Annotated in this window: 45 protein-coding genes (1 of these 45 running past the window's edge); 26 read left to right on the top strand and 19 right to left on the bottom strand. The window is 61.1% G+C overall.

The features are described 5' to 3' along the window. The 5 genes from rseP to HPY64_06560 all read right to left on the bottom strand — a co-directional run. On the bottom strand, nt 1-966 hold the 5' portion of the coding sequence (rseP, locus tag HPY64_06580) for an RIP metalloprotease RseP (protein NPV66794.1). It extends 450 nt beyond the left edge of the window; the window shows 966 of its 1,416 coding nt (coding positions 1-966); the start codon lies at nt 964-966; its stop codon lies beyond the left edge, outside the window. Between the two features lie 197 nt (nt 967-1,163). Next, the gene (gene mvaD, locus HPY64_06575) at nt 1,164-2,147 is read right to left on the bottom strand and encodes a diphosphomevalonate decarboxylase (protein ID NPV66793.1); all 984 of its coding nucleotides are present in this window, start codon (nt 2,145-2,147) and stop codon (nt 1,164-1,166) included. 35 nt (nt 2,148-2,182) lie between these two features. Then, nucleotides 2,183-2,908, bottom strand: coding sequence for a hypothetical protein (locus tag HPY64_06570; GenBank protein ID NPV66792.1), 726 nt, complete (start codon nt 2,906-2,908; stop codon nt 2,183-2,185). Beyond that, nucleotides 2,871-3,857: a tRNA (adenosine(37)-N6)-dimethylallyltransferase MiaA gene (gene miaA / locus HPY64_06565; GenBank protein ID NPV66791.1), complete on the bottom strand. Its 987-nt coding sequence runs from the start codon at nt 3,855-3,857 to the stop codon at nt 2,871-2,873. The genes HPY64_06570 and miaA overlap by 38 nt, the downstream gene beginning before the upstream one ends. Continuing rightward, nucleotides 3,841-4,203, bottom strand: coding sequence for a YraN family protein (locus HPY64_06560; GenBank protein ID NPV66790.1), 363 nt, complete (start codon nt 4,201-4,203; stop codon nt 3,841-3,843). The genes miaA and HPY64_06560 overlap by 17 nt, the downstream gene beginning before the upstream one ends. A gap of 148 nt (nt 4,204-4,351) precedes the next feature. On the opposite strand from HPY64_06560, the gene HPY64_06555 reads away from it, so the two are divergent. The 4 genes from HPY64_06555 (at nt 4,352) to HPY64_06540 (ending at nt 7,618) form a co-directional block, all read left to right on the top strand. Further along, nucleotides 4,352-4,843: a cyclic nucleotide-binding domain-containing protein gene (locus tag HPY64_06555; GenBank protein ID NPV66789.1), complete on the top strand. Its 492-nt coding sequence runs from the start codon at nt 4,352-4,354 to the stop codon at nt 4,841-4,843. 111 nt (nt 4,844-4,954) lie between these two features. Then, on the top strand, nt 4,955-5,869 hold the full coding sequence (locus HPY64_06550; GenBank protein ID NPV66788.1) for a decaprenyl-phosphate phosphoribosyltransferase: 915 nt from the start codon (nt 4,955-4,957) through the stop codon (nt 5,867-5,869). A gap of 6 nt (nt 5,870-5,875) precedes the next feature. Continuing rightward, on the top strand, nt 5,876-6,814 hold the full coding sequence (gene mvk / locus HPY64_06545) for a mevalonate kinase (protein NPV66787.1): 939 nt from the start codon (nt 5,876-5,878) through the stop codon (nt 6,812-6,814). A 12-nt stretch (nt 6,815-6,826) separates the two neighbouring features. Further along, complete coding sequence (locus HPY64_06540) at nt 6,827-7,618, top strand: uridylate kinase (protein NPV66786.1); 792 nt, start codon at nt 6,827-6,829, stop codon at nt 7,616-7,618. 3 nt (nt 7,619-7,621) lie between these two features. On the opposite strand, the gene HPY64_06535 is transcribed toward HPY64_06540, so the two are convergent. The 3 genes from HPY64_06535 to HPY64_06525 are packed head-to-tail and all read right to left on the bottom strand — an operon-like array spanning nt 7,622 to nt 11,065. Further along, complete coding sequence (locus HPY64_06535) at nt 7,622-8,461, bottom strand: ABC transporter permease (protein ID NPV66785.1); 840 nt, start codon at nt 8,459-8,461, stop codon at nt 7,622-7,624. A gap of 3 nt (nt 8,462-8,464) precedes the next feature. Then, a complete protein-coding gene (locus HPY64_06530) occupies nt 8,465-9,397 on the bottom strand; it encodes an ABC transporter permease (GenBank protein NPV66784.1) in 933 nt (310 codons plus the stop codon). A gap of 3 nt (nt 9,398-9,400) precedes the next feature. Then, nucleotides 9,401-11,065 carry a hypothetical protein gene (locus HPY64_06525; protein NPV66783.1) on the bottom strand — a complete coding sequence of 555 codons (1,665 nt, stop codon included), beginning with the start codon at nt 11,063-11,065 and terminating at the stop codon, nt 9,401-9,403. Between the two features lie 160 nt (nt 11,066-11,225). On the opposite strand from HPY64_06525, the gene HPY64_06520 reads away from it, so the two are divergent. The 6 genes from HPY64_06520 (at nt 11,226) to lepA (ending at nt 18,632) form a co-directional block, all read left to right on the top strand. Continuing rightward, entirely contained in the window at nt 11,226-12,137 is a 912-nt protein-coding gene (locus tag HPY64_06520; protein NPV66782.1) for a hypothetical protein, read from the top strand. 20 nt (nt 12,138-12,157) lie between these two features. Continuing rightward, the gene (locus tag HPY64_06515; GenBank protein NPV66781.1) at nt 12,158-12,754 is read left to right on the top strand and encodes a hypothetical protein; all 597 of its coding nucleotides are present in this window, start codon (nt 12,158-12,160) and stop codon (nt 12,752-12,754) included. Next, nucleotides 12,735-14,996: a trypsin-like peptidase domain-containing protein gene (locus HPY64_06510; GenBank protein ID NPV66780.1), complete on the top strand. Its 2,262-nt coding sequence runs from the start codon at nt 12,735-12,737 to the stop codon at nt 14,994-14,996. The genes HPY64_06515 and HPY64_06510 overlap by 20 nt, the downstream gene beginning before the upstream one ends. Beyond that, complete coding sequence (locus HPY64_06505) at nt 14,993-15,784, top strand: TlyA family RNA methyltransferase (protein NPV66779.1); 792 nt, start codon at nt 14,993-14,995, stop codon at nt 15,782-15,784. The genes HPY64_06510 and HPY64_06505 overlap by 4 nt, the downstream gene beginning before the upstream one ends. A 146-nt stretch (nt 15,785-15,930) precedes the next feature. Next, nucleotides 15,931-16,731, top strand: coding sequence for a DDE-type integrase/transposase/recombinase (locus HPY64_06500; protein NPV66778.1), 801 nt, complete (start codon nt 15,931-15,933; stop codon nt 16,729-16,731). A 95-nt stretch (nt 16,732-16,826) separates the two neighbouring features. Continuing rightward, nucleotides 16,827-18,632 (top strand): elongation factor 4, encoded by a 1,806-nt coding sequence (gene lepA / locus HPY64_06495; GenBank protein NPV66777.1) that lies wholly within the window; start codon nt 16,827-16,829, stop codon nt 18,630-18,632. A gap of 70 nt (nt 18,633-18,702) precedes the next feature. Here the strand turns inward: lepA and HPY64_06490 are convergent, their stop codons facing one another. Next, complete coding sequence (locus HPY64_06490; protein NPV66776.1) at nt 18,703-19,899, bottom strand: CinA family nicotinamide mononucleotide deamidase-related protein; 1,197 nt, start codon at nt 19,897-19,899, stop codon at nt 18,703-18,705. Between the two features lie 494 nt (nt 19,900-20,393). Here HPY64_06490 and HPY64_06485 point away from each other — a divergent pair, with 494 nt between their 5' ends. Next, the gene (locus HPY64_06485) at nt 20,394-21,050 is read left to right on the top strand and encodes an FHA domain-containing protein (GenBank protein ID NPV66775.1); all 657 of its coding nucleotides are present in this window, start codon (nt 20,394-20,396) and stop codon (nt 21,048-21,050) included. A 105-nt stretch (nt 21,051-21,155) separates the two neighbouring features. On the opposite strand, the gene HPY64_06480 is transcribed toward HPY64_06485, so the two are convergent. Next, a complete protein-coding gene (locus tag HPY64_06480) occupies nt 21,156-23,135 on the bottom strand; it encodes an amidohydrolase family protein (protein NPV66774.1) in 1,980 nt (659 codons plus the stop codon). A 202-nt stretch (nt 23,136-23,337) separates the two neighbouring features. On the opposite strand from HPY64_06480, the gene HPY64_06475 reads away from it, so the two are divergent. Continuing rightward, nucleotides 23,338-25,374 carry a hypothetical protein gene (locus HPY64_06475; protein NPV66773.1) on the top strand — a complete coding sequence of 679 codons (2,037 nt, stop codon included), beginning with the start codon at nt 23,338-23,340 and terminating at the stop codon, nt 25,372-25,374. A 7-nt stretch (nt 25,375-25,381) separates the two neighbouring features. Here HPY64_06475 and rnc read toward each other — a convergent pair whose 3' ends face one another. After that, the gene (gene rnc, locus HPY64_06470; GenBank protein NPV66772.1) at nt 25,382-26,092 is read right to left on the bottom strand and encodes a ribonuclease III; all 711 of its coding nucleotides are present in this window, start codon (nt 26,090-26,092) and stop codon (nt 25,382-25,384) included. Between the two features lie 147 nt (nt 26,093-26,239). Between rnc and ftsY the strand changes: the two genes are divergently transcribed. Next, nucleotides 26,240-27,151 carry a signal recognition particle-docking protein FtsY gene (gene ftsY, locus HPY64_06465; protein ID NPV66771.1) on the top strand — a complete coding sequence of 304 codons (912 nt, stop codon included), beginning with the start codon at nt 26,240-26,242 and terminating at the stop codon, nt 27,149-27,151. 89 nt (nt 27,152-27,240) lie between these two features. Continuing rightward, nucleotides 27,241-28,290 carry a peptide chain release factor 2 gene (locus HPY64_06460; protein ID NPV66770.1) on the top strand — a complete coding sequence of 350 codons (1,050 nt, stop codon included), beginning with the start codon at nt 27,241-27,243 and terminating at the stop codon, nt 28,288-28,290. A gap of 88 nt (nt 28,291-28,378) precedes the next feature. On the opposite strand, the gene HPY64_06455 is transcribed toward HPY64_06460, so the two are convergent. After that, on the bottom strand, nt 28,379-31,180 hold the full coding sequence (locus HPY64_06455; protein ID NPV66769.1) for a cation-translocating P-type ATPase: 2,802 nt from the start codon (nt 31,178-31,180) through the stop codon (nt 28,379-28,381). Nucleotides 31,181-31,792: 612 nt separating this feature from the next. On the opposite strand from HPY64_06455, the gene HPY64_06450 reads away from it, so the two are divergent. From HPY64_06450 to HPY64_06430, 5 genes are all read left to right on the top strand, one after another. Next, entirely contained in the window at nt 31,793-32,044 is a 252-nt protein-coding gene (locus HPY64_06450) for a 4Fe-4S binding protein (GenBank protein NPV66768.1), read from the top strand. Between the two features lie 8 nt (nt 32,045-32,052). Beyond that, the gene (gene vorB, locus HPY64_06445; GenBank protein NPV66767.1) at nt 32,053-33,135 is read left to right on the top strand and encodes a 3-methyl-2-oxobutanoate dehydrogenase subunit VorB; all 1,083 of its coding nucleotides are present in this window, start codon (nt 32,053-32,055) and stop codon (nt 33,133-33,135) included. Nucleotides 33,136-33,167: 32 nt separating this feature from the next. After that, entirely contained in the window at nt 33,168-33,935 is a 768-nt protein-coding gene (locus tag HPY64_06440) for a 2-oxoglutarate oxidoreductase (GenBank protein ID NPV66766.1), read from the top strand. An 11-nt stretch (nt 33,936-33,946) separates the two neighbouring features. Then, entirely contained in the window at nt 33,947-34,504 is a 558-nt protein-coding gene (locus tag HPY64_06435; protein ID NPV66765.1) for a 2-oxoacid:ferredoxin oxidoreductase subunit gamma, read from the top strand. A gap of 145 nt (nt 34,505-34,649) precedes the next feature. Continuing rightward, nucleotides 34,650-35,249, top strand: coding sequence for an HDIG domain-containing protein (locus tag HPY64_06430; GenBank protein ID NPV66764.1), 600 nt, complete (start codon nt 34,650-34,652; stop codon nt 35,247-35,249). A gap of 77 nt (nt 35,250-35,326) precedes the next feature. Here the strand turns inward: HPY64_06430 and HPY64_06425 are convergent, their stop codons facing one another. The 4 genes from HPY64_06425 to HPY64_06410 form a co-directional block, all read right to left on the bottom strand. Continuing rightward, entirely contained in the window at nt 35,327-37,072 is a 1,746-nt protein-coding gene (locus tag HPY64_06425; GenBank protein ID NPV66763.1) for a protein kinase, read from the bottom strand. 110 nt (nt 37,073-37,182) lie between these two features. Further along, nucleotides 37,183-37,542: a hypothetical protein gene (locus HPY64_06420; protein ID NPV66762.1), complete on the bottom strand. Its 360-nt coding sequence runs from the start codon at nt 37,540-37,542 to the stop codon at nt 37,183-37,185. Nucleotides 37,543-37,591: 49 nt separating this feature from the next. Next, complete coding sequence (locus tag HPY64_06415) at nt 37,592-38,032, bottom strand: ACT domain-containing protein (GenBank protein NPV66761.1); 441 nt, start codon at nt 38,030-38,032, stop codon at nt 37,592-37,594. Between the two features lie 14 nt (nt 38,033-38,046). Next, nucleotides 38,047-38,907 carry a hypothetical protein gene (locus HPY64_06410; protein ID NPV66760.1) on the bottom strand — a complete coding sequence of 287 codons (861 nt, stop codon included), beginning with the start codon at nt 38,905-38,907 and terminating at the stop codon, nt 38,047-38,049. A 362-nt stretch (nt 38,908-39,269) separates the two neighbouring features. On the opposite strand from HPY64_06410, the gene HPY64_06405 reads away from it, so the two are divergent. Beyond that, complete coding sequence (locus HPY64_06405; GenBank protein NPV66759.1) at nt 39,270-40,778, top strand: LysM peptidoglycan-binding domain-containing protein; 1,509 nt, start codon at nt 39,270-39,272, stop codon at nt 40,776-40,778. A 91-nt stretch (nt 40,779-40,869) separates the two neighbouring features. Here the strand turns inward: HPY64_06405 and HPY64_06400 are convergent, their stop codons facing one another. The 3 genes from HPY64_06400 to HPY64_06390 are packed head-to-tail and all read right to left on the bottom strand — an operon-like array spanning nt 40,870 to nt 46,207. Further along, entirely contained in the window at nt 40,870-43,599 is a 2,730-nt protein-coding gene (locus tag HPY64_06400) for a DUF5060 domain-containing protein (protein ID NPV66758.1), read from the bottom strand. A gap of 38 nt (nt 43,600-43,637) precedes the next feature. Beyond that, nucleotides 43,638-45,677 (bottom strand): S9 family peptidase, encoded by a 2,040-nt coding sequence (locus tag HPY64_06395; GenBank protein NPV66757.1) that lies wholly within the window; start codon nt 45,675-45,677, stop codon nt 43,638-43,640. A gap of 2 nt (nt 45,678-45,679) precedes the next feature. Beyond that, nucleotides 45,680-46,207, bottom strand: a complete 528-nt coding sequence (locus HPY64_06390; protein ID NPV66756.1) for an NUDIX domain-containing protein — start codon at nt 46,205-46,207, stop codon at nt 45,680-45,682. Between the two features lie 171 nt (nt 46,208-46,378). Between HPY64_06390 and HPY64_06385 the strand changes: the two genes are divergently transcribed. The 6 genes from HPY64_06385 (at nt 46,379) to HPY64_06360 (ending at nt 57,524) form a co-directional block, all read left to right on the top strand. Beyond that, nucleotides 46,379-48,421, top strand: a complete 2,043-nt coding sequence (locus HPY64_06385; protein ID NPV66755.1) for a protein kinase — start codon at nt 46,379-46,381, stop codon at nt 48,419-48,421. A 48-nt stretch (nt 48,422-48,469) separates the two neighbouring features. Beyond that, complete coding sequence (locus HPY64_06380; GenBank protein NPV66754.1) at nt 48,470-49,045, top strand: GNAT family N-acetyltransferase; 576 nt, start codon at nt 48,470-48,472, stop codon at nt 49,043-49,045. A gap of 46 nt (nt 49,046-49,091) precedes the next feature. Next, nucleotides 49,092-50,996: a hypothetical protein gene (locus tag HPY64_06375; protein NPV66753.1), complete on the top strand. Its 1,905-nt coding sequence runs from the start codon at nt 49,092-49,094 to the stop codon at nt 50,994-50,996. Between the two features lie 140 nt (nt 50,997-51,136). After that, nucleotides 51,137-52,138: a S1 RNA-binding domain-containing protein gene (locus HPY64_06370; protein ID NPV66752.1), complete on the top strand. Its 1,002-nt coding sequence runs from the start codon at nt 51,137-51,139 to the stop codon at nt 52,136-52,138. 340 nt (nt 52,139-52,478) lie between these two features. Next, the gene (locus HPY64_06365) at nt 52,479-54,998 is read left to right on the top strand and encodes a DNA translocase FtsK (protein NPV66751.1); all 2,520 of its coding nucleotides are present in this window, start codon (nt 52,479-52,481) and stop codon (nt 54,996-54,998) included. 48 nt (nt 54,999-55,046) lie between these two features. Continuing rightward, nucleotides 55,047-57,524: a DUF4968 domain-containing protein gene (locus HPY64_06360; protein NPV66750.1), complete on the top strand. Its 2,478-nt coding sequence runs from the start codon at nt 55,047-55,049 to the stop codon at nt 57,522-57,524. Nucleotides 57,525-57,671: the final 147 nt, after the last annotated feature.

Below are 57,671 nucleotides of genomic sequence, written 5' to 3'. Positions count from 1 at the left end.
GGCGTCGTAGTCAGCCAGGGTGAAGCCGAGTGCGGCGTTGGACTGCTGGGCGCCAATGGAGATGCCGATAGGACCCTGGTTAGCCGGTGGGTCAACGCGAGGGGTCAGGCGGACGGTGAATTGCTCGCCGTCGCGTTCAATAAGGAGGGCGATTTCCTGCCCCTTGTGCGCATTGGTGAATTGCTGCAGGCTGGTCAGGGATGTGAACTTCTGGCCATCGCCTTCCAGCACAATGTCGCCCGGTTGCAGACCAGCCAGGTCCGCTGGAGAGTCCTTCACCACAGCCAGGATTACCACGTTCTCTACTGACCCGGCAGGCGTGACCGTGTCAACGGGCAGTGTCGCCTCGAAGGTCTCCGCGCCGCGTTCCACGGTCAGGGTCACCTGGGTACCTTCGCGGAAGGCCAGGTACTCAGTCAGGGCGGCGCTGGAATCGATGTAGTCGCCGTCAACACGAACGATGACATCGCCTGCCTGCAGACCCGCCGCCGCAGCCGGCGAATTCTCGGCCACGCTACGGATGGCGACGGTGGCGCCACGGACTACCGGCAGCCCGATCAGAGCCATGACCATGAAAACGACCATCGCCGTCACAAAGTTCATCCCCGCCCCGGCGGCCAGGAACAAGATCCGTTCCCAGGGTTTGGCCATGAACACACTTTTGGGGTTTGTCACCCCGCGTCGCCGTGCTTCTGCCCAGTCGCCGGAGGCCTGAGCCTCGCCTACCGGGCGCACGAAATCCTCCCCCAGGGGGCGCACGAAGCCGCCCAGTGGCAACCAGTTCAGCGTGTATTCAGTGCCCCGGTGCTGGAACAGACGGGTGATCCGTGGAGGGAAGCCAATCCCGAATTCCAGGATAGTAATCCCCACGAGCTTGCCTGCAATGAAGTGGCCGATTTCATGCAGCAGGATGGTGGGGACGAGCATGATCACAAACGAGGCAAGCGACAGCAGAAAGTCGTTCATGGTTTACCTTTACAGGGGCCTGCAGCGATTGGGGCCTGACCTGACGAACGAGGGGGCGCTTGTACGCCCCCTGGCACTTACACTTATGGATCCTGCTTCGGTGGCCACACTACTCAAATTATAACCCCGGGCCGGGTGCCTATCAAGATGTCGCGCGGGCAGAGCGCGCTTTCTAACGATCTGTTAAGCCCGTTGCCCTATGCTGTCTCAAGGCGCGCCGGCCCAGCTGGCACGGCGCGATAGACCTGCAACACGCCGGGCAGCTGGCGCAGGCGTGGTTCGATCACGGTAGCCGCTGCAGCGGTGCAGATGCAATGCACGTTGGGGCCAGCGTCAATGGTGAAGCAGACATCCAGACCCTCTGAGTCGCGCCAGCGCCGCACCTGATGCATCACTCCCAACGTAGCGGGTTCCCAGTACAGCAGGGAGGGGTTGCCAGTCATCATCACGCTGTGCATCACATTACTATCAAGCTCCACCACCGGCGCTAGCGCCGCAAAATCGCGGGCCAGAATGGCGGCCCGGCAGCGTTCAAAACGCTCCTGAGCGGTAGCCAGCCGCGCGCTCTGGAGCGGGCTGGTAGCGGCGATGACATGTCCGGCGGTTGATCCTGTGGTTTTGTGGGCGCGGCTGACAACGGCAATGAGATCGACAAGGTCCCAGTAATCGGGCGGGGCGAAGCTTTCGGCATAGGAGTCTTCGTGGGTGGCTCCGGTATACCAGGCCACGTATCCGCCGGGGATCGAGCGGGCGGCAGAACCGGACCCCAGACGAGCCAGGGTGCTCAACTCGCGTTCGCTCAAGCGCATGCCCAGTGCCGCTGTTGCAGCAAGGGAAAGCGCGGCAAAGGCGGAGGCTGAGGAGGCGATGCCAGCGCCAGCCGGAAAGTTGTTGGAGGAATCAACGCGGGCGAATCCCTGATGCCCGCTCAGGCGGCGGATGTGGTCGAGATGGTGGACGACGCGGTCGCGGGTGGCCCCGGTGACCTCCTCGCCGTTGATGATCACCTCATCAGTCGCCAGCCGATCTTCCCAATCGACTCGGGTTCGGGTCTGCAGACCGGCCAGATTGAACGAAATCGAGGGCGAGGCGGGAAGGCGTAGCCGGTCATCTGCATTGCCCCAGTACTTGATCAGGGCAATGTTCGGCGAGGCAATAGCGATTGCCGTGCAGGTTTCCATAGTCAGAAGGCTTCCTCTTCAGCTTGTCGGGGCGGTTAGCCGCCAAGCGGCTGGGCCTGACCCTGGCTGACCAGGCCAATCGAGAACTCCACCGTGTTCGAGCTTAGCTCCGAGGTGACATAGACACCCTGCGTGTTGAAGATGGGCGTGGCTGTGGCTCCGGGCGGCACGTTGAGGATGCCGGGGAAGCGGTTGCGGTAGATGGCCCGTATGGCGTAATTGCCGGCCTGCAGATTCAGGTTGCTCAGGCGTGCCGGGGTGAAAGCGATCGACTCGGTGCAACGTTGCCGGGGGCCAAGCACATGTAACGTTTCGACGGGAAAGGTCTGCCGCTCCGGATTCGGCGGGCGCAGGGTTGCCGGTTCGCTGAAGATCGCCCGATCAGGCAGGCGTGTGATCTCGATGCTCAGACCAGCCGTGCCATCGTTGCGGAGCAGGGTTTCCTGCGGGACAAAGAACAGGGTTACCGGACCAACACCGGTATTGTTGAAAGTGACATTGACGATCAATTCCTCGTTCATGCCGATGTTACGCCGTGGCAGATCAAGCTCAAGCTGCAACGCGCTACTGGAGCGGGCGGCCAGCAGGGACTGGTTGTTGCCGCCGGGGATGGGATGAGCCAGAGCACTGCAAGGCACGCCAAAGCGACTGGTAGGAGCAACCTGCGGCAGCGTGATCATCAGAAGCATGACGAAGGCAAAGACAAACGCTGCCATGACATTGCTATTTGTCTCGCGGAAGAACGCTCTTGCTCGGTGCATGGGGTTCGCTTTCAAGCCATTGGCGCACGAACTCTATGATAGTCTCCGCCGGGGTTTCTGTCATGTCAAACCAGTACGCATCGCGGTTGTATTTGCGGAACCAGACATCCTGCCGACGGGCAAAATCGCGTGTTTCCCGCCGCAGCGCGGCGATGGCTTCCTCCAGAGCGCACTCACCCTCCAGATAGGCGATGATCTGGCGGTAACCCAGCCCGCTCATGGCCGGGCAGCGGCGGTCAAAACCCGCGGCCAGCAACCCTTGCACTTCCTCCAGCAGGCCGGACGCCAGCATCTGGTCGATGCGAGCGTCGATGCGCGCATGCAGATCGTGGCGCGGGCGGGTGAGGCCGATCTGCAGGATGCGATAGGGGGGCGGGGTACGGCGTTGCTGGGCGCTGATCGGCTGACCGGATTCCAGAAAGACCTCCAGAGCACGCACGACTCGGCGCACATTGTGGGGATGGATGCGAGTGGCAGCTTCTGGATCGCATTGCCGGAGGCGTTCCCAGAGCGCCGTTGACCCGTGCTGCGCCGCATACGCCTCCAGTTCGGCGCGCAGGGTTGGATTGGGGCGGACTTCCGGGATGTTCCATCCCTCGATCACAGCGCTGATGTACTGCCCCGTTCCGCCAACAAGCAGCGGCAGGCAGCCCCGACGGAGGATATCGTTGATAGTCCTATAGGCCAACCGCTGAAAGGTAGCAAGCGAAAGCGTTTGCGCGGGGGTGACGATATCCAGCAGGTGATGTGGCACCAGCGCCTGTTCGGCAGGGGTCGGTTTGGCTACGCCAATGTCCATCCCGATATAGACCAGCCGGCTATCAACGCTGACGATCTCGCCGTTGAATGCCTGTGCCAGAATCAGGGCCAGCGCCGATTTGCCAACGGCGGTCGGCCCCAGCAGAACGATCACAGAGCCGGTAACGGGATCATCACCAGCTGATGGCATCACGGATAACCTCAATGCGGGGGCCACGGCGATTAAGGGCGACGACGGCCAGATCCACTCGCCAGGAAGACTCTTCAAGGTTGTGCGCTTCCAGGTAAGCGTTGACAGCGGCCAGCAGACGATTCTGCTTGGCCGCGGTCAGGCTTTCAATGGCTGGGTCGGTATCTTGGGCGCGGCGTGTACGCACCTCAACGAACACCCATTCGTCCCCCTGACGGGCTACGATGTCCAGTTCGCCCCCCGGGCAGCGCCAGTTACGCTCAACGATCCGGTAACCCTGTGCCTGCAGATGGCTGGCAACAAGTGCCTCGCCATAGGCGCCCAGTTGCATTCGCGGGGTTGGCATCGGCGGTTGACCTGCCTGTGTGGAATCGTCACTGGCGATGTTTTCTAACCCAGGATGGGAGGGAAAGCAAGCTAATTGTTGCTTTACGCTTGGCGCCCGTGCTACAATTCAGTTATCTTAATGACTGACATAAGCTGGCGGGGGTCTCATGTCCCTCATGACTGTGTTGCGGCAGGCTGACATCTTCTACGAGCTTACCGACAGCCAGCTTGAGCAGGTCGCGGCCATCTGCGAAGAGCGTGTTTTTGAGGCCGGCGAAATTGTCTTTGAGGAAAACACGCGCGGCGATGAGCTGTACGTGATTGCCTACGGCGAGATCGAGATTCAGGTAAACCCGGCCTTGATCAGCGGGCGTGAGACCACCGGGCCGCAGACCATCGCGACGTTGCGTCGTGGGCAGTCGTTCGGCGAGATCGCCCTGGTGGATGAAGGATTGCGCTCCGCGTCAGCGCGCTGCGCTCAGCATGATACGCGGTTGATCGTCATTCCGCGTGACAAGTTGATGCAACTCTGCGAAGCCCAGCCGCAGCTTGGATACCGCCTGATGCGTAACCTGGCCGCTGACCTGGCGATGAAGATCCGTAACACTGATCTACAGGTGCGGGAGCAACTGACCTGGGGGCCGGAGCATAGCAGATAAGGTTGCGATTCAAGCTGAATCATACCTGGCGCTCCAGCGCGCAACCTCCTTTCCGGTTGCGCGTTTTCTGTTATGATTGGTGGGACGTATCCGCGAACAGGTATGGGGATTATGAGCGATATCACCGATGCCCGGCAGGCGCGATTGCGGACCCTGACTCAGATTCCGATGGCGTTGCTGCGTACCATGCGCCCCCGGCAGTGGGTCAAGAACGGTATGGTCTTTGTCGGGCTGGTTTTTGACGCGCAGATGTTCGATCTGCAGGCGACCGCCAGGGTCGCCGTTGCCTTTGTACTGTTCTGCCTGGTGGCAGGCACGGTCTATATCATCAACGATCTGGCTGATCTTGAGAAAGATCGCCTTCACCCGCGCAAACGGTATCGTCCATTGCCCGCCGGAGAACTGCCGGTAGGTGTGGCAGTTGCGGCGGGGGTGTTGCTGCCGCTGATAACGCTGGGGATTGCGGCGTGGTTCAGCCCGCCGCTGGCGCTGACGCTACTGGGCTACCTGTTGCTCCAGCTGGCCTATTCCTTCTGGCTGAAGAATGTGGTCCTGATCGATGTGCTGGTGATCGGCGCGGGCTTTCTGCTGAGGGTGGTGGCTGGTGTGGTGGTGATTGAGGTTGCCCGTTTTTCGCCGTGGCTGTATGTGGTGACCGGCTTCGCCTCCCTGTTTTTTGCGGTGGGTAAACGGCGGCAGGAGCTTCTGCTCCTCAATGACAGAGCGGAAACTGTGCGCCCGGCGTACCGCAACTATACGCCGGCGTTGCTGGATGATATGCTGCGGATGGTGACCACCGGGACGCTGCTGGCTTACACGCTCTACACATTCGAGGCGCATCCAGAGCGACCTTTTATGCTGCTAACCATTCCCTTCGCGCTGTACGGGATTATGCGCTACCTGTATGTAATCCATGTCCAGGGGAAGGGCAGCGCGCCGGACGAAGTATTGCTGGAAGATGTTCCCCTGATGGTGACCATTTTGTTATGGGGGCTGGTTGTCGTCGGCGTGCTGTACCTGAGCTGAGCGCCTATGGCAGAGATCACGGCTACCGCGCCGGGCAAGATCATCCTGTTTGGCGAACACGCAGTTGTCTATGGCCAGCCGGCGATTGCCGTTCCGCTCGCGGTGGTACAGAGCCGGGCGGTGGTCAGGCCGGGACGAGCCGGTGAAGGGTTGATCATCGTCACTGCCAACCTGGGGCGCACCTTTGTCGTAAGGGCAGAGGCTCAGCCGGATGACCCGGCGCTGGTGGTGGCTGCACGTCTGCTCCTGACTCATCTTCGCAAGCCTGTGCCAGATCTGCAGGTGGTGCTGCACAGCACGATTCCGGTTGCCAGCGGGCTGGGCAGCGGAGCAGCCGTTACCACGGCGCTGCTACGTGCCCTGAGCGCTGCATTGGGACAGCCACTCGATAATGTGACTCTGAATGCCCTGGTTTACGAAGTCGAGAAGCTATATCACGGCACGCCCAGCGGCATCGATAATACGGTGGTAGTCTATGGGCTCCCGGTCTATTTTGTCCGGGGCCAGCCGATCGAAACCTTCACGATCGGCGCACCGGTTCACCTGCTGGTAGCCGATACAGGGCTGGCCAGCCCGACCCACGTGGCGGTTGGCGATGTGCGAATGCTCCGTGACGCGGACCCGGCCCGGATTGACGCCGTGCTGGAAGCCATCGGCACGGTGGTGCGTTCGGCGCGGGCAGCGATCGAACAGGGCGATACACCGGCCCTGGGAAGGCTCGCCCGCGAGAACCAGGCCCTGTTGCGCGAATTGACCGTCTCATCCGAGGCGCTGGAGACTTTGATTACTGCGGCGGAAGCTGCAGGCGCGGAAGGGGCCAAGCTTTCCGGCGCAGGACGTGGGGGCAACCTGATCGCCTTTGTCAGGGCAGAAATGGCGCCGGCGGTCATGACTGCGCTCAAGGCAGCGGGCGCTGTGCGGGTGCTATACACCGTGTTGACATGAGGGGCAGGTGGGATGCTTACCTTTGTCAAACTGGGCGGTTCGCTGATCACCGACAAGCGTGGCGTAGAGGTGTTTCACGCGGAGCGGACGGCAGCGCTGGCGCGGGCGATTCAGCAGGCCAGGCAGGCGCGTCCGGACCTGCAGCTGGTGATCGGGCATGGCAGCGGGTCATTCGGCCATGTCGCCGCCCATCGCCATCAGACTGCGGCTGGTGTGCGTACCGCAGCCGAATGGGAGGGATTTGCCGAAGTAGCGCGCGCCGCAGGGCGGCTGAACCGCCTGGTAACGGATGCGCTGGCCGGTGCGGGTATCCCGGTCTGGAACCTGCAACCGTCGGCCTCTGCCGAGTGCGCTGACGGCGCGTTGCAACGCCTGGAAGTCCGACCGTTGCAGGTGGCACTTGAGCACGGGCTGGTGCCGCTGGTGTACGGTGATGTGGCTCTGGATACGGTGCGCGGCGGGACGATCGTCAGCACGGAGGCGCTCTTCTTCTTCCTGGCTCCCGTACTACGTCCGGAGCGCGTGGTGCTGCTGGGCGAGGTAGCGGGCGTATTGGACCCGGCAGGCAGGGTTATTCCACGGATTACTCCGCTTGACCTGCCTGAGATTGAGGTTGCGCTGGGCGGATCGCATGGTGTGGATGTAACAGGGGGGATGGCTTCCAAAGTGCGCGATATGGTTGCCCTGGTCACGGCGATTCCCGGTTTGACCGTGCAGATTGTTTCCGGCCTTGACGCCGATCTGGTGCGTCAGGTGCTGGTCACACCTGATTCGGCGGCAGGTACGGTGATTTGCGGCGGCTGAGGTTCAGACACGGTGGCCAGCGGTATCCTGCCAGGCGTCAGCCAGGCGATTAGCGGCGAAGATCGTCACCGTAATCGCGATGCCGGGCGGCAGGGCGATCCAGGGGGCAAGCCTGAAGACAGCGCGGCCTTCGCTGAGCATTGTGCCCCAATCCGGTATAGCCGGGTCGCCGCCAAAGCCCAGGAAGGCAAGCGCGGCGCCATTGAGGATGGCCCAACTCAAAGAGACCCCGGCGAAACTGAATAGACTTTCCTGAATGTTAGGCAAAATGTGAAAGAGCAGAATCCGTCCGGGCGGCACGCCGATGGCATGGGCGGCGTCAATGTAAGGAGCGCTGCGCACCATCAGGACGGCGGCGCGTACCACCCGTGCGTAAGCCGGTAACCCCGCCAGACCCACCGCCAGTGCGATGGAGAGACGGCCCGGACCGATCAGAGCGATGATCGCCAGTCCCAGTAGCAGGTTCGGGAAGGCGAGCAGGATGTCCATGCCCGCCATAAGGAGGCGGTCCATCCAACCCTGGCTATAGCCAGCCAGGACACCCACCAGCAAACCCGGTAGGATGGCGATCCCGGCACCCAGCAGGGCGACCAAAAGAGTCTGTTGACCGCCCCACAGCGTCCGGCTGAGTACATCACGACCCAGGGCGTCGGTGCCAAGGGGGTGCTCTGGCGAGGGGGGACGCAGGTGCGCTTCGGCTACCGCCGTGCGCGGGTCGGGCAGGTTGAGCAGCGGAGCAGCCAGGGTGATCAGCGCGATGGCGCCCAGGATTAGCACAGGGACATCAAAGGGCCGGGGTTGGCGTTGCGGCGGGCCGATCAGATCAGGCAGTGGGATGCGCAAGGCTCAGCTCTCCTCCGCCGGGCGCAGGCGCGGATCAAGCAGGCCATGCCCGATGTCGGCCAGCGTGTTCACCACACTATAGGTAATGGCCGCCAGCACAACCACCCCCAACACAACCGGATAATCCTGGTCAATGACCGCGTGCTGGAGCAGTTGCCCGATTCCCTGCCGGACGAAGATCATCTCTGTGATGACGGTGCCACCCAGCAGGAAACCGGTCTGCAGGGCAATAATCGACAGGATGGGCGGGAAACTGGCACGCAGTACATGGCCGAAGAGGATTTGCGAACCACGCAACCCTTTGGCGTAGGCGGTGCGTACGAAAGGAGCCTCCTGTGTTCGACGCAAACTGGTGCGAGTGACGCGGGCGATACTCCCGGCTACATGGAAACCGAGCACACCTGCCGGGAGCAGCAGGTGCGTCGGACTACCCGATCCGGTAGCTGGCAGCAAGTCAAGCTGCGTGCTGAATACGTAGATGCCCAGCGTGGCTGTCCAGTAGATCGGCGAGGCGAGGGCCAGCACATTCAGGGCGCCAGCGAACTGGCCGGGCCAACGAGGCCAGTAGAAGGCTTCAATCATGCCCAGTGTCAGACCGAGGATGATGGCGATGACCAGGGCGGCGCTGGCCAGGCTGACGGTTGCGCCGAGTTGCTCGCCAATCAGCACACTGACGGGCTGCTGAGTCAGGTAGGAGTAGCCCAGATCGCCGCGGGTGAGGTCCAGCAGGAACCGCGCATACTGGATGGGCAGGGGCGATTCCAGCCCCAGGGCGGCCCGGCGGGCAGCAATGCTCGCTGGCGAAGCGCCTCCCTGCAGCATCTGATTGGTGATCGCGTCGCCAGGCAACAACCGCAGGGCCAGGAAGGCCAGTGTGGACGCTCCCCAGACTGTCAACAGGGTTGTGAGCAGCCGGTCGCGCATGAAGCGCCACATGGCTCAGTCCTCGCCGGCGATCCAGCCAAAGTTGTGAAGCAGCGGGAACCAGCCCTGGGCGTCAAAAGCCACGCCGGTCAGGCGGGCGGTCGCGCCATTGAGGTTGACGTAATCGCGGATAGGCAGGATCAAGGCCTGTTCCATGATCCTCGTCTGGGCGGCGGCGTAGAATGCCGATCGGCGGGCCAGATCGGTCTCGCGCCCGGCGTCTCTCAGGTAGGTATCCAGTTCAATGTCTGAATAACCGGTCCAGTTCAGCGCACCGTCCGAAAGGAAGAACTGCTCCAGCAGGCTGGCGTCACGCCCAAAGAAGTTGAGCGCGATCAGATTGTAGGTTCCCTCGGCGGCGGCTTCGCGCAGCTGGCCGAGACCGGCGACCTGCCGGATCTCCAGATCAATGCCGACCTGGCGCCACTGGCTCTGGATCAGCTGGGCTACCTGTGGTATCTGGCCCCAGGGCGGAATCACCATGGTTATTTTGAGCGGCAGACCGGCGCTGCTGACGGTCGGGGCGGGGGAGGGCTCGGCAGCCGCCTGGGTAGGCACGCTCTGCAGGCCAGCAGGCACCATCAGAATGCCCTCGGCGTTGCGCTCCGTGAAGCCTACAGCGGAGAGCAACGCCTGCGCCTGCACGATGTCATACGGATAAGTGTCGACCACCTGCGGGTAGTAATCGTCTGTGACTGCGGTCAGCGGGCCAAAGGCCACCGGGGAGAAACGCTGAAAGATCGTCTCTGCAATGGCAGTGCGGTTAGTGGACAGGATGAGCGCCTGCCGGACGGTCAGACTATCCGTTGGGAAGCGGCGCGTGTTCATCAGGAATTGCAGGGGCTGGCCGGGGATAGGAACGGGATACAGGCGGACCTCCGGATTGCCGGAAAGCAATTGAGCGTCGATTGGCTGGATTTCGCCAACGATGTGCACTTCGCCGCTTTCTAGAGCCAGCGTCCGGGTGGGCGGATCCTCAAAGAAGCGGAACTCGATGGTTTGCACCGGGTTGTCCGGTAGAATGTAGAATGGCGGCCCCCAGGCATACTGGGGGTTGCGGGTCAGCACCAGCCGGTCGCCCGGCACGTATTCCACCATGCGAAACGGCCCGGTGCCGATCTGGTGGAATTGATAGGTGGCATTGTCGTATTCGGCGAGTTGCGCCGGGCTGGCAATGCCCAGATAGACCTGGCTGAGCGAGTCAAGCAGCGGCGCATAAGGCTCGCTGAGGTTCAGGCGGATAGTGCGGTCATCCAGCACTTCGTAGCCGGTCAGCGGACCGAGCATGAAGCGGGCCTTCTGAGAACCGTTATCCGGGTTGGTGATCCGATCCAGGTTGGCGGCGACGGCCTGCGCGTTGAACGGTGTGCCATCATGAAAGACCACATCAGTGCGCAGGCTGAAGGTGTACGTGCGGCCATCAGCGCTGATCTCCCACTGGCTGGCCAGACCGGGCACGAACGCGCCGGTCGCCGGGTCACGGTAGACCAGGGTGTCATAGACCGACCGCAGGGGGATGCCCAGTTCTGCTGAAGCGTTCAGGTGCGGGTCAAAGCCGCTGGGCATGAGGGTGAGGCCATAGACGATTTTGGGTTCGGGCAAGGTCTGGGTGGCCGTACCGCCAGCGCACGCCGCCAGCAGAATAGCCAGGAGAACGGTAAGCAGACTGAGGCGTTTCATTGGATTTTTAGCCCCCGGCGGTTATGCTTGAGCCAATCGCATTGCCGCTGGCCAGTATACCGCAGCGGTATCTGGCCGGGGTAGCGCGGCATGGGCGCGGGCGATCCGCTACGCTAGAATCAAAACAAGCGCCAGCATGTGTTCCTGAGAGGCGCAGGTTATGACTGTTTTTCGCAATTTGCCGCCCGACGATGAGGAAGAGCCACAACGGCTATTCTTCCGGCCTGTGTGGCGCCCGGCACTGATTGAGCTGGCTATCCTGGCAGCGCTGGCAGCAGGCGTGTATCTGGCTGTGCCGCGCCCTTCACTGGATGCGGGTGGGCGTGTGATAACCAGCACGATTCTGGCTCTTGTGCCAGCAGCATTGTGGCTTGGGTTTTCGTGGTGGCCTGAACGTCGGGTGCAGCGCCCGCGTCAGGGTTTGCTCAGCGTGATGGTAGTCAGTTTCCTGGTCGGCAACGGTGTGACCGCCCCGGTGATTGAGCAGTTCATTGAACCGGGGCGCTGGTTGGACACCGTGTCCGGGATTACACGCATTGCCGGTTTCACACTAACGGTGGGCATGGTATCTGAATTGTCGAAGTATCTGGTACTGCGTTACCTGGCCTGGCCGGGACGCCTGGAACGACGGGTGGACACGGTGGCTTATAGCCTGGCGGCGAGCATGGGGCTGGCGACCGTGTTCAACCTGCGGTTTGCGTTACTGGAAGGCGGCGGGCAGCCCGGCCCGGCAGCTATAGCGGTGACGTCAATGGCGTTGATGCAACAGGCCGCCGGCTTGCTGGTGGCAATCGGACTGATGCGGCTCAAGATGGATCGGGTTCGGGCTTTCGATATGCCGCTTTACCTGCTGGGGGGCGCTCTGTTGCAGGGGGTATTCACGGCGGTTCGGGCCGGTCTGGTAGTGCCCGGCTTTGGCATTGGTGCAACGGCGAATGCCCCGCTGAGCGGATTGATCTTTGCCGTGGTATTCGCCCTGCTCCTATACGCGATCTCGGCCTTTCTCATTGGCAGCGCGGAACAACGCGACCAGCACCGAACGGCTCCCGACCCGGTTTGGCGATTGCCTTAGGCTGCGGCTGGATGGTTGTGATGACCGGCTCATCTTCCCTGCAGGATTTCCCTCTCACGCGCACACAGCGCTGGGCCAATGCGCTTACCGTAGTGGTGGCGCTGTTCGGCTTGGGAATCGGGTTCCTCATGAAGGATCAGATCATCAGCGCCACAGTGCCTTTTCGTGACCTGGCGGCGGGCATCCTGGCGCGTTACCCGCAGGGCTGGTTGCTGGATACGGCTGGCGATTATGTCTTTCGGGTTCGCGATCCTGAGTCGCCGCGTTTTCTCACGACCCTGCAGGTGCAGGTCATCGCGATCGGTCAGGATGCGGCGGCGCGTAACATTCTTGATGATCTGACACTGCAGCGGGCGCAGACTCTGGCCGCTTACCGCATTCTGCGCGCCATTCCGGACACCCTACCGGACGGAGACCCTACCACGCGGGTCGAATACGTCTATGTAGCAACCGAAACGAACCCATTTCTGGAGCCGGTGCCAGTGGTTGTGTACGGGGTGGACATGGTGACGCTGAAGCGCGGACAGGCGGTTATCGTGACCTTCCGTGTGGAAGCTGAGCGTTTTGAAGATGAAGCATGGCGATTGGAGCAGTTTCTTGCCTCACTCGAATTCTAGGCGGTTGCTGGCACTGGCGCTGACTATCGTCCTGCTGGCGGCGCAGCCGGCGATCCTGCCGGTGCAAGCTCAGACAGTGGTTGATTTCACCACTATTGCGCGGGCGACGGTCTACATCACCAGCGTGTATGATGTCACCGGGCGGCGGGTCGTTTCCTGTACGGCTTCCGGAACACTGGTTTCCGCGGATGGGCTGATTCTAACCAACGCGCATGCAGTCGTGGATAGCGAACGGTGCCGGGTAGAAGACATCGCCATATCTGTAGCGGTGCGCCTGAATGAACCGCCGGTGCTAACCTACTATGCCGATGTGGTCAGCTACGATCTTGGCCTTGACCTGGCCGTGCTGCGGATCACCCGGCTGATCGATGGTCGACAGGTGGAGAAGGACACGCTCAGCCTGCCATTTGTCGAACTGGGCGATTCGCGTCAACTGCGCCTGGACGATACCATTACGGTCTTCGGTTACGAGGGAATCGGCGACCAAACGGTTACGCTGTCACGCGGCACGATTATCGGCTTCATCGCTGAGGCGCGTGGTGGCGAGCAGGCCTGGCTCAAGACCAGCGCGACGATCCTTGGCCCGATGGCCGGTGGGGGCGCCTATAACAGCGCCGGGCAACTGATTGGGATTCCGACCACAGCGCCGGCCAGCGATCCGGCGGCGGTTCTGGATTGCCGGCAGGTGCAGGACACCAATAGCGATGGCTTGGTTGACAGCCGCGACCGCTGTATTCCGGTTGGTGGGTTCATTAACGCTTTGCGGCCTGCACATCTAGCGCGGGGGCTAGTACGTGCAGCACGGTTGGGCATTGTCGATGGCGGGCATATGGCTTCTGTACAGGTCGCCGCGGCAGCGGCTGCTGCAGGAGAACCAGGCTTTGGGCCGATCTTCTTTACGCCATCGATCAATGAGGCTGGCCAGCCGACGATGTTCGTGACTCGCCTGCCTTCCGGCACCAGCGGCCTCTACCTGTGTTTTGAATACCGGAATATGCGGCCTGGCATCACCTATGAGCTGCGTACCACACGCAACGGGGATAGCGCCCCGGCTGTCAGCCAGGCCCCGACGCTGTGGAGCGGTGGGGTGAACGGTTTCTGGTACATTGGCAGTTCGGGGCAGGTGTGGCAAAACGGCGTCTATGAATTTGCGCTGCTGATTGAAGGGCGTGTGGTGCAGACGGCACGGATCACTATTGGCGGAGCGCCGGAGCCGACGCCATCCTTTTCAGATATTGTATTTGGGCTGCTGGATAGCAGCGGCAACGTCATCGGCAGCGGCTATACGCTGGGGGTGAGCAACATTGTGTCCGCCCGGTTTATCTTCCGCGACATGACGGCGGGCTTGCCCTGGGCAGCAATCTGGTACTACGAAGGGATTGAATTGCGGCGTGACGGCGGTAGCTGGAACCTGGGACCTTCGGGGTCACAGACGATCAACATCACCGGCGACCTACTGCCCGGTCGCTACCGCCTGGAGCTTTACGTCGAAGATCGGCTGACAGCTGCCGCTAACCTGATATTGGCCGGTGGGCAGGAGGGCGTTTTTGCCCGTATCCTGAGCAACCCGCGTTTTTCCAGCAGCATTAGTGGGGGATCGCCCAGCGGTCCGGCGACCGAGTCGTTCAGCGCCGGGATTAGCGATCTGTACGCATTCGTGGACTGGCAACAATTGGCGCCCGGCACGCCCTGGACGTATCGCTGGCTGGTGGACGGCGAGGTGTTTTTTGAGCACACCGAAGCGTGGGCGGTGCCGGAGTCGGGCGTTGACTTCTGGATCCGGTTAAGTTCGGAGCATGGGTTGCCTGATGGCGCTTACCGGCTGGATATCCTGCTGGGTGGACAGCTTTTTATCTCCCAGACGGCGCGGGTCGGGCTTGGCCAGTTGCCGGTGACCGCTGGCAATCTGGCGGTCGGTGTGCAGGCAGGCGGGGTGGTGGTGGACGCACTGACCGGGGAGGGTATTCCCGGCGTGTTGTTCATTGTCCTGAAAGCACAGTTTTCCGTTGCTGATTTTGTCTGGGATGAGTCACAAATATTCGGCATGTCTATGACTGACAGTCGGGGGCGTTTTGAACTGGATCGCCTGCTGCCTTACGGGGAGTTGTACAGTGTGGTCATCGTGGCTGATGGCTACCTGCCGGTGGCGGCAGATGCGATCAGCCTTGACCCGGCAGATCCGGAACTGGCGGATGGGCGCCTGGAATTTCGTCTGGAACTGAATCGAGACCTGACCTCATGAGTGATCGGGAACGGCTTGATGTGTTGCTGGTCACGCGCGCACTGGTGGAGAGCCGGGAACAGGCTCGCCGCCTGATCATGGCCGGCGAGGTGCTGGTCGATGGGCGGCTGGTGGATAAGCCTGGCACCAGGGTGCCGCGCGAGGCAGCGTTGGAAGTGCGAGCCTTGCCGCGCTATGTCAGCCGGGGCGGGGAGAAGCTGGCTGCAGCCCTGGAGGTCTTTCCGGTGCAGGTCACAGGCGCAATCTGCGCCGACGTGGGAGCCAGTACGGGCGGCTTTACCGACTGCCTGCTTCAGCATGGCGCGGCGCGGGTGTATGCCATCGATGTTGGCTATGGCCAGCTCGATTACCGGCTGCGCCAGGACGAGCGAGTTGTCGTGCTGGAGCGTACCAATGCGCGCTATGTGGAGCGGCTGGCGGAAGCAGTTGATCTGGTGACGATCGACGCTTCGTTCATTTCCCTGCGGCTACTGTTGCCGGTGGTAAAGGGCTGGCTGAGGCCGCAGGCCAGCGTGATCCCACTGATTAAGCCGCAGTTTGAAGCTGGCAAACGCGACGTGGGCAAAGGCGGGGTCGTACGCGATCGCGCTGTACACCGCCGCGTGCTGGAAGACATACTAACAGCAGCGCTAGGCTTTGGTTTCACCGTGCACGGGCTGATCCGCTCACCCTTGCTGGGGCCATCAGGGAACATCGAGTTTCTGGCCTGGCTGAGGGTTGGGGCGGATGCTCCAGGTAAAGCCCCAGCCGATCTGATCGATGCGGCGCTGAACGAAATCGCCCGCTGATCCCTTCCGCAGTATTCTCAATAGAAATGCGACTCCGTGATAAAGTTGTTGTGGTTGCGAGACAAACAACCCAATCACAGGAGCCGCACGATGGACACTATAACACAGATTCAAGTGGCATGGGAATTGAAGGAGTCGGGCACAGGGTGGATGAGATTGCTGAGCAGCTGGGGAAGCATCGGGCGACGATCTATCGCTGGCTCAAAGGCATTCGGATGCGGGGCATTCGGGGCTATGTGGCCTATTTCAAGCAGGCGAAGAAAGGACGCCGAGTGCGCAAGACGCCGGGCTATGTGGTGCAGCGGGTATTGAGTATCCGGCGGGAGTATCGCGACTGCTGCGGGGAGAAGGTCGTGTACGTGCTGGCGCAGGAAGGCATTGACCTCAGCCGCAGCACGGTCTATCGCATTCTCAAGCGCCATCTGGTCTTACGCAAGCATCACCGCCAGCCCGAGGGTGCGCCGGTGCAGCGTGCCACCGGACCGCGCCAGGTGGTGCAGGTCGATACCGTCAACCTGGGGGAGGTGTACGCCTACACGGCGATTGACACCTTCACCCGCGAAGCGGCGATTGTCATGCGCCCCTCCTTACAGGCCGCCGATGGCCGGGTTGCCCTGGAGCAGTTGATGGCGGTATTCGGGCGCGTGTCCCTCCTGCAAACCGATGGCGGGTCAGAATTCAAAGCCGAGTGCGCTGAGGGCATGCATCGCTGGGCGGATCAGCATCGTATCGCGCGGGCTTACAAGAAGAACGAACAGGCTTTCATTGAAGCCTTCAACGGCACGCTGCGCCGTGAGGAGTTTGGCGCTCTCAAGTTCCGGGGCGATGAATTGGAGCTGGCCCAGCAGTATGCCGATGCTTTTCTCGACTACTATCACCACCGGCGCCCCCATCTCTCACTCGGCATGCTCACGCCCGCTCGTTTCGCTGAGTCGCATTTGCCTTGAGAGAATGCGCCTTCTATACATGGCCTGCGGATTCAGGTATACTCCTGCCGAAGTCCTCACGGCCATGGGTGGCCGGGTTGGAATACGAGTAAAGCATGGACAAGCAGCACATCCGGAACTTCTGCATTATCGCCCATATCGATCACGGCAAGAGCACACTGGCTGACCGTCTGCTGCAACTCACCGGTACGGTCTCTGACCGGGAGATGCAGGAGCAGGTGCTGGATAACATGGACCTGGAACGCGAGCGCGGCGTCACGATCAAGGCGTCGGCTGTGCGGATGGTCTACACCGCTGAGAGTGGCGAACAGTATGAGATGAATCTGATCGATACGCCCGGCCATGTCGATTTTTCCTATGAAGTCAGCCGGGCGCTGCAGGCCTGCGAGGGCGCGATTCTGGTGGTGGATGCAACCCAGGGTATTGAAGCGCAGACGCTAGCCAACCTCTACATGGCCCTGGAAAACGATCTGGAGATCATCCCGGTGGTGAACAAGATTGACCTGCCAGCGGCCCAGCCGGACGTGGTGGCTAAGGAGATCGAAGATTTGCTTGGCGTGCCCGCCGGTGAGGTGATCCCGATCTCCGCCAAGACCGGTCTTAACGTGCAGGCGGTGCTGGAGGCCGTGATCCGCCAGGTGCCGCCGCCAACCGGCGATGTCAGCAAACCGCTGCGGGCGCTGGTGTTTGACTCGCACTACGATTCCTACAAAGGTGTAGTGGCCTACGTCCGGGTGGTGGATGGCGTCCTGGACAAGGATGCCCGGTTACGCATGATGGCGACCGGCGCTGTGCTTGAGCCGGTTGAGATCGGCGTCTTCAGCCCTGAGATGGTACCGACTGGCCGGCTGGAGGCCGGCGAAGTGGGTTATGTTGCCACCGGTTTCAAGACGGTGCGAGAGTGCCGGGTGGGTGACACGATCACCCTGGCGCAGGGTGGGGCGGAGTGGCCGTTGCCGGGCTATGCTCAGGTCAAGCCGATGGTCTTTGCCGGGATGTACCCGGTGGAGAATGACGACTACAACGATCTGCGGGACGCGCTGGAGAAGCTGCAACTCAATGACGCCTCGCTGGTCTTCCAGCCGGAGACTTCACAGGCGCTCAACTTCGGGTTTCGGGTGGGCTTCCTGGGGCTTTTCCACATGGAGATTGTCCAGGAGCGGATCGAACGGGAATATGATCTGGACATCCTGGTGACGGCCCCCAGCGTGGAATACGAAGTTCTGCTGCGCAACGGCGAGGTTATCCGTATTGATAGCCCGGCTGACCTGCCTGACGAAAGCACGATTGCGGAAATCCGTGAACCGTGGATGACCATTCAGGTCTTCACGCCGCAGGATTACATCGGGCCGATCATGGATCTGGTCACCCGCCGCCGGGGGACGTATGAGAGCATGGAATACCTGGATGCGTCGCGAGTCGTGCTGACGTATCATCTGCCGCTGGCAGAACTGATCGTGGACTTCCACGATAAACTGAAGAGTATATCGCGGGGGTACGCCAGCCTGGATTACCAGTTCGATGGCTACCGTCCAGGCCGATTGACCAAGCTGGAGGTGCTGGTCAACAAACAGCCGGTGGATGCCCTGGCCATGATTGTTCACGAGGATGATGCTTTTCATAAGGGGCAGCGGCTGGTTTCCCAGCTCAAGAAATTGATCCCGCGCCAGCAATTCGAGGTGCCGATTCAGGCGGCGACCGGCAAACGGGTGATCTCCCGCGCCAATGTCAAAGCTGTGCGCAAGGACGTTCTGGCCAAGTGCTACGGCGGGGATATCACCCGCAAGCGCAAGTTGCTGGAAAAGCAGAAGCGCGGCAAGAAGCGTATGAAGATGATTGGTAATGTGGAAGTGCCGCAGGAAGCGTTCATGGCGGTGCTGCGACTTGAGGATGAAGACTGAGGCTCATCAGGAGTCGTCAGGCTGAAACCCTCGCCCGGCATCAGGGCGAGGGTTTTTGATTCAGCTGGTATCAGGGCGCAGGTTGCTGATGCAACCAGTGCCAGGCCAGAGCCATGCCCCAGGTGCTGGCCCAGGTGAAGGGGTGGCCATCCTGCTCGCTGAAGCGGAAGATACGCGTCCTGGTCTCGCGGGGTGTGGCCACACCGATCAGGGCGGCGTCAGGGCGCATGATCACGGCGATGGCAATGTCGGCGTGGAAGCTTTCCCTGGCCCGGCTGGCCGCAGCGATGCTTAGTTGCTCAAGCGAGAGTTCCTGGGCATTGGCCAGGGTTGCATAGAGGGCTTCCGGCGTTTCAAACTGCTGCACACCGCTGAGGATGTACTCGGCCCCGCCTACGGCCTGGATACGGCTGCTGAGACGATTGCCCAGGCCAGTCTCACTGACGGCTAGCTTCATCCCCAGCCGCGAAAGCTCCTGGATCAACGCGGCTTCGATAGTCTCTTTCTCTAGACCGTAGATGTATTCCCCCAGTCGTGCGCGGATTTGCGCTTCAATGGCGGCAATCATGGCGTCAGCGACGGCTTCGCTTTCGGCTTTTGCCGTGATGCGGATGTCGGTCTGTCCGGTATGCGCCGCCAACCCTACCGTCGGGTTGGCGAGGGTCATCAGGTCAAGAATGGCGGCGTCGACGGCACTCTCACCGATCCCGGCGGTGCGGAGAACACGCGCTTTGATGATGCTGGTCAGGTGGAAACGCTCCCGCAGGTAAGGGATGACGGCCTGTTCCAGCAGGTATTTCATCTCATGGGGGACACCGGGGAGGCTGATCACAACTCCGCGTTCAGTCTCCAGGGCAAAGCAGGGCGCCGTTCCTACCGGGTTTTCGATGGGGAGCGCACCCTCTGGGATGAACGCCTGCTGGCGGTTGTTCTCACTCATCGGGCTTCCCATGCGGGCGAACCGGGCAGCAATCTGGTCGAAAAGCGCCTGCTGAAACACCAGTGGCCGGTTGGTAGCCGCGGCGACGGCCTGCCGCGTGACATCATCGACAGTTGGCCCGAGGCCGCCGGTGGTGATAACAATGTCCGCCCGGTCCAGCGCGATATCGATCGCGTGGGTGATGCGGGCCTGGTTGTCGCCTACGGTGGTGGTGAAATACAGGTCCAGCCCAATGTCGCGCAGGGAACGGGCAATATGGGCGCTATTGGTGTCGACAATCTCGCCAAGCAACAGCTCGGTGCCAATACTGATGATTTCAGCGTTCATGTTTCCTCAGTCTGCTGCAGCTAGGAAAGGGTCAAGTTGTAATATATATACTAAGTCTTGGCATTGCCCTTCCGTTGCGACCTGGCGGCGCATTGGAGTATACTGATATCGATTCTGCGACTCAGATGACCCGGTTAACGGGAACGTACCGCAAAAGACCGAGAAATAGCGTCCGGGCCACGTTCATGATCTCCCGGGACGGTGGGAGGCCAGTTCCCGGGGAGTGGCGCAGCCAATCTTGATCGCCTGACCGGGTGATCACCGAATCTGTGCTAATTGTACTGGCAAGCTCGTTGTATTCAACACTGTTGTGGCAGAACCTGGCAAACCAGGAGAAGAAGAGAATCGGCCTGGCGCAGCACGTCACTGCGGCAGTCCAGAAGAGGGGCTGCTGATTCCAGGCAGGGATAACGCCGAGCAGGGTCTGCGGGCGTACGCCGACGTCACTGGCAGGCCTGGCTGTGCTGTGCACGATATGTACAGGGGAGTTGGGCATGACCAGATCGATCAGTGATCGACCGATGCTCACCGTAGAGGAGGGTGAGCATGTTGGATTGCGTGTGGTAATTGACCAGGACGTTTTTGTGATCGGGCGCGGCGAAGAGTGCAACTTGGTGCTGCGTGATCGGGCGATTTCCCGCCAGCATGCGCGCATCTGGCGGGAAGGCGATAGCTACTTTGTTGAAGACCTGGGCAGCAAGAATGGCACCTGGGTCGGCGGAGAGCCATTGCGGCAACCGCGCCAGCTTGTGGATGGCGATCGCATCCAGCTGGCGCGAACGGTCAGAATTGCTTACTCCGAATCGGATGCGACGATCGAGGTAGCCTTTGACCCCGGCCAGCTCCAGGGCCGGTTGACGCTCAACCGGGAGGCCCGGCGCGTGTTCATCGGCCAGCAGGAAGTCCTGCCGCCGCTGAGCCTGCCGCAGTATCGGCTGTTACAGCTGCTGTACGACGCAGGCGGCGCGGTCTGTACCCGTGAGCAGGTGATTGAGGCCGTCTGGCCAGAGGCGGCCAGCGAGGGGGTCAGCGAACAGGCCATTGACGCCCTGGTGCGCCGGCTGCGGGACCGGCTGGCTGAAGTTGATCCGCATCACCAGTACATCGTGACGGTGCGCGGTCATGGCTTCCGGCTGGATAGCTCGGCCTAGGCGGGGTATGGGAACATGGCCTGCGGCGGATGCCTGGCCGCTGGCCTGTGACTTTGGTGGATAGTGATGGCTTCATGGGCGCTTACAGGCGCCCATGGGCTTTTCCTACCGGCCTGTGGCCAGCTCTAGGTACTCGGCGCGGATGGTGTGTTCCGGTGTGATGCCCAGCAGGGACATGATTTCGGTGGCCATCTCTGCTTTGTACTCCGCGTCGCGGGCCGACCAGGTGCGGCTCTTGATCTCCAGGAAATAGCCGTCGTGGGCAGGCTCCTTGAGTTTGTCAAGGTTGATGTAGAAAAGGATGCCCTTGTAAAGGATGTGCCAGCGCCGCCGTTCCTTTTCGATGGTGCGTTCGATGTCTGGCTGGAAGTACTCCCGGTAGAAGCGCAACGGGCGATCCGCCGGCGCGATGAACTGAGAGCGCGAGAGCAGAATAGCGCGGGCGAACTCGCGTTCCTTGGTCGGCATGGTGTAGGTCAGGCGGCTGCGAACGCTGATGACTTCGTCCCGGTCGTTAATGCTGTCGTCCTCACGATAGCGCACCCGACCCTGCCTGGCATCGTTGAACAGGAAGTACGTATCGTACTGCCGATAGTGGGTATGCCGGACGATCTGGACTTCTTTGCTGGTCAGGACGGCATCGATAATACGGGGATCAGCGGTGTGGGCTTTGACCTGAATCTCGAAGCTTTCCTCCTGTTCCAGGCCACCAATGGCTACCAGTTTGCTCAGGACATTCCCCTCGCGGGCGATCAGGAAAGCGTCAATTTGGCGGGCGTAGTCAGCGGCGATCTCCCGTAACGCAGCCGTATCGATCGTGAGCAATTGACGGTCGCGCATCAACCAGCGCCCGTCGACCATCACATGGGTGACATCGGTGCTCTTGGCGGCATAGACGATCTGCGAATAGATGGCATCAGGATCGCGCTGAAAACGCGGCGTATTGTGCAAGGGCGTATGGTCCAGCGTGATCACATCCGCTCGTTTGCCCGGCTCCAGGCTGCCCGTTACATCGCCCAGGAAGAGCGCCTCCGCGCCCATGCGGGTTGCCATGGCCAGTGCTGTGCGGGCAGGCAGGGCGGTGGGATCGTAAGTCGCTGCCTTGGCAACAAAAGCAGCCAGGCGCATTTCGTCAAACATGTCGAGATCGTTGTTGCTGGCAGTGCCGTCCGTGCCAATGCCCACGATCAGGCCGCGGTTGAGCATTTCCTGCACCGGGGCGACGCCACTGGCCAGTTTGAGATTGCTGCTAGGGTTGTGGGCGACGCGGGCGCCATGGTTGTGGAGCAGGCGCATCTCATCCGGGTCAATGTGCACACAGTGCGCAGCCAGTACCTTGGCATCAAGCAACCCCAGTCGCTCGGCCCAGGAAACGACAGCCATGTCATGTTCGCGGCGACTTTCCTCGACCTCCAGACGTGTTTCGGCAAAGTGGGTGAGCAGAGGAACATCGTACTCACGGGCCAGTGCCGTGCAAGCCCGCAGCGTTTCCTCTGTGTTCGTGTATGGCGCATGGGGGGCGACGGCGGGGGTGATCAGCGGATGTCCTTTCCACGTCTCAATGAATTGCCGGGTGTAGGCGAGACTTTCCTCATAGCTGGCTGCATCGGGAGAAGGGAATTTGAGGACGGTCTGGCCAAGCACGGCACGCAGCCCGGCTTCCACGGTTGCGCGGGCGATATCGCCTTCGTGATAGTACATGTCAGCGAAGCAGGTGGTGCCGCTCAGGATCATCTCCGCGCAGGCCAGCAGCGTGCCATAGTAGCAAAATTCAGGGCTGACAAACTCACGCTCAACGGGCATCATATAGCCCATCAGCCAGACATCAAGCCGCAGGTCATCGGCCAGGCCACGCAGGAGGGTCATTGGTGCGTGCGTGTGAGTGTTGATCAGGCCCGGCATGATGATCTGACCGCTGCAGTCCATTGTTTCAGTGGCAGTATAGGCAGCAGTAATGACCTGCCGGGGGCCGACCGCGACAATCGCGTTGCCTCTGACGGCTATTGCGCCATCTGGAAAAACGTCGTAGTTTTGGTTCATGGTGACGACAACGCCGCCGATAAGAAGCTTGTCAACATGTTCCATGGCTTTTTCCTTTTTTTGAGGGTTGGGCCATTATAGCGTGACATGTCTGCAGTAGAAAATGATTTGTCGGTCTTCCTGTTGTGGCAGGCGGCGGTGAATGGCAGAATGCCTGGTGGGCTGCTGAGAGGGGGCTGGCAGATGGGGCGCGTGGGCGGCGCAGTGTGATGCTGCGCCTTACGGGCAGGCAAGGGGATCGAGGCCTATGGGTCGACGTGAGGCTTTCTGGCGGGCAGGCTGGCTGGTTGAGGCTGGTCTGGTAGGCTGGTTCTTTATCCAGGCGCTTCGCTTTCTGCTGGGGGCGCTGTATGCGCACGTCTCCAGCGCGGACATTGTGCTGCGCCTGGGCATTAGCGACCCACCTCCTCCCGGCGCTGTCCTGCCTGAGGTTGCCCAGGCGGAAGTGGTGGCCGTGGTGGTGGCCGCGCTCATGCCGCTACTGGCCTTCCTCCTGGCGCGGCGGCCGGTCGCATTCGCTCTGGGAGTGGCGGCTGTCGCTATCGGGCGGGTGTTCATGACTCTGAATGAGCCATTCACCGGCGTTCTGGGCGCGGCTATCGTCGTGGCCGGGGCGGGGCTGTACCTGGCGGCAGTGGCCCGGCAATTTCCGGCGCGCTTTGCTGTGTTGCTCGTGATCGGGGTAACGCTGGACCAGATCGTGCGGGCGTACGGCCAGACGATGGATATCACCTGGTCGGAGGCGTTTCTGCCAATTCAGACGGGTTTGTCGGTTGCGCTGGCTTTGATTGCTGTGATCCGGCTGGCCTTCAGCGGTGGCGCTCCATTCCGGGCTGTGGCCGCCTATTCGGGTATTGCCCTGGGCGGAGGGCTGGCGCTGGGCGCATACCTGTTCCTTGAGTGTGCACTGCTGGGCCTGCCCAATGCGGTAGCGCACTGGAGTAAGACGGATTACACCGTGGTGGCCCCGTGGCTGGCAGCGGCGACGGCGCTCACGCTGGTGCCTGAAGCCCGCGACCTTGCCCGTCGGCTATTGACGCTTGTGGATGCCCACTGGCGTGGTTGGTTCTGGCTGGTTCTGATCAGCCTGCTGGTGGTGATCGGTGCACGTTTCAGCGGGGCGGTGGCGGCGGCAGCCCTGATCGTGGCGCAGTTCCTGCTGACGCTGAACTTGTGGTGGATTGCCCGACCGGTCAGCAAGGAAGAGCGCGACATCACCGGCGTGGCGCTGGTAACAGCGTTTGTGATTCTGGCTGTGTTGTTTGGCGCTGACTTCTTTACGTATGAATATGCCTTTGTGCGCGATTTTGGCGGCGGGCTGGCCAGCTTGAGCCATCTACTGCGGGCCATGCGCGGGATGGGGCTGGGCGTGATACTGGTAGGTGTGGCACTGGCGGCCATCCCGATGATGGATGCACGGCGGCGTATCCCCTGGCAACGAGCGGTGCTTGTAGAGACGCTGGCCGGGCTGGGGGGTGTCTTTGCCAGCGCGATCCTGGTGACGCTGGCCGTGTTGCCACCGGCGATTGCCCGGACGGGCAATGCCGATCGAATTCGCGTTGCCACATACAACATCCATGGTGGCTATAGCCTCTACTTTGACTACAACCTGGCGGAGATGGCCAACACGATCTGGGAGAGCGGGGCTGACGTGGTGCTGCTCCAGGAAGTAGATGCCGGGCGGTTGGTGTCCTTTGGTGTGGATCAGGCACTCTGGCTGGGACGCCGGTTGGGGATGGATGTGCGCTTCTTCCCTACCAATGAGTCGTTGCAGGGGCTGGCCGTGCTTTCGCGGGTGCCAATCACGCTGGAGACAGGCACGCTGTTAACGAGTCAGGGAATGCAAACGGGCGTACAGCGGGTGCAGGTCCGGCCTGATGAAGGTGTGCTGGATGTGTATAACACATGGCTAGGCCTGCTGTATGCGCGGGAGTCCAGCGTTCTGGAGCTTCAGCAGCAGGATCAGTGGCTGCAACTTCAGGAGGTTTTGGCGTTAATCGGGACCGATCATCCCGGCGGGGTCGTCGGGCGCGTGATTCTGGGGGGCACATTCAACAATACGCCAGGCTCGGCGCTGTATGAACGTCTGGTTGAGGTTGGCTTCAGCGATCCCTTTGACGGGCTTGCGGTTGACCGTTCGGCAACGTTGCTGCGTGGCGAGGCGATCCAGTTGCGCTTTGACTACCTGTGGCTGCGCAATGTGCTACCGACGGGGCGCGGCGTTCTGGCCAGCGACGCTTCCGATCACCGGCTGGCGGTAGTGGAAATCGACCTCAGCAAGTAGATCAAGATCAGTCTGGCTGGTCGATCTGAATGTGCTGGAGGGCGTTGCGGGCGGCTTCCTGAGCGGCCGTCTGCTTACTGTGCCCGATCCCCCGGCCATAGACGTCATCACCGATGACGACTTCGACGGTAAATTCCTTGTTGTGGTCTGGGCCGGTGGCCTGCACGGTGCGGTAAGTTGGCGTGAGGCCAAGATGAGCCTGACTCCATTCCTGGAGCAGGCTCTTGGCATCTTTGTCGGCGTCTGTGCGCAGGATCTGCTGGAGCGCCGGTTCGAAGCGCGGCAGCACAAAATCGCGAACGGCATCAAGCCCCTGGTCAAGATACAACGCACCGATCAGGGCCTCAAACGCGCAACACAGGTTGGCCTGGCGTTCCCGACCACCGCTTTCCTCTTCGCCACGTCCCAGCAACATGGCATCGCCCAGTGAGCACTGGACACCCAGTTCAGCCAGGGTTTCTGTCCGTACCAGTGCGGCGCGCAGGCGGGTCAGGCGGCCCTCGCGCATCTCCGGGAAGCGATTGTAGAGCCATTCGCCGGTGATGAAATCGAGGACGGCGTCGCCCAGGAATTCCAGGCGTTCATTATCGTCAAGGGCATCATCAGGATGCTCATTGATGTAGGAGCGGTGGGTCAGCGCCCGTTTGAGCAGGGATTGATCCGAAAAGCGCAGCTTCAGGCTATGCTGAATGTTAGCAAGATCATGTTTTGCAGTCACGATGACTCTCTAACTCGTACTGTACAAAGATGCCTTCAGATGCCATTATAGCATGCACTGGAGGGAACGCAGGGCATTTGTCGGGCGGGTTGCCGCTCTGGTATACTCTCGACGCTCTGGACAGTGGATGGAAGGTGGGAGGCGTCATTGGAGTCGCTGCGCAAAGGTTTACAACGAACCCGGCAGTCGTTTTTCGGGCGGATCGCCCAGACGTTGGGGGTGACCGAGATCGATGACGACACGTGGGATGAGGTCGAGAGCCTGCTCATCCAGGCCGATGTTGGCGTGGAAACGACACTGCGCCTGGTCGAACGGATGCGCGGGCGGGTGCGACGGGAAGGCATCACCCGCCAGGGCCAACTCCAGCAGGCGCTCAAGGAGGAACTGCGTGGACTGCTGGACGATCCGCCACCGATGAACATCAGCGGGCGCGATCTGTCGGTGATCTTCATCGTCGGGGTGAATGGTTGCGGCAAGACAACCACTATTGGCAAACTGGCCTACCGGCTGCGCAATGCTGGCCGGCGTCCGTTGCTGGCGGCGGGGGATACCTTCCGCGCGGCGGCGATCGAGCAATTGCAGCTGTGGGGGGAACGGGCCGGCGTGCCGGTGATCGCGGGGCAACCCCATTCAGATCCGGGGGCAGTCGTTTATGACGCAGTACAGGCAGCCCGTGCGCGCGGGCATGACCTGCTGATTGTGGACACCGCCGGGCGGCTGCACACCAAATTCAACCTGATGGAAGAACTGGCGAAGGTGCGCGGCGTGATCCGCAAGGTGATCCCGGATGCACCTCACGAGACGCTGCTTGTTCTGGATGGGACTACCGGCCAGAACGCCCTCAGTCAGGCCCGGCATTTCCAGGAGACGGTGCAGGTTACTGGGGCGATTGTTACCAAGCTGGATAGCACCGCCAAAGGCGGCATGATCTTCGCCATCTACCAGGAACTAAAGCTCCCGGTGCAGTACATTGGGGTGGGTGAGACTATCCACGATCTGCTGTTTTTCAACCCCGATCAGTATGTTGATGGCCTGTTTGATAACGATGGTCGTGGGTAATGCTCAGGCTGGTGGGGAGCCAGCAGCCTGTTGCCAGAAAGGATAAACGAACATGGAAGAGCTCACTACGCGTCTCACGGATATGCGGCATGTCATCAGCAGCCTTATGGAGCGTCTTTGACATCCCTAAGACTGCGCAGCGCGTTGAAGCACTTGAGCAGGAATCCACAGCGTCGGACTTCTGGGCGGAACCTGAGCGAGCGCAACAGGTGATGCGTCAGCTGGCCCGGATGCGGGAGGAAGTCCAGCGCTGGACTGGAATCGCCCAGCAAATTGACGATGCACTGGAACTGGCCGCGCTGGGCGATGAAGCAATGTATGCGGAGCTGGCGGCTGAGACTGAACGCCTGGCTGGAATCGTGGCGCAAATGGAATTTCAGGCGCTGCTTTCCGGCCCTTATGATGTTGAGGATGCGGTGCTGGCCATCCATGCGGGCGCGGGGGGCACGGATTCCCAGGACTGGGCGCAGATGCTGCAACGCATGTATCTGCGCTGGGCGGAGCAGCGTGGTTACCGCACTGAGATTCTGAGCGAGATGGAAGGCGATGAAGCCGGTATCAAAAGCACGACTATCAGTGTGGTTGGCGATTATGCTTATGGCTACTTGAAGGCGGAGCGCGGTGTGCATCGGCTGGTGCGTCTCAGTCCGTTTGACGCAGCAAACCGGCGCCACACGTCGTTCGCGCTGGTAGAGGTCTGGCCGGATATTCGCGGCGAGATCGACATCCAGATCGACGAGAAGGACCTCCAGATCGATACGTTCCGGGCCAGCAGCGCGGGCGGCCAGCACGTGCAGAAGAATGAGACGGCCGTCCGCATCACCCATCTCCCGACCGGGATCGTTGTCTCATGCCAGAATGAGCGTAGCCAGACCCAGAATCGCGAGCGCGCGCTGCAGGTGCTCAAGGCGCGCTTGCTTGACCTGGAGAGGCAGAAGCAGGAGGCACAGCTGGCCGCCCTGAAGGGGGAACACGTTGAAGCTGAATGGGGCAACCAGATCCGGTCGTATGTGCTGCACCCGTACCAGATGGTCAAGGATCACCGGACAGATTACGAAACAGGCAACACCACTGCTGTCCTCAACGGGCGGCTGGATGAGTTCATGGAAGCGTACCTCAGAGCCAGCGTTGGGGCATAACCACCGCGGTCAAGCAAGACCGAACAAACAGGGGCGCCCTCCGGCATTGCGGGCGCCCCTGGGCGTTTCCGGAAACTGTAGTGAACACTCACATAGCGGCCTGCACCTGTCCATGGCGACGCATTACAAACTTGGCGATTTCCGCCGCCGCTGAGGGCAAGAGCGTGAATGGCAGCAGGGTCAACCAGTGCTCGCCGGTGAGCGCTACGGTATTGAACACAGGCTCCAGGAATGGTAGATAGATCACGCCAAGCAACAGGGCAAGCGACGCGCTGACCGCATAGATCATCCAGCGGTTGGTCAGCAACCCGATCTGCCAGATACTGAAGCGCTCTGAGCGTGCGGTAAAGGCCCGCAACAACTCGGCTACCACCAGTGTGGTGAAAGCGATGGTGCGCGAAAGCAGCGGATTAGCCGGGTCTGGCTCCAGCGTGTTCAGGCTGACGACAAATGCGCCCAGCGTGGCGGCAGTCTCTACCACCGCCTGAATACTCGTCAGGATCCACAGATCGCGGGTGATGATCGGCTGGTGCGCCGGGCGTGGTTTTTGGCGCATGATGTCCGGCTCTTTCTGTTCCAGCCCTAGCGCCAGCGCCGGCGCGCCATCTGTGACGAGATTGAGCCAGAGCAGGTGGATGGGCAGCAGCGGCAGGGGCAGGCCCAGCAGCATGGACACAAAGATGATCAGAATCTCGCCTACATTGCAGGAGATCAGGTAGAAAACGAACTTGCGGATGTTGGCGTAGATGATCCGGCCTTCTTCGATGGCCGCGACAATACTGGCGTAGTTGTCATCGGTCAGCACCATATCCGCCGTCTGTTTGCTGACGTCAGTGCCGGTAATGCCCATGGCCACGCCGATGTGCGCTCGCTTGAGGGCGGGAGCATCGTTAACCCCATCGCCGGTCATGGCGACGACGTGCCCGTGACTCTGGATGGCTTCGACGATGCGCATTTTGTGCACCGGGTTAACGCGGGCGTAGACAGAGACGGTTGACGCGCGGCGAGCCAGGTCTTCATCAGAAATGCGGCTGAGATCAGCGCCGGTGAGCAGGCTGTCCTGGTCATCAAGCAACCCCAGTTCACCGGCAATGGCGGCGGCGGTATCAGGGTAATCGCCGGTGATCATCACCGTGCGGATGCCGGCGGTACGGGCCACACGGATGGCATCACGCACTTCCGGGCGAGCGGGATCGCGCATGGCAGCCAGACCAACAAAGGTCAGGTGACGCTCGATCTCGTCAGCGTTTGGCTCCTCAGGGATGGAGTCCAGCGGCCTGTAGGCGATCGCCAGCACACGCAATGCCTGCCCGGCGAGATCAGCGTTTGTTTGCAGGATGGCGGCCCGCCTGCGCTCGTCCAGCGGCTGCACTTCGCCGTTGATCAGACAGGTATCGCAATGCTCGAGCACCAGTTCCGGCGCGCCTTTGGTATAGGCATGGATGACCGGCTGCCCATTGCTGAAGCGGTGGATGGTGGTCATGCGCTTGCGTTCTGAGTCAAAGGGGACTTCCGCAACGCGCGGCCAGGTTGCCGCCAGGTGACGGGCATCGAGTCCCGCTTTGATCGCCATGGTCAGCAGTGCGCCTTCCGTTGGGTCGCCGACCAGGCGCAGGGTGCCGCCATCATGCTCCAGGACGGCATCATTACAGAGCATAGCCCCGCGTGCGAGCATCTGGAGTGTCGGGCTGCTAGCAGGGTCCAGCGTCCTACCGTTGCAGGAGAAGCCACCATCCGGTCGAAAGCCTTCGCCACTGACCGTTAGAACCTGGTCGTCGACCATGACCCGGACGACAGTCATCTCATTGGTGGTGAGCGTGCCGGTTTTGTCTGAGCAGATGACGTTGGCGCTGCCCAGAGTCTCTACGGCAGCCAGCCGGCGGATCAGTACGTGGCGGCGGATCATGCGTTGCATCCCCAGCGCCAGGGCAATGGTCACCACGGCAGGCAGACCTTCCGGGACGGCAGCGATAGCTAGGCTGATAGCGGTCATGAACAGCTGGATAAGGGCTTCCTGATTGGTCGGGACCGCAAGCCAGGCGCCGGGGTCGCTGATCGGGTTAACAGCAGCCAGACGCAGGAGGCCCACGCCAAAGACAACCGCGCAGATGATCAGAGTAGCAGTACCCAGCCAGCGGCCCAACTGATCGAGGCGTTGCTGCAATGGCGTGGCTGGCTCATCATAGCTCTGCAGCATCTCAGCGATGTGGCCGATCTCGGTCTGCATGCCGGTGCTGACAACCAGTCCACGCCCGCGACCATAGGTGACCACACTGCCCATGAACGCCATGTTGCGGCGGTCACCCAGGGTAGCATCCACTGGCAGGATGTCGCCGGGCCGCTTTTGCACCGGCACGGATTCCCCGGTCAGAGGCGATTCATCAACAGTTAGATTGAAGCCTTCAATCAGGCGGACGTCCGCGGGGATGTAGTTACCGGTATCCAGGAGCACAACATCCCCGGGGACGACTTCGCGCCCGGCCACCGTCCTGATTTTGCCATCCCTGACCACATGAGCTTCGGGAGCGGTCATCTTCTTGAGGGCGCGCAGTGCGGCCTCTGCACGGCCTTCCTGAACAATACCCAGGATGGCATTCAGCGCCACAATGGCGACGATAGCCAGCGCGTCGACGTATCCTTCCCCTGTGTAGGCGCCGACGATGGCGGAGATGATGGCCGCTACAATGAGCAGGATGACCACAAAGTTGTTGAACTGCTCCCAGAGCATCTGCAGGAGTGTAGGGGGCGGTTCCTCCCGTAGTTCGTTGGCTCCGTACTGGGCAAGTCGCCGGCTGGCTTCTTCTTCAGTCAGGCCGGTGACCGGATTGCTGGCCAGACGTTCTGCCACTTCGGCGACGGGGTGTGTATGAGGTTCAAACTCGGCTGCCATGACGATCTTCCTCTGTCAGTTGTCAGTCCGGTAACTGCACAGGCCAGCAGGTGGCGATGACCTGTTTGCGAACAGGGTAATCCTTCCAAAAGGATCGGTCAACATTTCTGGCTGGCATCCCCCCAATACTTAGGGGGTGCTGGCCTGGAGGGTGATGATAGCAGTTCAGCGCGTTCTCTGGCGTCATGAACTGCCGCCCGGCTCTCGGCGGGCGGCAGACGCGGGCGAGTGTACCCCGCCCGCCGGGAATGTGCCAATTGGCGGGCGCAGGCTGGCAGCCTTACCCCTGGCTCCTCTCCATCGCAACCTGGCGAGGGGAAAGTAAGCTGCATGCGGCGTACACAGCCCCTGCGGAACAGGGTGTAATAGATGGGTTTAACTGCGTTGTACGCCGCGCATCTTGCCGGATGGCTCATCAGTGACTACACTTATAGATGGCATTGGATGAGATGCACAATGATGTTTGTGCTGAGTCGTGACAATGTGCAGGATGGGGTCGGAGCTTTTCCACTGATTGAACTGCCAAGGCCGACCTATGCTAGAAGTAGGAGCGGCCGTCTTTGGTACCATCAATTCGCGCCTGGCGACGGCGACCATGTGAGAGGAGAGTTGATGGCAATAGGCACCATTGTGATCAATGAGGCGCGCTGTAAAGGATGCACGCTCTGCACGACAGCCTGCCCGAAGGGGATCATCCAGATGGCCAGCGGGCATGTCAATGAGAAAGGCTATACGCCGGCTATCCTTGTGGACCCTGATAACACCTGTACTGGTTGTGCGATCTGTGCGGTTATCTGTCCCGATGTATGCATTACCGTGTATCGCGATGTGCCAGCCGGTAAGCTGCAGGCTGTGATGGCATAGGGGGAGCGATGACCGTACAACTGCTGAAAGGCAATGTGGCAATTGCCGAAGCGGCGGTGCGGGCCGGGCTGGAGGCCTACTTCGGTTACCCGATCACGCCGCAGACTGAGCTTCTGGAACACCTCTCTGGCCGGATGGTCGAGCTGGGACGTGTCTTTGTGCAGGCGGAAAGCGAAGTGGCGGCCATCAACATGGTCTATGGAGCGGCCTGCACCGGCGTCCGGGCGATGACATCATCCTCCAGCCCCGGCGTTAGCCTGATGCAGGAGGGGCTTTCGTATATTGCCGCTTCTGAAGTGCCCTGTGTGGTGGTGGATATGATGCGCGGCGGGCCGGGGCTGGGCAACATCCAGCCTTCCCAGGCGGATTATTTCCAGGTCACCCGTTCCGCCGGGCACGGCGATTACCATCCCATCGTCCTGGCTCCAGCGTCAGTGCAGGAGGCTATTGATCTGACCTTTCTGGCCTTTGACCTGGCGGATAAATACCGGCATGTTGTCCTGCTGGTGGGCGACGGTTTGATCGGCCAGATGATGGAACCGGCTGAGATGCCGGAGATGCGCCCGATTCGACCACGTCCTGACTGGGCGATCACCGGGGCCAGAGGGCGTAGCAAGCATGTGATCACGTCGATCAATCTGACAGCGGAAGAAAACGAAGCTGCTAACCGCCGCATCCAGGCGCGCCTGGCGGTTATCCGCGCCCACGAACAGCGCAGCGTGGAGCATTATATCGAAGGGGCGCGGGTGCTGGTTATCGGCTTTGGCACTGCCGGGCGGGTGGCGCAGTCAGCTGTAAAGATGGCCCGCGAAGCCGGCATCCCTGTTGGTCTGTTCCGGCCAGTTACGCTGTGGCCATTCCCGGAGGATCGGCTGCGCGCGCTGGTCGATGACGGGGTAGAAGCGATTGTTGTCGTGGAGATGAACGCCGGGCAGATGCTGGAGGATGTGCGATTGGTCGTCGGACGGGAGATGCCGATCGCGTTGCACAGCCGTCTGGGCGGGGCAGTACCGCTGCCGGAAGATATTCTGAAGGACATCGTAACTGTCGCGCAGAAGCTGGGCTTGGCCGGGCCGGAGACTGTGCGTTAAAGGAGGATGGCGTGACTCTACACGAGGACCTGGTGAGAACGGTCGTCTACCAGCATCCACAGGCTCTGGAAAACATTTCGACGCATTATTGCCCCGGTTGTACACATGGGATTGCTCATCGTCTGATCGCCGAAGTCATTGATGAACTGGGCATCCAAGAACAGACGATACTGGTTGCGCCGGTGGGTTGCGCTGTGTTCGCCTATGACTACTTTACCGTTGATGGCGTGGAGGCAGCGCACGGACGGGCGCCAGCGATGGCCACCGGTATCAAACGTTCGCTGCCGGATCGGATTGTCTTCACCTATCAGGGGGATGGCGATCTGGCCGCTATTGGCACTGCTGAGATCATCCATGCGGCGGCCCGCGGGGAGAACATCACCACCATCTTCATCAATAACGCGATCTACGGCATGACCGGTGGGCAGATGGCGCCAACCTCGCTGCCTGACCAGCGCACCACCTCGTCGCCCTTTGGGCGCAACCCTGCTATTGCCGGCAATCCAATCCGCATGACTGAACTGATCGCTGCTATCGAGGGCAGTGCGTATGTAGTGCGGCGTTCACTGCACAATGTCAGGGAGATTCGCAAGGCCAAAAAGGCGATTAAGACGGCTTTCCGGGTGCAGCAGGCGGGGCTGGGCTTTGCGATGGTGGAGTTGCTCTCCGCATGCCCGACCAACTGGGGACTATCCGCGCCGGATGCCCTGAAGTGGGTTGAAGAGCATATGGTGCCGTACTACCCGCTGGGCGACTATAAGGTCCTGGATGCTGTCAAAGCGCTGGAAGACCGGGAGTGAGGGCATAGGGCATGCAAGAAGAGGTGATCTTTGCCGGGTTCGGTGGGCAGGGTGTGCTGTTTGCCGGGCAGTTGCTGGCGTACACGGCGATGGACGAGGGCAAGCATGTGACCTGGATTCCCTCCTACGGGCCGGAGATGCGCGGGGGAACCGCCAACTGTACGGTTGTGGTCAGCAACGAACCGATCGGCTCGCCGCTGGTCAGTCGGCCCAGCATCGCTGTCGTATTTAACAATCCTTCCATGCTCAAATACTGCGATCAGGTTAAACCAGGCGGGTTATTGGTGGTCAATATCTCGATAGTCGAGGCAACAACCAGCCGTGAGGACATCACCATCCTGAACATTCCAGCTACCGAGACTGCTAACGCGCTGGGCGAGACGCGCCTGACCAACATGATCCTGATGGGAGCCATGCTGGCAGCGCGGCCTGTGGTCAGCGTGGAGACGTTGCGCCAGACGATCATCGCGCGGCTCCCCAAGCGTCGCCAGGATTTGCTGGCGCTCAATCTGGAGGCCATTACCAAAGGAATGGAACTGGCGGAAGCTCAGTTGGTTGCCCGCGCCTGATCGAAGCCGGAAACGACAGCCAGGCGGCGCCGCAAGCAGGATTTGCGCGGCGCCGTATTGTTTGGTGTTGCTGTATCCCAACCGGGCGCTACAATGAGGATCGGTTGGCTCATAACGGTTGTGGAAGGAAAGGTGGTTGGATCGTATGGATCGCGCACAGGCCTGGGCGCTGGTCACCGAGCACACGCAGTCGCTATCGCTGCGTCGCCATATGCTGGCGGTGGAGGCAGCGATGCGTGCCTATGCTCGCCGCTGGGGGGAGGATGAGGAACTGTGGGGCGTGGTCGGCCTCGTTCATGATTTTGACTACGAAGAACACCAGGATATGAACGCCGAGGACGGGCACCCCAAGTGGGGCGTGCGCTATCTGCGGCAGCGGGGCACTGATGAGCGAATCGTGCGGGCCATTGAGGCGCATGCTGCTGAGCGCACCGGTGTACAGCCGGAGTCCCTGCTGGAGCGCTCGCTCGTGGCGGTGGATGAATTGACCGGTTTTCTCACGGCGGTGGCGCTGGTGCGGCCCAGCCGGGATATCCGTGACATCACCGAGATTAAGTCGGTGAAGAAGAAGTGGAAAGACAGGGCTTTTGCCGCCGCCGTCAACCGGGAAGAGATCGAACATGCTGCCGCCGCGCTGGGGGTGGACCTGTGGGATGAGCACGTGCCGCTGGTGCTGGAGGCGATGAAGGCCATTGCGGCTGACCTGGGCCTGGATGGAGGCGCCGATAGCAGCGTTCAACCGTGATCGTGGTGTGAGAAAGCGATGAGGGCCGGGCAGTTCAATGACGCGCCCGGCCCTGTGTTCTGGCGGGGTTTCCCGGTCTATTGGTCGTAAGAGAAGATCGCAATAGTGAGCGGGGCACCGATCCGGATCTGACCGGGTGTGCGCAGTTCCCAGGTGCCGGAGCGCGGCCCGCCTTGCCCACGCATAGGCGTCGTCCCCTCGAAACGCAGCGTAGTCTCCGCGCCAACTTCGACGCGATTGCGCAGAAAGATGCGCGGGCCGGCATTGAACGCTTCCCCGGAGATGAAGGTTAGCGATGTATTACGTTCCCAGGCACACGAACCGGTATTCAGAAGCGTGATTTCAAATACGAAGTTAGTCTCGGTTTCCAGGAAAACCGGCTCCGTGCCGCCACTGTAGGCCGGGTAGTAACGGTACTGGGCGCTTCCGCGCTCCGGCGGGATGATGGCATAGTCGAACGTACAGGCGCTGGTGGTTGCCGTCATATTGGCCGCCAGGACGGTAGCCTGGACAACGGTCTGAGTCAGGTCAGGCGTTGGCGTCAGCGATGGCGTGAAGGTTGGCGTAATGGTCGGCGTTGGTGTCGCCGTTGGCGTCGCTGAGGGCGTTGCTGATGGAGTCGCTGTAGCGGTAAAGGTCGGCGTGAGAGTCGGTGTGGATGTTGGTGTTGTGGTGGCCGTTGGAGTCTCTGAAGGCGTCCCTGAGGGGGTTGCCGACGGTGTCAGGGAAGGCGTTATTGTGGCGGAAGCAGTCGGTGTCAACGTCGGCGTGGTTGTAGCCAGCAGACCGAGCGACAGCACACCGCTATTGACGCCCCACCATCCTGCGATCAGCAGAAGGGCGAACGCCCCTGCCAGAAACCAGCGCGCACGGAAACCAGCTCGCAGCGGGTGATGCGCCGCCAGTGCACCGGTACCCGGTGATGCTGCTTCAGCTGGATTGCTATCAGTAACTGGCAGGGCAGGCACGGCAGCGCCTGAGGGTTGCTGGAGCCGTTGCAGAGCAGCGTCAATGTGCTCGACCATCTCGGCGGCTGACTGGAATCGTTCCGATGGCTCCTTGGCCATGGCCTTGAGGATGATGGCTTCAACGTCCTGCGGCAAAGCCGGATTCAGGTCGCGAGGAGAAGGCACCGGTTCGTGAAGATGTTTGAGAATGGTCGCCAGCGGTGTTTCTGCCTCGAAGGGCAACTGGCCAGTGCACAGCTGGAAGAGAATCACACCGAGCGAATAGATGTCTGAACGCTCGTCGCCAGCCTCTCCCAGACCCTGCTCAGGGGCCATGTATGCAGGGGTGCCCACCATGCCGCCAGAAGCCGTGAATTGCGCACCGGTCACGATCTTGGCAATGCCAAAGTCCGTCAACACGACGCGACCATCACGATCGAGCATCAGGTTGGCCGGTTTCATATCGCGGTGGATCATGCCCTGCCGGTGGGCGTAAGCCAGAGCGTCAGCGGCGGCCCGGATAATGCGCAACGCCTCCTCCAGCGGTGGGCGATCATGGGCCTGGCTCAACTCAAAGAGACGGTCTTTGAGTGTTGGGCCGTCGATAAGCTCCATGACCATGTAATAGCTCTCATTGGCCTCGTCATATTCAAAGTCGTAGACCTGGACGATGCCGGGATGCTTGAGGCGGGCGACGTTCTGGGCTTCCCGTTCGAAGCGCGACTTGAACTCCGGATCGTCAGCCAGAAAGGTGTGCAAAAGCTTGATGGCGACATAACGATCCAGGGCGGGGTGATAGCCGCGAAAGACCTCGGCCATGCCGCCGCGCCCCAACCGTTCCAGGATTTCGTACTTACCGAGTGTCTTTTTGGCCACGGGAACTATCGAGCCTTGCCCATTGCTGCGCACCGGCTGGTGATTGCCACCCCACGAGTATACTGGCGATTGTCGGTGCGCTCAACCGCTTTTCACAGCGCGAAGCTGGATCAGCTTGGCGTAGGGATGGAGAAGGTGATCTCCCGGCTGCACTGGGGATTGGCGCGATTGGCATAGTATAGCTCAGCGTGCAGGACGTAATCGCCAGCAGTCTCGGCGACTCCGCGCAGATGGAGCGTGAACTCCAGGTCAGGCGTCATCGACTCGATGACGCTCAGCTCGGCCACAACCGGGCCGCCAACCTTGCGAGCGTAGATTTCCAGGTTCGGGCGCTGTTGAAAAGGCGTGATCTTGAGGGTCAGCCGGACGCGACTGCCATCGGGGTATGGTTCAGCTATTAGCGCCGTGATCTCCACCTCAGCGGGTGGGCGAAGTGGTTCGTCGCTGTCAAAGAAGAAGATGTTGGACATGGTTGTTGCTCCGGCAGTTTCCGGCGATCTGTTTGGCGGTGGCGGTCAATTATGGCTCTCCAGCTTCCGATTGGAGCTCGCGGATAGCGGCGATAGCGCGGTCAAAGTGCGCCGCAGGGATGAGCAGGTGATCGCGCTGGTAGGCGGAAAGCGCCATGATGGAGATGTCCTGCTGCGCCAGGCACGTGCTCACGGCGCTGAGAAAGCCAACCAGCGTATGCTCCAGGGGCAGATCGAAGGTCAGCAATCGATAGTCGCAGGCCTCCTGGTGGCCGGGCAGGCGACGGGCGAAGTCCTCCAGGCTGGCGGCTTCCAGCACCAGCGTGACCTCATCCTTGTCAACGATGATTGCGCTGAACGGTTCACCGTTTTCCGCCAGCACGGCTGCTGCAGCAGTGATCGCACGGGGCGGCAGATGCACCAGGCAGTAGTTGCGCCTGTCTGAATAGATAACAGCATGGCGCAGCGCATGGCGAAGTGTTTCGTGCATGATGCCTCCTGCAACTACTCGTCAAAGACGAAAGTGGGTTCCGCATAGAAACGCACGCGTTTGGCGTCCAGACGTTCCTGAATCCAGGTCTTCAACTGGCGGTTCTTCTCTTCCAGTGAGACACTGGCGTAGCGAAGTTCCTGAAGCGGGTAATTAAGCCGTAGCGCTCGTCCGAAGATGATATGGCGGGTGATTCCCGGCGGCAGCAGGTCGTTGTCCCGCGCGGCGACCATGATCTCCGCCGGGTCGTAGCGAGGAAAAACGACGAGGCCGATGACATCCGGGTAGTTATCCCGGACGTGGGCGATCTCGTCGTGGGTGATGCGGCTGATCTTGGCCTGATGGCGATAGGCATTGACCACGCGCCGCAACATAGCTGTGCGGCTGGGGGAGTCACCGCTGTAAGTGAGGGCGAATACCCGCGAATCCCGGGTCACGACGTAGCTCAGGATGTCCCGCGCAGCCAGCGCAGCGCGGGCATTGAGTAAGGAAGTCTCCCGTACGCTTACACCCTCAATGGCATGCAGGGCGGGCAGAAAGCGATCGATGGTCAGGGCGCGTACTGCATGATGCCAGGTATCCAGAACCACCGCTTCGCTTTCGTAGTCTACCGCCTGGACGAGGATGTGCTCGTAGCCAAGCGTTTTGAGGGCGAAATGTCGGTTGGCGCCATCCAGAATCACATACAGACCGCTGTTGTAGATCGGGGCCACGATCGGTGGATTCAGCCAGTGGGTGGCCTGCTTGAGTCGTTCGATTAACGGTCGGGCGCGCTGATCATCATGCTCCTCATGCGGCAGCAGGTTGTCAATGTGCAGGATGCGCAGATCGGGAAAGGTCGATTGGGGAAATGTTTCGCGTCTGGGGCCAGACATGCCGATCTCTCCAGAGAGATAACTTCCACACAGCCAGATCCGACTGAGACAGATACAGGCAAACCGGGCACAGATTCTGACTCGCCGGGCAAGGCGTGCCGATGCAATAATCAGGTAAGTATACCATCCCTTTAGTGTGGCAGGCACAGCAGTTTGCGGTGGCAGGCGACAGGGCAGAAAGGGCTGGTGGTCAGGAGGCCGGGATGACGCGGCGGGCGACTACCCCCCTAGTATCTGGCAACCGGATCGCTGGCGCTGTTGTGCGTACCTGCTCCGGGGTGGACTCTGCACTTGCGCAAAACTCCGCCTCGCCTATATCATGAGTTTACGGTGAGCAGGCCATTATGAGGAGGAGCGGAGCTATGAGACGTGCACTTGCTGTGGCCCTGGCCGTGGTGGTGATCCTGGCTTTTGGAGCAGCCACTGCCACAGCACAACAAGGCGAAAGAACCCACGTGGTCAGACCCGGGGAGAACCTGTATCGCATCGCGCTGCAATACGGCACGACCATCAGCGCCATCGTTCAGGCCAACGGTATTGTTAACCCGAACCTGATCTTTGTCGGGCAGGTCCTGAAGATCCCCGGTACCGCTGGTGGAGGGACCCCACCACCCACGCAGGCGCCCGGCGGTGGCACCGGCCAGACGTCGATCCACATTGTCCAGCGCGGCGAGACTCTGTACCGCATTGCGCTTCGCTATGGCACTACCATCCGCACACTGGTCACGCTCAACAACATTGCTAATCCCAACCTGATCTTCGTTGGTCAGAGGCTTACCATTCCTGGTAGTGGCGGCACTACTCCGTTGCCGACGCCGACGCCGGTCCCAGGTGGCGGCACCACCCCGAACGTGGCCTTTGCCTATGGTATCCAGGTTCACCTGCCTAACCAGAATCAGGCGGCGGTTGCTGCCAGAGTCACTGAGCTGGGCATGACCTGGGTCAAGCAGCAGATTGAGTGGAAAGTCTACGAACCGAACCAGGGCCAGATCAACTGGGCGGCGCTCGACGAGATGGTCAACACGCTGGAGTCGATCAACGTCAAGATCCTCTTCAGCGTGGTTAAGGCGCCGGCCTGGGCGCGCGATTCGACACAGGAAGACGGCCCGCCCGCCAACTTCCAGACCTATGCCAACTTTGTTGGCGCACTGGCGGAGCGCTATCGCGGGCGTGTGGACGCCTATGAGATCTGGAACGAGCAGAACCTGCGTCGTGAGTGGAACAGCAGCAGCCACCCAATCAGCGCCGCGCAGTATGTGGAACTACTGCGGCTGGCCTATAACGCGATCAAGGCCAAGGATCCCGCGGCGATTGTGGTTGCTGGTGGTCTGGCGCCTACCGGTTTTAATGACGGTATCAACGCCATTGACGACCGGGTTTACCTGCGAGCCATGTACGCCAACGGTGTCGCCAATTACTCGGATGCGCTGGGGGCGCATCCCAATGGCTGGGCCAACCCGCCTGCGTCTGTCTGCTGCAACAATACGCCCGGCGTGCCCACCCATGATGACCATCCCAGCTTCTTCTTCCTGCAAACGCTGCGTGACTACCGCAACATCATGGTCGCCAACGGCGATTCGCAGACCTTCATCTGGGCGACCGAGTTCGGCTGGGGCACCAACGCGGACATTGGCGGCGCGCCGCCTGCCGGTTACGAGTTCGTTGCCTACACTGATCTGAATGAGCAGGCTCAGTACATCGTTGCCGCCTTCGACATTGCCCGTAACCTGAACTATGTCGGTCCGATGTTCCTGTGGAATCTCAACTTCTGCGAGGCTGCCGGGGCGAACTCCGAACAGTGTCTGTGGTCGTTGATCGGCCCATCTGGCCCGCGCCCGGCATACGCGGCGGTCAGGGGAATCAGCAAGTAACAACAGGCTTGCCGACCGTCGGCATAAATCAGCCCATCCTCATTCATTGGATGGGCTGATTTCATTATTGCAGGTTATCGCCGGTGCACTGTCATTCGGACACGGCGGAAACCGCTACCGGGGGCGTGCGGAGCGCCGTTGCAGTCAGCGTCGCGGTCGGGGCAGGGGTGTTGGTCGGGACTGGCGTGCGCGTTGGCTGCACCGTGGGCGTTACCGATGGTGTGGGCGTCATCGTTGGCGTACGCGTCCTGGTAAGCGACGCTGTTGGCGTCGTCGTTGGTGTTAACGGCGTGGCTGTTGATGTTGCAGTCGCTGACGGCGTGCGGGTCGCTGTTGGTGTGGTGGTCGGGGATGCCGTTCGTGTTGCGGTCAGGGATGGCGTGGGCGTCGCGGTCGATGCTCTTGTTGGTATTGCTGTCGGCGTTGCCGTAGCCGTCAATGTAGAGGTGGGGGTCGCCGTCAGTGTTGGCGTTACGGTTGCGGTCGCCGTGACAGATGCAGTAGGAGATGGGACAGGCGCTACACCAGTGACCGGCATTGCCCGGACGGCCAGCGTTTGTGCAATCGGCAGCAGGTCAAAAGCCAGTTGCCCGCCGTCCTCTGGTCTGACTCGCGTCCGTTCTTCGCCAATGACCTGCCCGCTGAAGGGGTCCCAGTACTCGAGACGGTACTCGCCTGCGGGCATGCCATCCACTACAGCGCGGAATACCTGTCCCACCGGTGGCGCACTGTCAACGGTCTGCCAGGTGTAAGCCCGGTTCTGAAACCAGGCCAGCAACAGACCCGCGTTGCTGTCCACGAGCGCCAGCGCTCGCAGCGGTGGCACGTAATGGGCAATGGTCATGTGCTCGATCTGAAGCCAGTCGTCTCCGTCGTTACGCAGTTCCAGCTCATGCCTGCCTGCTGGCAGGGGGATGCTCACCGCTGCCCCCGTTGTCCCCGCCGCCAGTTCCACCTCGACTGCGGTGCGTCCATCAAGCGCCACGACCAGGCGAGCCTTGGCTTGGCGCGATACATTGCCCGCGCCGACAGTCAACACCGTGTCAACCGGTGCGTTGAGGATGTAGTGATGCGATATTCGCTGCTGGTTGTTGTACGTCTGCCCGTACAGGAAGCCGGAGAGCAGTCCTACTCCCGGAGAAGGGCCATCAGCCGTCAGCGTATGCGGCCCAAGCTCCGGCAGATCGGGAGCCAGGAAGCGCCGGTCATAGCCATCCACCCGCAATGGAAGATAGTCAGCAGGTCTGTCGGAGAGCAGCTGAGTTTGGACCGGTTCCAGGCGTAGCGCAGGCCAGGGGATGCCTGCCGCAAACTGAGCCAGAGGCCGGTAAATCTCCGTGAGTTCCAGCGGCTCCAGATAGGTATCCCACCACCAGGACGCGCCCGACCCGGCTGCCCCGGCCATCACGCTGGCCCACACGGTATCCCGGATATGCGCGCCGGTTGGGTCTTCATCGGCTGGTTCATACCAGGGGCTGAGAGAGAACTCGGTGAGCATCACTGGCCGGGCGGTGCGCAGGCGTGCATCGCTGATCAGGCGGCTGATGCTCAACACCTGATCAACCGGATCGACCAGGGGGCGACGCTGATAAAAGCGCACCTGTCCAAAGTCAATCCCTGGCGCATCCAGTAACTCCAGCGGCGCTTCCGCCGAGCCGATTGTGATCAGGTGATCGTAAGGGTCTGTTGCCCGCAGGTAGGCCGACATCTCCTCCAGCCACGGCAGCACAATTTCTGGGCTGTAGCCCAGGACGCGGTCAGCGTCGCTGAGTAAATCCCAGGCGAAGATGTGGGTACTGTAGCCCCACCGCGCCACCAAGTAGTGTAGTCGCTGCCGGAACAGCTCCCGCGCCCGCGCTTCGGTGAAGAACCCGGTGGTGCTGGCCAGCGGGCCGCCGTTGATTGCATTGTAAGGGTTGCGCCGCCAATCGGCGCTGGTATCCGCGCGTCGCGGCTGGGCTGGTGGGAGAACCGGTGTGCCGCCATAGTTCGTCAGTGCCTGATGCCACAACACCACCACATCCAGGTAGATGCCCAGTTCTTCCGCCCGCTGCAGGATGAAATCCAGCCGCCAGAAATCATCCTGCGCGGCGGTGTAGTCTCCTACCGGTGGCTGCCATTCGAAGCCAATAAACCAGGGTGTGTCAACGTACAGCCGGGCATAATTGCCGCCATTGGCCGCCAGGTTGCGCAGCCACCGGTCGTAGGCGAAGACGCCGCCTGCTCCATCCCATGACCACGCCAAGTTGTGGCCGATGGGAAAGTAGGCGCTCTGATCATCGAAGCGGAAGTAACGGCTGTTCTCGGCGACCCGGACAAAACCGCGCCCTGGCCCGGCTTGCACCTCAAAGACGCCGGAATCAACCGTTGTCGCTGGCCCGCCTTGCCGCCGCACCTGAAAGCGGTACGCCCATTGGCCCGCTGCATCCGGCGCAAAGCGGATCCGCCAGCCCGGTTCGCCTGCGGGTTCCAGTACCTCGATGGCGCAATCCTCCTCGCAGGTCTGGGCCATTGGCTGCATCCAGAAGCCAGGCATCACCAGCTCGCGTCCATCCGGTGCGGTGAACACGCCAAAGACATCGGCTTCAACGGGATCGTATGGGTTGTCAGGCGTAAACGAGATATTGACAACCCATTCGAGACGATCGTAAACGCGGACAGGCGCAGAACCACTGGTCGGGACAGGGGTGACCATCCCGGGAGGCAGCGGGGAAGGCTCCTGAGCGGCCAGGGGCCTTGTCTCCGTGCCAAGCATCACCATACCCCCCAGCATAATCAGGGCAGCCAGGAGGCTACTGAGCCATGCATGCGATACGTTCATACCGTCAGTGTAGCGCCGGGCAGGTTAGCGCACAACTGCTAGGCTGGCGCTTCCGCCTGTGGCGACTTACAGTAGTGATCCCACCAGCTGACAATCCGCTGGAGACGGTCGATGATATGTGCTGGCTCGCCGGAGCGCGACAGTTCATGCCCTTCGCGCGGATAGCGAACCATCTGGACAGTCCGCCCCAGTCGCTTAAGCGTCGCAAACAACTGCTCCGCCTCCGAGATGGGTACCCGGAAGTCATTCTCGCTGTGCAGGATCAGCAGCGGGGTAGTGATCTGTTCAGCGTAAGCTAGCGGTGAAAGCCGCCAGAACGCCTGCGGATCCTCCCACGGTTCCGCGCCGACATTGGAAGCCATAAACAGCGGGATATCAGTTGTGCCGTGAAAGGCCAGCAGATGGTAGACGCCGCGCTGGGTTACCGCGGCTTTGAAGCGCTGATCGTGGCCGATGATCCAGGTAGTCAGGTAACCGCCATACGAGCCGCCGGTAATAGCCAGCCGCTCAGGATCGGCCAGCCCTTGTTCGACAAGCAGGTCAACACCCGCTAGTACGTCCCGCATGGGGCCGTCCCCCCAGTCGCCCAGGTTGGCCAGCATGAACGGTTCATCATATCCGGTTGAACCGCGAGGATTGCAGAAGAACACTACGTAGCCGCTGGCGGCATGGTGCTGCCATTCCAGCCACATAGTCGGCGTGCTGGCGCCCCACATCCCCTGCGGGCCGCCGTGGATATTCACTGCCAGGGGGTAGCGCTTCCCTGCTTCGTAATCCGGAGGGCGGATCACCCAGCCGTCCACCGGTGTGCCGTCCGGGCTGGTGTAGTGTAGCTTTTCCGCAGAGGCCACGCTGACTGACTCCAGAAACGCCCGGTTAAAGTCCGTGAGACGCCGGAACTCGCTACCGGCGGTGCTGGCGTACAGCTCATGGTAACCGTCAGCGGTGAAGATCGTCGCGGCCACCACATCATCCGGCCCGGTGTGGAAGCCGGTTACCGTTGCACCCAGCTGCATGATCCGCCTGGCCTGTCCGCCGCTCATGTCGATCCGGTAGAGCAGTTCGCTGCCCTCATCCTGCGCTGCAAAGAGCAGAGACTGGCTATCCGCCGCCCATTCGACAGCGATAATGTTGCGATCGGGCATTCCTCCCAGTAGCTGGAGTTCGCCGCCAGCCGCTGGCAGGAGCGCCAGACGGGAAAACTGGTTCGTTGGCAGTCGGTCCGGGTGGGCCAGGCAGGCCAGCCACCGGCCGTCCGATGAGGGCCTGATCTCGTGGCACGTCCACCCATCGCCGGTAAGCTGAGTCTGCACGCTGCTCGCGACGTCAATGCGGATAACGGCGTTAAACATCCAGGGGGCGTCGTGTTCCGGTTTGCGGCTGGCAATACAGTACAACGCCAGGCCATCCGGAGACCAGTAGGGTGTACCATAGTCCCGCGGCTCGCCGGTCAGCCGGCGGGGGCGTCGCCTGCCGTCTGGGTCAGGCGTCACCGGCAGGACATAGGCCTGCGCATAGCGCCCGTCCCAGTAGGTTGTGCCGCTACGGTAGGGCAGGCGCTCTACCACGCGCGGATCGATGCGTTTCTTCTCAGCTTCTTCGTCCGGCTTGGCTCTGTCCTGTTCGTCTAATCCAGCGGGCGGCAGGTCTTCTTTGTCGGTCTCAGCCTGCCACTCTTCCGGGCGCACAGATGACAAGAAAGCGATCTGCCTTCCGTCGGGCGACCAGGCCGGCGCTGTTGCGCCGTTGGGCATATAAGTGAGTTGTATGGCCTCGCCGCCATCCGCCGGGATGAGATAGAGCTGCGGTTTGCCGGTTCGGGTGGAGACAAACACCAGCGAAGTGCCGTCAGGACTCCACCGCGGCACGGTGTCAGCAGCTTCCCCGTTGGTGAACTGGCGCAGCCGGCCCCCATCGGTTGCCGCCAGCCAGATCGACTGACGCGCTTTGTTCTGGTGGCGGTCGCGGATCAGCCGTACAAAGGCAATCTGGCAGCCATCCGGGCTGACCTGTGGATCCTGCACGCCAACCATCCGGTAAAGGTCTTCCGCAACAATGAGACGCTTATCTTCCGGCATGATCAGTCCTCTCCTGGGGAATCCGAAGCAAAATGAATCTGCACTTCATCCGCCTCGTTGTAGCTGAGATGGATGAAAAATGGCGGATCGCCGGGCCGCTGTGCCAGAACACGCGGCAGCACTATGGGCAGGTCCTCCACCAGATCGTAGCGCAAGATATCCGCCTGGGGCACCCATTCCAGCGTACCTTCGCTGGAATTGAGGAAATTCCGGGAGAGCGCTTCCGCCCGGAAGATCAGCAGTAGAATGCCAGTGTCCTGCCCGGCGTCAATGTGGGAGACGCCACAGAATAGCGGGCGCTGCACTTCTAAGCCGGTCTCTTCCCGAATTTCGCGGATTGCGCTGCTGAGTGGATCTTCCGTGCGCTCGATATGGCCGCCCACACCGTTGTACTTGTTGGGGAAGACGCGCCGGTGTGGCCCGCGTTTGAGCAGCAAGACATCTTCACCATGTGTGACAAAGGACAATGTGCGCGGAATCGTTAGCCAGCGCCCTGTTATTGCATCCGCGCCCTGATCGCGTGCTCCCATCGCTACCCTTCCTTGCCTGCTATGTACACTGCAGGAGTATAACGCGGGCAACACGCCGGGGCAGGACCCTGGCCTGCAGGATGCCCCTTGCCGCCTGTGGCATTCATTGTGATAGGCGTAGATCAGGGTACAATTGACAATTGTCAACTTGTTCTTATGGAGATTGTTTTTGTGCTCTCTGTGAATCGCAGTGGCGAACAGATCGGCCCCTACCTTGTCCGCGAGCGAATCGGGCAGGGGGGGATGGCCGAAGTCTATCGCGCTTACCAGCCTTCAGTCAGGCGTGAAGTTGCACTGAAGATCATCCCTCTTGAATCCACCACCGGGCAGACCGCACTTCAGGAACGCTTCAAGCAAGAAGCGGAAGTTGTTGCCGCCCTGGAACACCCGCATATTCTGCCCGTGATTGACTACGGAATCTCCGATCAGGTGCTGTATATTGCAATGCGTTACGTGCGTGGCGGGACGTTACGCGATCTGCTGGAACAGCAGCCAATGGGAGAGGAGCTGGCTGTCAGGTTGTTTGGCCAGATCGCCCAGGCGCTGGGATACGCTCATCGGCGTGCGGTCATTCACCGCGACCTGAAGCCAAGCAACATCCTGCTGGACGATGAGAAGAATGCCTACCTGGCCGATTTTGGGCTGGCCAAGATGCTGAGTGATGTATCTCAACTCACCCTCACAGGAGCGATCGTCGGGACGCCCGCCTACATGGCTCCGGAGCAGTTGCGGGGAGATCCGGTCGATCATCGCGCGGACATTTACAGCCTGGGTGTAATACTCTATCACATGCTGGTGGGACGCCTGCCATTTGAAGGTCCGACGGCGTTCTCGCTGATCTACCAGCATATTGAGAAGGCTCCGCCGCCGCCCCGCGAGTTCAACCCCGAGTTGCTGCCTGAAGTCGAACATGTGCTCCTCCAGGCATTGCAGAAGGTTCCGGCGAATCGCTTCGACACCGCTGAGCAGATGGCTCAGGCGCTGCGTGAGGCGCTGATGCCCGGTCTGGAGCGCCTGCCGGTTGCTGCTCCTGTGCTGCCGGAGCGGGTTCTGCTTCCTGGCGCTGGTGTCACGCTGGCTCCTGGCTCCGGTCTGACGGAGCGCAGGGGGGCGGCACAACAGATGGGCATTCATGAGGGCGGGAGGCTCCTGCCCTGGCACGGAGGGTTTCTGCTCAGACAGTGGCCTGTCCTTGTGGTTGCGGTGATAGCGCTGGCGCTGGGCCTGTGGTACATCCTTTCTGGCCCTACAGGCGCTGCACCGGGCCTGAAGGCAACGCTACTGGACGGGCAGGTTGGTACGCCGAAGGATGTGCTGGCGAGTGAGGCTGAAGTTGCGCTGGCGCGGCAGGTTCTGGGTAGTTCTGGCTTCATCGGTTACGTGGCTTGTAACCAGACCAGTGAGTTTTTTGCCACCATGGCGCGCCGGCTATCGGATGCCAGCGCGGCGTATGGGCTGGCATTCCGGGTCTACGATGCCCAGACCGATGCCAATGAGGAGATCATCCAGGTCGAGCGGGCGCGCACGGATGGCGCCAGGGCGTTGATTGTCTGCGTGGTCGATGCGGAAGCGGTCAGCCGCACATTGCGGTCAGCCGCCGAAGACGGCCTGGCCCTGGTGCTTCATAACATGGATGAGCCGCCGCCTTATCCGGCGGTGCTGATCACGCACGATGACTACGCGTTAGGGCAGATACCGGGCCATTACGCAGGTCAGCTAGTCCAGAGGGAACGGGGTGGGCATGCTGAGGTGGTCATCTTGGACTTTCCTGACTTGCCCAGCATTGTCCGCCGGGCTGACGGCCTGGAAGATGGCTTGCTGGCAATTGCGCCGGAAGCGCATATCATCGGTCGTTACAGGGGTGGTACAATCGCACTGGCCCGGCAGTCGGTGAGCCATCTGCTGGCTGATGGTGTTGCCATTGATGTGATTCTCAGCATCAACGATGCTGGAGCGTACGGGGCGATCGCCGCGCTTGAGCAGGCCGGGATCGCGCCCTCCGCGGTGATTGTGACGGGCGTGGACGCGGAGGCTGTAGCACTACAGCGCATCCGTGAGGGATACTTCATGCGGGTGACGGTGGCGGTCGCTGGTGAGCAAATCCCGGCAGCGTCGGTCAATGCGATCGTCAAGCAGCTGGCCGGGGGAACATTGCCACAAATTATCGTGGTGCCGCCCGGCGATCTGTTCACCGTGGAGACTGTTGACGACTGAGCAGGAGCAGTCGCTGGTAGGCTGTGTGGTCTGTAACCGGTGTGAACTATGAGTGCCCCAGGCGAACCGTTGGTACTGGAAGGTGGCGGGCATATCCTTATCCGTCCTGCCGAAGAGCAGGATCTCCCGCCGTGCCTGTTGCTTGATCATTCCTCGTCCAGCGACTATGTCTGGCAGGTTGAGGCACGCGAGGACCAGGGCGCGCTGGTCTACAGCTTCCGAACAGTGCGCCTACCACGTTCGATGCCGATCATTACCCCTCATGATTCCACAGTTATGGAGGCGGCGATCCAGTCTGGTGAGTGTTTGCTGGTCGCGGAAGTCGGGGAGCGCATTGCCGGATATGTGCTCATCCGTCCGGACCATGCCTGTGGGACTGCCTGGGTTCGCCAGCTGGTGGTTGACCGTCCTCTGCGGCGGCAGCGGTTGGGGAGCACTCTGCTGCACGAGGCGCAGCAATGGGCCAGGGCCAGTAACCTGGCCCGGATCACGGTCGAAACCCAGACCAAGAATCACCCGGCGATAGCCTTCTGCCAGCGGCACGGGCTGACACTGTGCGGCTTCAACGATCGTTACTATCCGAACCAGGATATTGCCCTGTTCTTTACACAAAGTCTGCGGTAGTTCGGGCTGGTTGGGAATGTCATTGTCTCTGGAACGTTTTCTGCAGGTGACCAATGAAACGCTGTCAGCGATCATCGTGATCGTTGGGGCGTCTATGTTACTGTACAACCTGTCGCGCAATCAGCGCTCCAGGGTAGTGCGTGCATCCAGTTTGTTACTGGCGTGTGTGACGGTTGTTTCCCTGATCGATGTCTTTGTCGCCCTCAGCCCGACACTCCTCTCCCTGCGCAACTGGCTGCGGGTGCAGTGGGTGGGTATCGCATTTGCGCCGGCAGCTATGTTTCATCTCTCAGATGCTCTGCTGGCGACGACAGGGCTGGTATCGCGCGGGCGGCGGCGGCGGGTGGTGCGGCTGTTGTATCTGCTCAGCGCAACATTCGCGGTGATGGCGCTGACTACCGACCTGCTGGTCTATGGGCTGGTGCCAGGTCCGGCGGCATACCTGCAGGCCGGGCCAATGTTCCCGGTGTATGTTCTGTACTTCGTGATCGCAATAGTTGTTTCTGTGTACAACGTGTTGCGAGCGCGGAGACGATGCCTGACGACCTACACACACCGGCGGATGGGATACCTGTTATATTCATTCACCCTGCCCGCTATCGGCATCTTCCCTTATTCGCTGTTGTTCCCTGATTCGTCAACTTCCCCGGTGTTGTTCTGGTTGCTGGTCAACCTGAATAATCTGGGCATTGCCCTGATGCTGCTGTTCATCGCCTATCCGCTGTCGTTCTTTGGTTCGAACATTCCCGATCGGGTGGTCAAGGCGGAGCTGCTCAGCTTCTTCCTGCGGGGGCCGTTTGCGGGGATTCTGGTGCTGCTCATCGTATTGTACGTGCCCCAGGCCGGGCGCATCCTGGGACTGCCAGGCGATGAGTTCATGCTCTTTGCGGCGGTGGCGATGGTGATGTTCTGGCAATGGATGGTAACCCTGTTCTTGCCCCGCCTGGAACGCTACCTGGTTTACCCCGATGAACAGGCGCAGGTGCAGATGTTGCAGGATGTGGCACACCGTCTCCTGACCCACAACGATCTGCATCAGCTCTTTGAAGCCCTGCTGGCGGCAGTGTGCGATCTGGTACAGGTGCCGGTAGCCTTTATCGCCACGCTGGATGGCGAGCAGATACGGGTGAGCGAATCGGTCGGCGGATGGCAGCCGGACGCCCTGTGGGATGATGGCGACGAATTGCTGCGACAGCTGCGGAGCAATGCCAATGGCATAGCTACAGTTTATTCCTGGCACGATTTCTGGGTGGTGCCCCTGTACAGCGCGCGATATCCGCAGAGTGGATCGAACGGCAACGGCCAGGAAGGGCGTCTGCTTGGCGTGCTGGGGGTACAGGCGCGCGCGTCGGAATTCGACCTGACGCCTGAAGAGCAGCGGGTGTTCGAGATGCTGGTGGAACAGGTCGCCCAAGCGCTGGACGACCAGATCCTGCAAACCGAGGTCTTTACCGCTCTGGAGCGATTGTTGCCGGAGATGGAGGCAATCCAGCGTCTGCGGGATACTGCCCGTTACGGCGACTTTCCGGCCCTGATCAAGGCGGAGGTGCGTACTTCGACGGAACCGAAGCCCGGTTTTGTCAGCGCCGTGCGGGACGCCCTGCGCGATTACTGGGGTGGGCCGCGCCTGACACAGAGCGAGCTGCTGCAACTGGGTGTAGTCCGGGCAGCTCTGCAGGAGAATGGCAACAATCCGACACGCGCCTTACGGGCGGTATTGCAGGAGGCGGTGAGCCGGATGCGCCCCGCTGGCGAGCGCAGTATGACACAGACTGAATGGACCCTGTATAATATCGTTGAACTGCGCTTCATCCAGGGCTACCGGGTCCGCGATGTGGCCAAGCGCTTGGCGATGAGCGAGGCCGATCTCTATCGTAAGCAGCGAGCGGCCATTGAGGAGGTCGCCCGCATTCTGATCGAGATGGAGAAGGAAACGGAAGCGATGCAGTAACCAGCCGGTTAATCCGGTCGTAGGGCGTTTTTGACAGTGTGCTAGGCTATTTCTATAATGGCCTCTGCCCCAATCTGTGGTCTTATCGTGTGTACTTAACACCTGTTCAGTGGAAGTACCACAGGAGGAAGGATGGATTGATGTCAAACGCGACTTTTCGGGGAGAACGGGGGATGTCATCGCCGCCGGCGATCGATGAGGCTTATTGGTCGGCATTATTGCGGGAAGGCGAGATGCTACCTGCCGAGGAGATGAACCGGACAGGGGATGACTGGTACGCAGGATTGGCTGTAGCCGAACGGGAGACTGCCAGCTTTGCGGAGGAACGGGACTATCCCAGCTCGTCAGACTGGCAGGAAATCCGCCAGATCATGGCATCGGATACGTCGTTAGAACTGCCGGTTATCGGCAACAATCGCGGGGGATTGCTGGTACAGTGGAAGAGCCTGCGCGGCTTTGTGCCGGCCAGCCAGTTAGTGGACTTCCCGGCGATTACCAACGAGGTCGTTCGCCGCCAGGAACTCGCGGCTTATACTGGCCGGCATCTTGTCCTACGAGTGATCGAACTTGACGAGGCTCAGAATCGCCTGATCTTCTCTGAGCGCGCCGCTCAGGTGAGGCCAGGTACGCGGGCCGCTGTGCTGGACAACTTGAAGCCAGGTGATAAATGCACCGGCGTGGTGACCAACGTCTGCGATTTTGGCGTGTTTGTTGACCTGGGCGGTGTGGAGGGCCTGATCCATATCTCGGAATTGAGCTGGGGACGGGTGGGGCATCCAGGCGACGTGGTCAAGCGAGGCCAACAGGTCACCGTCTATGTCATGGATGTCAACAAGGAGCTTGGTCGGGTCGCCCTGAGCATCAAGCGCTTGCAACCGGATCCGTGGGAAACCGTCCATGAGCGTTACCACGTCGGCCAGATCGTCCGTGGGGTGATCACAAACGTAGTTGATTTTGGCGCTTTTGCCTGTATCGAAGAGGGATTGGAAGGGCTGATCCACATTTCGGAACTGGCGGAAGGGCACTTCCTGCATCCGCGTAATGTGGTTAGCGAAAGCCAGGTGGTGCAGGCCAGGATTCTTAACATTGACGGCCCATCCCGCCGCTTGGGGTTAAGCCTTCGGGACTTGAGCGCAAAATGATCTTTGCTGTACGGGTGGTTTTCGGGGCCGCGCTCGACATTTCTGGCAGAGTGCGGCCTGTTTGTTGTAGGATTGCTTGCTGGAACAGATGTGCTATGATGACGGCGGAATGGTGAACTCCGACTGGGTGCTGGTGATGATGAATTGCGAACCGGGTGATTGTTAGTGGCAGGTTCTCATGGCAGGCAAACAACCAACTCACCAATCGTCCGTCTGGCGCACTGCCCTCGACGCGCTTAAGACGAAATTCCAGAAGTCTTCTGGCGCGCCCCGACCGGGAACGCGATCGAGGGGCAGGGGCGGAGCGTTCAAGGGGGGCTTTCTGGCACGGGTCCGGGCAATGCCGGGCCGGGTGCGGGATTTTCTGGATGCCCTGCCGCCAGGCTCCAGTGAAGTTGCGGCAGTGTTGTTGATCGTTTTCGGCGTGGTGTCGCTGCTGGCGCTGCTGAATTTCTCGCCGGATGCCTCCCTGACCGGCAGCTGGGCGCAGGCCATCCGCCAGTTGTTTGGCTATGGCGGGGTCGTGGTGGCGCTGGGCATTCTCGCGCTGGGCGTGATCTTGCTGTTGCCGCAGTTTGGTGTTGTTCTGCGCTTTCCCTGGTCGCGGATTCTGGCTCTTGAGGTGAGCTTTCTTTCCCTGCTGGCGTTATTGCATCTGCTGGCCAACGATCCGGAGCCGCGTGCGCTGGCACGAGCAGGGGGCGGTGGAGGGTATGTCGGCTGGGCTTTCAGTCAGATGATCGCCGGGCTGTTTGATCCTATTACGGCGACCGTTGTGTACGGAATCGTGTTTCTCATTGCCGTCAGCCGGGCGGCCGGCCTGCGCCGGCAACATCTTGACATCGCCCTGGAATGGGGCATCGCCAGGTTGACCCGCACAGCGGAGACCCTTGAACAGCGCGCTGAACGGCTGGCCAGGGAAGCCGGGAAAGAGACACCAGAAGATCAACCGCAGGCTGGACCTGAAGCTTCGTCTCTGCGTCGCCGACCATCTGTTGTCGATCGCAGCCAGTTCGCTGGAGCGGGGCATGTCCGCCCTCTGGCGCCGGAGGATGATGATTTCAATGAAGGCGACGATGAGGGCGACGAAGAGGATGACCTGTATTCCTCTGCCCTCCCGTCCTACATCCAGCCTGACCCGGACAAGGTCGATCGCGGTCTCAGTTCGCCGGGGCCGCCGGGCGAGCGCCCGTCTATCGTGCCCCGCACCAACGGGGAAGAGCCGGGGAGATGGGCTGTGGCCATGCCGGTGCACAAGCCGACCACGCGGGCGCGTCAGGTTCGCGACGCCTATGGGCGGCTGGTGCGTGAGTTTCGCGTTGAAGACCTGCAGGAGGAACGGCGGGTTGGCCGACGTGAGGAGGGGTTGCCGCCCTATGACCTGCTGGAAGACAACGATCTCAACCGGCCGACGGACGAGGAAATCAATACCAACGCCCGTATCATTGAAGATACGTTGCGGGAGTTTGACATTCATGTAGAAGTTGTGGATGTCAAGATCGGTCCGGTTGTCACCCAGTATGCCGTACAGCCCTTCAAAGAGATGGTGATGGAGGATGGGGAGCGTTTCCTGCAGCGTGTAAGGGTCAACCGGATCACTACCCTGGAAAGAGACCTGGCGCTGGCGCTGTCAGCGCAACGCCTGCGTATTCAGGCGCCGGTCCCGGGACATTCGTATATTGGCGTTGAGGTGCCCAACAAGCGTCCAAGCATCGTTTCGCTGCGCGGCGTGATGGAAAGCGTCAACTTCTACCGGGCGCGCAAATCGCCGCTGGCGCTGCCGCTGGGCCGCGATGTCTCCGGGGAGTCGTTTGTAGCTGATCTGGCGTCGATGCCTCACTTGCTTGTCGCTGGCACGACCGGGTCAGGCAAATCGGTTGCGCTCACCGCGATGGCGACCGCGCTGGTGATGAACAACCTGCCGGATCGTCTCAAACTCGTCCTGCTCGATCCCAAGATGGTTGAGCTGACGCGCTTCAACGGCCTGCCTCACCTGCTGGGACCGGTGGAGTACGACCAGGAGCGCATTCTGGGTGTGCTACGCTGGGCCACACGTGAGATGGATCGGCGCTATAAATTGTTGGAAGTGGCGGCGGCGCGCAATATTGAGAGCTATAACCGGGCGCTTGGCAAGCGCCGGATGGACGAGCATCTACCCTACATTGTGATCATCTTTGACGAGATCGGTGATCTGATGCTTTCCCGGCCTGATGAGACGGAAAAGACGCTGGCCCGGCTGGCGCAGATGGCGCGGGCAGTGGGGATTCATTTGATTGTGGCCACGCAGCGCCCCTCGGTGGATGTGATCACCGGTCTGATCAAGGCGAACTTCCCGGCGCGGATTTCATTTGCGGTAGCGTCCGGGGTGGATTCCCGGGTGATCCTGGACACGGTTGGGGCGGAAACCCTGATGGGGCGCGGCGATATGCTCTATCAGGCGGCAGACGCTGCCGGTCCGCAGCGCCTGCAAGGCTGTTATGTTTCTGATGAGGAACTGGAGCGGGTGCTGACCTACTGGAAGCAGTGGCTGCACCAGCAGGTCGAGGCTGGAGTGATGCCAGCACGCACCATTGCCCCCTGGGAGCGGGGCATGACGCGCCGGGAGATACTTTCCGAAACTGACCCGATGCTGGAAGAAGCGATCCGGATTGTCGTTGAAGCGGGCGAAGCCTCTGCCTCCCTGATTCAGCGGCGGATGGGGCTGGGGTATCCCCGCGCAGCGCGGCTGATGGATCTGCTGGAGGAATTGGGGATCATTGGTGCGGCCAAGAGTGGCGGGCGAACCCGCGAGGTCCTTTATAAGCCCGGCGAGGACCCGTTCCGGAATCTGGTTGAGAAGCGCGTGCGACGGGACGACTGAGGCAGGCAACGCGGGTCTTTGACTTTCGCGGAAGAAGGGGCAACGGCATTGACTGACGAACGTCGAACCGGCGCAAGCTGGGGATGGGTGACGCAACTGTTGTCGATTGGCTTGCGACCGGCGTGGCAGAGCTGGATGTATCAGCGCACCAGGCAACACCAGGATGCGCGGTTTGGGCGGCCAGCCGCCCCGGTGGGACCATGGCAGCGGCTGGGAGCGCTGGAAGCGTACGAGCGCGACACTCATGGTGTGACCTTTCGTACCGGGCAGGGCTGCCTGAGACTGGATGTGCTGGCGGAAGATTGCCTGCGTGTGCGGGTGAGTCCGGACGGTCGCCTGCCGGAGTTGTTCTCATATGCGCTGGTCGAGGATGGGCCGCAGACGGGTGATTTTAACGTCACCGAGGAATCGGATGCGCTGGCAATCCGGATGGGGCGGAACATCTGCCGGGTCGCCCGCGCCGATCTGAGGCTAACAGTCACCGACACAGATGGACGGCTGATCTACGCGGATGCCGAAGGGCCAGTCTGGAGTGGTGAGCGGGTGCGCCTGAGCGCGCGACTGATGCCGGACGAAACCGGGCACGGACTGGGCGAGCGCGCTTTTGGCTTCAATCTGCGCGGGCGATCGTACGCGCTGTGGAACACTGATCCTGCCGGGTACCAGCGCGGCAACGATCCGATCAACCTGTGTATCCCGTTCTATGTCGGGTTGCGCGGCAGATCGGCCTATGGCCTGTTCTGGGATAACCCGGTTCGGGGCATGGTTGCCGTTGGGGCGCCGGGAGCGGAAGACCGGCTGATCTTTGAAGCGGAGGCTGGCGGGCTATGTTACACGCTTTTCACTGGCCCTTCCGCACTGGACGTGTTGAGCGCGTACACCCGCCTGACCGGGAGGATGCCCCTGCCGCCGTTGTGGGCGCTGGGTTATCACCAGAGCCGGTGGAGCTACATGTCGGCGGACGAGGTGCGCGACATCGCGCGGGAGTTCCGCCAGCGCAGAATCCCCTGCGACGCAATCTACCTCGACATTGACTACATGGACGGGTTCCGGTGCTTTACCTGGCATCCCCGGCGTTTCCCTAATCCAGCGGGGTTAATCAGCGATCTGAAGGCTGCGGGTTTCCGTACGGTGGTGATGATCGATCCGGGCATCAAGGTTGATCGGTCGTACCGGGTCTGCCGAGACGGACTGGCGCAGGGGGCTTTTCTTCGCTATCCCGACGGTCGGTTGTTTGTTGCCCCGGTCTGGCCGGGCAACTGCTACTTCCCGGATTTCACCGCTCCCGCGGTGCGGCAGTGGTGGGGAACCCTGTACCGCGATCTGCTGGAGGCAGGCGTGGCCGGGGTATGGAACGACATGAATGAACCGGCCATCTTCAGTTCAGATGCCCGGTTAAAAGAAGCGCCGGACTATCTTGTTCACGACTACGAAGGGCGCAGCGCAGATCATCGCACCGCCCACAATGTCTACGGCATGCAGATGGTGCGGGCAACCAGGGAAGGATTGGAGCGGCTTCAACCGGAACGACGACACCTGGTGATTACCCGCTCCGGTTACGCCGGGGTGCAGCGATACGCTTCGTCGTGGACGGCGGACAATCATTCCACGTGGGATCACCTCAAGCTCAGTATCAGCATGTGCCTCAACCTGGGGATGTCCGGGCTGGCCTTTACCGGGCCAGACATCGGTGGATTTGCGGGAGAGGCTGACGGTGAGCTGTTCACGCGGTGGGTACAGGCCGGTATACTGCTGCCGTTCTTCAGGGGGCACACTGCAAAGTGGACAGGGCGGCACGAGCCGTGGGCGTTCGGCCAGCCCTATGAAGACATCTGCCGGAAGTACATCGCGCTGCGTTACTGCCTGTTGCCCTGCCTGTATACCGCTTTTGCGGAGTGTGCGCGTTACGGCTGGCCGATTGTCAGGCCGCTGGCGCTTCTTGATCCTGATCTGGTTGACTGTGATGATGCTTACCTGCTCGGCGAAACCCTGCTGGTTGCGCCGGTTGTGGAGCCCGGCGCGCAGACGCGCACGGTCTGCCTGCCGTCGGGGGTATGGTACGACTACTGGAGCGGGACGAAATTCAAGGGCGGAAAGCGCTACCAGGTCGAAGCGCCGCTTGACCAGTTGCCGTTGTTTGCGCGGGCAGGCAGCGTTATCCCACACTGGCCGGAGATGCTGTATACGGGCGAGAAAGTAGTCGATGAGCTTACCTTGCGGGTTTACGCTGGCGATGGCCGTAGCCCTCTGTACGAAGACGCTGGGGAGGGCAAAGACTATCAAGCGGGGGTGTTCCGGTGGTCGCATTTTGCCTGCGCGACTTCTGCCAAACAGTTTGACCTGCACTGGGAGCGCGAGGGCCCCTATGTGCCTGGATACCGGCAGATCCGCCTGCAGTTGTACGGTCTGGCGCACCCTCCGCAGCAGATCAGCCTTGATGGCTCCCCGGTAGCGTGGCAAATGCAGGATGGCTGTATTACGTTCAGCACCGATCGGGAATTCGAGGCTCTCAGTGCGGTCTTTTGAGCACCCTCGAATCCAAGGATGCGCAGTATTCTCAATAGAAATGCGACTCCGTGATAAAGTTGTTGTGGTTGCGAGACAACCAACCCAATCACAGGAGCCGCACGATGGACACTATAACACAGATTCAGGTGGCATGGGAATTGAAGA

It is taken from the genome of Anaerolineae bacterium, from assembly GCA_013178165.1.
GTDB lineage: Bacteria > Chloroflexota > Anaerolineae > Aggregatilineales > Ch27 > Ch27.
Note: the sequence above shows the minus strand (reverse complement) of the source record. Positions and strands in the feature narration are given on the sequence as shown.

Excerpts from the sequence above, each read along its gene's own strand:
- HPY64_06560 (NPV66790.1), bottom strand. The coding sequence starts at position 4,203 with ATGCCAACCCCGCGAATGCAACTGGGCGCCTATGGCGAGGCACTTGTT.
- HPY64_06515 (NPV66781.1), top strand. The coding sequence starts at position 12,158 with ATGACCGGCTCATCTTCCCTGCAGGATTTCCCTCTCACGCGCACACAG.
- HPY64_06370 (NPV66752.1), top strand. The coding sequence starts at position 51,137 with ATGTCAAACGCGACTTTTCGGGGAGAACGGGGGATGTCATCGCCGCCG.
- HPY64_06400 (NPV66758.1), bottom strand. The coding sequence starts at position 43,599 with ATGAACGTATCGCATGCATGGCTCAGTAGCCTCCTGGCTGCCCTGATT.
- HPY64_06505 (NPV66779.1), top strand. The coding sequence starts at position 14,993 with ATGAGTGATCGGGAACGGCTTGATGTGTTGCTGGTCACGCGCGCACTG.
- HPY64_06365 (NPV66751.1), top strand. The coding sequence starts at position 52,479 with ATGCCGGGCCGGGTGCGGGATTTTCTGGATGCCCTGCCGCCAGGCTCC.
- HPY64_06420 (NPV66762.1), bottom strand. The coding sequence starts at position 37,542 with ATGTCCAACATCTTCTTCTTTGACAGCGACGAACCACTTCGCCCACCC.
- miaA (NPV66791.1), bottom strand. The coding sequence starts at position 3,857 with ATGCCATCAGCTGGTGATGATCCCGTTACCGGCTCTGTGATCGTTCTG.
- HPY64_06550 (NPV66788.1), top strand. The coding sequence starts at position 4,955 with ATGAGCGATATCACCGATGCCCGGCAGGCGCGATTGCGGACCCTGACT.
- vorB (NPV66767.1), top strand. The coding sequence starts at position 32,053 with ATGACCGTACAACTGCTGAAAGGCAATGTGGCAATTGCCGAAGCGGCG.
- HPY64_06485 (NPV66775.1), top strand. The coding sequence starts at position 20,394 with ATGACCAGATCGATCAGTGATCGACCGATGCTCACCGTAGAGGAGGGT.
- HPY64_06570 (NPV66792.1), bottom strand. The coding sequence starts at position 2,908 with ATGCACCGAGCAAGAGCGTTCTTCCGCGAGACAAATAGCAATGTCATG.
- HPY64_06475 (NPV66773.1), top strand. The coding sequence starts at position 23,338 with ATGGGTCGACGTGAGGCTTTCTGGCGGGCAGGCTGGCTGGTTGAGGCT.
- HPY64_06480 (NPV66774.1), bottom strand. The coding sequence starts at position 23,135 with ATGGAACATGTTGACAAGCTTCTTATCGGCGGCGTTGTCGTCACCATG.
- HPY64_06540 (NPV66786.1), top strand. The coding sequence starts at position 6,827 with ATGCTTACCTTTGTCAAACTGGGCGGTTCGCTGATCACCGACAAGCGT.
- HPY64_06430 (NPV66764.1), top strand. The coding sequence starts at position 34,650 with ATGGATCGCGCACAGGCCTGGGCGCTGGTCACCGAGCACACGCAGTCG.
- HPY64_06405 (NPV66759.1), top strand. The coding sequence starts at position 39,270 with ATGAGACGTGCACTTGCTGTGGCCCTGGCCGTGGTGGTGATCCTGGCT.
- HPY64_06525 (NPV66783.1), bottom strand. The coding sequence starts at position 11,065 with ATGAAACGCCTCAGTCTGCTTACCGTTCTCCTGGCTATTCTGCTGGCG.
- HPY64_06395 (NPV66757.1), bottom strand. The coding sequence starts at position 45,677 with ATGCCGGAAGATAAGCGTCTCATTGTTGCGGAAGACCTTTACCGGATG.
- lepA (NPV66777.1), top strand. The coding sequence starts at position 16,827 with ATGGACAAGCAGCACATCCGGAACTTCTGCATTATCGCCCATATCGAT.
- HPY64_06460 (NPV66770.1), top strand. The coding sequence starts at position 27,241 with ATGTCATCAGCAGCCTTATGGAGCGTCTTTGACATCCCTAAGACTGCG.
- HPY64_06455 (NPV66769.1), bottom strand. The coding sequence starts at position 31,180 with ATGGCAGCCGAGTTTGAACCTCATACACACCCCGTCGCCGAAGTGGCA.
- HPY64_06415 (NPV66761.1), bottom strand. The coding sequence starts at position 38,032 with ATGCACGAAACACTTCGCCATGCGCTGCGCCATGCTGTTATCTATTCA.
- mvaD (NPV66793.1), bottom strand. The coding sequence starts at position 2,147 with ATGGAAACCTGCACGGCAATCGCTATTGCCTCGCCGAACATTGCCCTG.
- HPY64_06555 (NPV66789.1), top strand. The coding sequence starts at position 4,352 with ATGTCCCTCATGACTGTGTTGCGGCAGGCTGACATCTTCTACGAGCTT.
- HPY64_06520 (NPV66782.1), top strand. The coding sequence starts at position 11,226 with ATGACTGTTTTTCGCAATTTGCCGCCCGACGATGAGGAAGAGCCACAA.
- HPY64_06490 (NPV66776.1), bottom strand. The coding sequence starts at position 19,899 with ATGAACGCTGAAATCATCAGTATTGGCACCGAGCTGTTGCTTGGCGAG.
- HPY64_06450 (NPV66768.1), top strand. The coding sequence starts at position 31,793 with ATGGCAATAGGCACCATTGTGATCAATGAGGCGCGCTGTAAAGGATGC.
- HPY64_06530 (NPV66784.1), bottom strand. The coding sequence starts at position 9,397 with ATGTGGCGCTTCATGCGCGACCGGCTGCTCACAACCCTGTTGACAGTC.
- HPY64_06410 (NPV66760.1), bottom strand. The coding sequence starts at position 38,907 with ATGTCTGGCCCCAGACGCGAAACATTTCCCCAATCGACCTTTCCCGAT.
- HPY64_06380 (NPV66754.1), top strand. The coding sequence starts at position 48,470 with ATGAGTGCCCCAGGCGAACCGTTGGTACTGGAAGGTGGCGGGCATATC.
- HPY64_06435 (NPV66765.1), top strand. The coding sequence starts at position 33,947 with ATGCAAGAAGAGGTGATCTTTGCCGGGTTCGGTGGGCAGGGTGTGCTG.
- mvk (NPV66787.1), top strand. The coding sequence starts at position 5,876 with ATGGCAGAGATCACGGCTACCGCGCCGGGCAAGATCATCCTGTTTGGC.
- HPY64_06390 (NPV66756.1), bottom strand. The coding sequence starts at position 46,207 with ATGGGAGCACGCGATCAGGGCGCGGATGCAATAACAGGGCGCTGGCTA.